General features: G+C 69.8%; 58 protein-coding genes (2 of these 58 only partly in view). 35 read left to right on the top strand and 23 right to left on the bottom strand.

The annotated features are described in order from the left end of the window. A protein-coding gene (locus tag ABZW60_RS27170; RefSeq protein WP_355481399.1) for a DUF6596 domain-containing protein crosses the window boundary here: on the top strand, positions 1-170 show its final stretch. The gene continues 1,024 nt to the left of window position 1, outside the view; 170 of the gene's 1,194 nt are visible here — the last part of the coding sequence; its start codon lies beyond the left edge, outside the window; the stop codon is at positions 168-170. 17 nt (positions 171-187) lie between these two features. After that, a complete protein-coding gene (locus tag ABZW60_RS27165; RefSeq protein WP_355481397.1) occupies positions 188-1,318 on the top strand; it encodes an acyltransferase in 1,131 nt (376 codons plus the stop codon). A gap of 162 nt (positions 1,319-1,480) precedes the next feature. On the opposite strand, the gene lexA is transcribed toward ABZW60_RS27165, so the two are convergent. From lexA to ABZW60_RS27150, 3 genes are all read right to left on the bottom strand, one after another. After that, positions 1,481-2,134 carry a transcriptional repressor LexA gene (gene lexA, locus ABZW60_RS27160; RefSeq protein ID WP_355481396.1) on the bottom strand — a complete coding sequence of 218 codons (654 nt, stop codon included), beginning with the start codon at positions 2,132-2,134 and terminating at the stop codon, positions 1,481-1,483. A 9-nt stretch (positions 2,135-2,143) separates the two neighbouring features. Then, the gene (locus ABZW60_RS27155) at positions 2,144-3,322 is read right to left on the bottom strand and encodes a Cmx/CmrA family chloramphenicol efflux MFS transporter (protein ID WP_355481394.1); all 1,179 of its coding nucleotides are present in this window, start codon (positions 3,320-3,322) and stop codon (positions 2,144-2,146) included. A 69-nt stretch (positions 3,323-3,391) separates the two neighbouring features. Beyond that, positions 3,392-3,967, bottom strand: coding sequence for a TetR/AcrR family transcriptional regulator (locus tag ABZW60_RS27150; protein WP_355481392.1), 576 nt, complete (start codon positions 3,965-3,967; stop codon positions 3,392-3,394). 179 nt (positions 3,968-4,146) lie between these two features. Between ABZW60_RS27150 and ABZW60_RS27145 the strand changes: the two genes are divergently transcribed. Then, positions 4,147-6,153: a DUF1906 domain-containing protein gene (locus ABZW60_RS27145; RefSeq protein WP_355481390.1), complete on the top strand. Its 2,007-nt coding sequence runs from the start codon at positions 4,147-4,149 to the stop codon at positions 6,151-6,153. On the opposite strand, the gene ABZW60_RS27140 is transcribed toward ABZW60_RS27145, so the two are convergent. Next, positions 6,150-7,022: a LysR family transcriptional regulator gene (locus ABZW60_RS27140; protein WP_355481388.1), complete on the bottom strand. Its 873-nt coding sequence runs from the start codon at positions 7,020-7,022 to the stop codon at positions 6,150-6,152. The two genes, ABZW60_RS27145 and ABZW60_RS27140, sit on opposite strands and share 4 nt — an antisense overlap. Before the next feature lie 85 nt (positions 7,023-7,107). Here ABZW60_RS27140 and ABZW60_RS27135 point away from each other — a divergent pair, with 85 nt between their 5' ends. From ABZW60_RS27135 to ctaD, 4 genes are all read left to right on the top strand, one after another. Beyond that, positions 7,108-7,914 (top strand): alpha/beta hydrolase, encoded by an 807-nt coding sequence (locus tag ABZW60_RS27135; RefSeq protein WP_355481386.1) that lies wholly within the window; start codon positions 7,108-7,110, stop codon positions 7,912-7,914. Then, positions 7,911-8,711: an LLM class flavin-dependent oxidoreductase gene (locus ABZW60_RS27130; RefSeq protein WP_355481384.1), complete on the top strand. Its 801-nt coding sequence runs from the start codon at positions 7,911-7,913 to the stop codon at positions 8,709-8,711. Before ABZW60_RS27135 ends, ABZW60_RS27130 begins: the two co-directional genes overlap by 4 nt. Before the next feature lie 59 nt (positions 8,712-8,770). Further along, a complete protein-coding gene (locus ABZW60_RS27125) occupies positions 8,771-9,292 on the top strand; it encodes a type 1 glutamine amidotransferase domain-containing protein (RefSeq protein WP_355481382.1) in 522 nt (173 codons plus the stop codon). Between the two features lie 63 nt (positions 9,293-9,355). Continuing rightward, positions 9,356-11,125: a cytochrome c oxidase subunit I gene (gene ctaD / locus ABZW60_RS27120; RefSeq protein WP_355481380.1), complete on the top strand. Its 1,770-nt coding sequence runs from the start codon at positions 9,356-9,358 to the stop codon at positions 11,123-11,125. On the opposite strand, the gene ABZW60_RS27115 is transcribed toward ctaD, so the two are convergent. Continuing rightward, positions 11,126-11,998 (bottom strand): helix-turn-helix transcriptional regulator, encoded by an 873-nt coding sequence (locus tag ABZW60_RS27115; RefSeq protein ID WP_355481378.1) that lies wholly within the window; start codon positions 11,996-11,998, stop codon positions 11,126-11,128. 99 nt (positions 11,999-12,097) lie between these two features. Continuing rightward, positions 12,098-12,577, bottom strand: coding sequence for a helix-turn-helix domain-containing protein (locus tag ABZW60_RS27110; protein WP_355481376.1), 480 nt, complete (start codon positions 12,575-12,577; stop codon positions 12,098-12,100). A gap of 150 nt (positions 12,578-12,727) precedes the next feature. Here ABZW60_RS27110 and ABZW60_RS27105 point away from each other — a divergent pair, with 150 nt between their 5' ends. Genes ABZW60_RS27105 through ABZW60_RS27095 form a run of 3 tightly spaced genes read left to right on the top strand, consistent with a single transcriptional unit; the run spans position 12,728 to position 14,832 of the window. Then, entirely contained in the window at positions 12,728-13,732 is a 1,005-nt protein-coding gene (locus ABZW60_RS27105) for a helix-turn-helix domain-containing protein (RefSeq protein WP_355481375.1), read from the top strand. A gap of 47 nt (positions 13,733-13,779) precedes the next feature. Then, the gene (locus ABZW60_RS27100) at positions 13,780-13,968 is read left to right on the top strand and encodes a hypothetical protein (protein WP_355481373.1); all 189 of its coding nucleotides are present in this window, start codon (positions 13,780-13,782) and stop codon (positions 13,966-13,968) included. A 21-nt stretch (positions 13,969-13,989) separates the two neighbouring features. After that, positions 13,990-14,832, top strand: coding sequence for an alpha/beta hydrolase (locus ABZW60_RS27095; RefSeq protein WP_355481371.1), 843 nt, complete (start codon positions 13,990-13,992; stop codon positions 14,830-14,832). Positions 14,833-15,052: 220 nt separating this feature from the next. On the opposite strand, the gene ABZW60_RS27090 is transcribed toward ABZW60_RS27095, so the two are convergent. Next, entirely contained in the window at positions 15,053-15,727 is a 675-nt protein-coding gene (locus tag ABZW60_RS27090) for a class I SAM-dependent methyltransferase (RefSeq protein WP_355481369.1), read from the bottom strand. Further along, positions 15,720-17,267, bottom strand: coding sequence for an ATP-dependent DNA ligase (locus ABZW60_RS27085; protein ID WP_355481367.1), 1,548 nt, complete (start codon positions 17,265-17,267; stop codon positions 15,720-15,722). Before ABZW60_RS27085 ends, ABZW60_RS27090 begins: the two co-directional genes overlap by 8 nt. Positions 17,268-17,370: 103 nt before the next feature. On the opposite strand from ABZW60_RS27085, the gene ABZW60_RS27080 reads away from it, so the two are divergent. Continuing rightward, positions 17,371-18,285 (top strand): hypothetical protein, encoded by a 915-nt coding sequence (locus ABZW60_RS27080; RefSeq protein WP_355481366.1) that lies wholly within the window; start codon positions 17,371-17,373, stop codon positions 18,283-18,285. Between the two features lie 3 nt (positions 18,286-18,288). Here the strand turns inward: ABZW60_RS27080 and ABZW60_RS27075 are convergent, their stop codons facing one another. Beyond that, on the bottom strand, positions 18,289-19,257 hold the full coding sequence (locus tag ABZW60_RS27075; protein ID WP_355481364.1) for a Dyp-type peroxidase: 969 nt from the start codon (positions 19,255-19,257) through the stop codon (positions 18,289-18,291). Positions 19,258-19,303: 46 nt separating this feature from the next. On the opposite strand from ABZW60_RS27075, the gene ABZW60_RS27070 reads away from it, so the two are divergent. The 4 genes from ABZW60_RS27070 to ABZW60_RS27055 all read left to right on the top strand — a co-directional run bounded on the left by ABZW60_RS27070 (position 19,304) and on the right by ABZW60_RS27055 (position 22,258). Beyond that, complete coding sequence (locus ABZW60_RS27070; RefSeq protein WP_355481362.1) at positions 19,304-20,485, top strand: CPBP family intramembrane glutamic endopeptidase; 1,182 nt, start codon at positions 19,304-19,306, stop codon at positions 20,483-20,485. Between the two features lie 44 nt (positions 20,486-20,529). Further along, complete coding sequence (locus ABZW60_RS27065; protein WP_355481360.1) at positions 20,530-21,255, top strand: HAD-IA family hydrolase; 726 nt, start codon at positions 20,530-20,532, stop codon at positions 21,253-21,255. 92 nt (positions 21,256-21,347) lie between these two features. After that, the gene (locus tag ABZW60_RS27060; protein WP_355481358.1) at positions 21,348-21,491 is read left to right on the top strand and encodes a hypothetical protein; all 144 of its coding nucleotides are present in this window, start codon (positions 21,348-21,350) and stop codon (positions 21,489-21,491) included. Then, entirely contained in the window at positions 21,491-22,258 is a 768-nt protein-coding gene (locus tag ABZW60_RS27055) for an endonuclease/exonuclease/phosphatase family protein (RefSeq protein WP_355481356.1), read from the top strand. The genes ABZW60_RS27060 and ABZW60_RS27055 overlap by 1 nt, the downstream gene beginning before the upstream one ends. A gap of 63 nt (positions 22,259-22,321) precedes the next feature. Here ABZW60_RS27055 and ABZW60_RS27050 read toward each other — a convergent pair whose 3' ends face one another. The 5 genes from ABZW60_RS27050 to ABZW60_RS27030 form a co-directional block, all read right to left on the bottom strand. Beyond that, entirely contained in the window at positions 22,322-23,281 is a 960-nt protein-coding gene (locus tag ABZW60_RS27050) for a sigma-70 family RNA polymerase sigma factor (RefSeq protein WP_355481354.1), read from the bottom strand. 260 nt (positions 23,282-23,541) lie between these two features. After that, a complete protein-coding gene (locus tag ABZW60_RS27045) occupies positions 23,542-25,638 on the bottom strand; it encodes a S9 family peptidase (protein WP_355481352.1) in 2,097 nt (698 codons plus the stop codon). A 114-nt stretch (positions 25,639-25,752) separates the two neighbouring features. Next, positions 25,753-26,568, bottom strand: coding sequence for an exodeoxyribonuclease III (locus tag ABZW60_RS27040; RefSeq protein WP_355481351.1), 816 nt, complete (start codon positions 26,566-26,568; stop codon positions 25,753-25,755). Between the two features lie 9 nt (positions 26,569-26,577). Beyond that, complete coding sequence (locus tag ABZW60_RS27035) at positions 26,578-27,042, bottom strand: hypothetical protein (RefSeq protein WP_355481349.1); 465 nt, start codon at positions 27,040-27,042, stop codon at positions 26,578-26,580. Positions 27,043-27,047: 5 nt separating this feature from the next. Next, positions 27,048-27,641: a TetR/AcrR family transcriptional regulator gene (locus ABZW60_RS27030; RefSeq protein ID WP_355481347.1), complete on the bottom strand. Its 594-nt coding sequence runs from the start codon at positions 27,639-27,641 to the stop codon at positions 27,048-27,050. Between the two features lie 74 nt (positions 27,642-27,715). On the opposite strand from ABZW60_RS27030, the gene ABZW60_RS27025 reads away from it, so the two are divergent. The 5 genes from ABZW60_RS27025 to ABZW60_RS27005 are packed head-to-tail and all read left to right on the top strand — an operon-like array spanning position 27,716 to position 31,679. Further along, entirely contained in the window at positions 27,716-28,609 is an 894-nt protein-coding gene (locus tag ABZW60_RS27025; protein ID WP_355481345.1) for an SDR family oxidoreductase, read from the top strand. Then, positions 28,606-29,742, top strand: coding sequence for a saccharopine dehydrogenase NADP-binding domain-containing protein (locus tag ABZW60_RS27020; RefSeq protein ID WP_355481343.1), 1,137 nt, complete (start codon positions 28,606-28,608; stop codon positions 29,740-29,742). The genes ABZW60_RS27025 and ABZW60_RS27020 overlap by 4 nt, the downstream gene beginning before the upstream one ends. After that, positions 29,714-30,568, top strand: a complete 855-nt coding sequence (locus ABZW60_RS27015; protein ID WP_355481341.1) for an alpha/beta fold hydrolase — start codon at positions 29,714-29,716, stop codon at positions 30,566-30,568. Before ABZW60_RS27020 ends, ABZW60_RS27015 begins: the two co-directional genes overlap by 29 nt. Beyond that, entirely contained in the window at positions 30,565-30,951 is a 387-nt protein-coding gene (locus tag ABZW60_RS27010) for a YccF domain-containing protein (protein ID WP_355481340.1), read from the top strand. The genes ABZW60_RS27015 and ABZW60_RS27010 overlap by 4 nt, the downstream gene beginning before the upstream one ends. Continuing rightward, positions 30,948-31,679 (top strand): MBL fold metallo-hydrolase, encoded by a 732-nt coding sequence (locus tag ABZW60_RS27005; protein WP_355481338.1) that lies wholly within the window; start codon positions 30,948-30,950, stop codon positions 31,677-31,679. Before ABZW60_RS27010 ends, ABZW60_RS27005 begins: the two co-directional genes overlap by 4 nt. Here ABZW60_RS27005 and ABZW60_RS27000 read toward each other — a convergent pair. Continuing rightward, positions 31,663-32,109 (bottom strand): SRPBCC domain-containing protein, encoded by a 447-nt coding sequence (locus ABZW60_RS27000; protein WP_355481336.1) that lies wholly within the window; start codon positions 32,107-32,109, stop codon positions 31,663-31,665. The two genes, ABZW60_RS27005 and ABZW60_RS27000, sit on opposite strands and share 17 nt — an antisense overlap. A 10-nt stretch (positions 32,110-32,119) precedes the next feature. Beyond that, positions 32,120-32,638 carry a hemerythrin domain-containing protein gene (locus ABZW60_RS26995; protein ID WP_355481334.1) on the bottom strand — a complete coding sequence of 173 codons (519 nt, stop codon included), beginning with the start codon at positions 32,636-32,638 and terminating at the stop codon, positions 32,120-32,122. A 51-nt stretch (positions 32,639-32,689) separates the two neighbouring features. Between ABZW60_RS26995 and ddaH the strand changes: the two genes are divergently transcribed. Continuing rightward, complete coding sequence (ddaH, locus tag ABZW60_RS26990) at positions 32,690-33,487, top strand: dimethylargininase (protein ID WP_355481332.1); 798 nt, start codon at positions 32,690-32,692, stop codon at positions 33,485-33,487. Here the strand turns inward: ddaH and ABZW60_RS26985 are convergent. Together ABZW60_RS26985 and ABZW60_RS26980 are read right to left on the bottom strand one after the other, a co-directional pair. After that, complete coding sequence (locus tag ABZW60_RS26985; RefSeq protein ID WP_355481330.1) at positions 33,456-34,397, bottom strand: tetratricopeptide repeat protein; 942 nt, start codon at positions 34,395-34,397, stop codon at positions 33,456-33,458. The genes ddaH and ABZW60_RS26985 overlap by 32 nt on opposite strands. Beyond that, entirely contained in the window at positions 34,390-35,745 is a 1,356-nt protein-coding gene (locus ABZW60_RS26980) for a DNA polymerase IV (protein WP_355481328.1), read from the bottom strand. Before ABZW60_RS26980 ends, ABZW60_RS26985 begins: the two co-directional genes overlap by 8 nt. 36 nt (positions 35,746-35,781) lie before the next feature. Between ABZW60_RS26980 and ABZW60_RS26975 the strand changes: the two genes are divergently transcribed. From ABZW60_RS26975 to ABZW60_RS26930, 10 genes are all read left to right on the top strand, one after another. Continuing rightward, positions 35,782-36,555 (top strand): MBL fold metallo-hydrolase, encoded by a 774-nt coding sequence (locus tag ABZW60_RS26975; RefSeq protein WP_355481326.1) that lies wholly within the window; start codon positions 35,782-35,784, stop codon positions 36,553-36,555. Positions 36,556-36,632: 77 nt separating this feature from the next. Next, positions 36,633-38,111, top strand: a complete 1,479-nt coding sequence (locus tag ABZW60_RS26970) for a glutamate--cysteine ligase (RefSeq protein WP_355481324.1) — start codon at positions 36,633-36,635, stop codon at positions 38,109-38,111. Between the two features lie 357 nt (positions 38,112-38,468). After that, positions 38,469-38,882, top strand: a complete 414-nt coding sequence (locus ABZW60_RS26965) for a universal stress protein (protein WP_131337975.1) — start codon at positions 38,469-38,471, stop codon at positions 38,880-38,882. A 1-nt stretch (position 38,883) separates the two neighbouring features. Further along, a complete protein-coding gene (locus ABZW60_RS26960; RefSeq protein WP_355481322.1) occupies positions 38,884-39,504 on the top strand; it encodes an HhH-GPD-type base excision DNA repair protein in 621 nt (206 codons plus the stop codon). Between the two features lie 191 nt (positions 39,505-39,695). Further along, positions 39,696-41,012: an RNA polymerase sigma factor gene (locus ABZW60_RS26955; protein ID WP_355481320.1), complete on the top strand. Its 1,317-nt coding sequence runs from the start codon at positions 39,696-39,698 to the stop codon at positions 41,010-41,012. A gap of 4 nt (positions 41,013-41,016) precedes the next feature. Further along, a complete protein-coding gene (locus tag ABZW60_RS26950; RefSeq protein WP_355481318.1) occupies positions 41,017-41,277 on the top strand; it encodes a DUF6412 domain-containing protein in 261 nt (86 codons plus the stop codon). A 122-nt stretch (positions 41,278-41,399) separates the two neighbouring features. Beyond that, positions 41,400-42,077, top strand: a complete 678-nt coding sequence (locus ABZW60_RS26945) for a YidC/Oxa1 family membrane protein insertase (protein ID WP_355481316.1) — start codon at positions 41,400-41,402, stop codon at positions 42,075-42,077. 191 nt (positions 42,078-42,268) lie between these two features. Continuing rightward, positions 42,269-43,537 (top strand): ROK family transcriptional regulator, encoded by a 1,269-nt coding sequence (locus ABZW60_RS26940; RefSeq protein WP_355481314.1) that lies wholly within the window; start codon positions 42,269-42,271, stop codon positions 43,535-43,537. Continuing rightward, a complete protein-coding gene (locus ABZW60_RS26935) occupies positions 43,534-44,379 on the top strand; it encodes a TIM barrel protein (protein ID WP_355481312.1) in 846 nt (281 codons plus the stop codon). The genes ABZW60_RS26940 and ABZW60_RS26935 overlap by 4 nt, the downstream gene beginning before the upstream one ends. A gap of 1 nt (position 44,380) precedes the next feature. After that, positions 44,381-45,436, top strand: coding sequence for a Gfo/Idh/MocA family oxidoreductase (locus ABZW60_RS26930; RefSeq protein WP_355481310.1), 1,056 nt, complete (start codon positions 44,381-44,383; stop codon positions 45,434-45,436). Between the two features lie 38 nt (positions 45,437-45,474). On the opposite strand, the gene ABZW60_RS26925 is transcribed toward ABZW60_RS26930, so the two are convergent. Then, a complete protein-coding gene (locus ABZW60_RS26925; RefSeq protein ID WP_355481308.1) occupies positions 45,475-46,206 on the bottom strand; it encodes a TetR/AcrR family transcriptional regulator C-terminal domain-containing protein in 732 nt (243 codons plus the stop codon). A 135-nt stretch (positions 46,207-46,341) separates the two neighbouring features. Here ABZW60_RS26925 and ABZW60_RS26920 point away from each other — a divergent pair, with 135 nt between their 5' ends. Further along, a complete protein-coding gene (locus ABZW60_RS26920) occupies positions 46,342-47,826 on the top strand; it encodes an MFS transporter (protein WP_355481306.1) in 1,485 nt (494 codons plus the stop codon). Positions 47,827-47,900: 74 nt separating this feature from the next. Here ABZW60_RS26920 and ABZW60_RS26915 read toward each other — a convergent pair whose 3' ends face one another. Next, positions 47,901-48,710 (bottom strand): phosphotransferase, encoded by an 810-nt coding sequence (locus ABZW60_RS26915; RefSeq protein ID WP_355481304.1) that lies wholly within the window; start codon positions 48,708-48,710, stop codon positions 47,901-47,903. Between the two features lie 92 nt (positions 48,711-48,802). Here ABZW60_RS26915 and ABZW60_RS26910 point away from each other — a divergent pair, with 92 nt between their 5' ends. The 3 genes from ABZW60_RS26910 to ppk2 are packed head-to-tail and all read left to right on the top strand — an operon-like array spanning position 48,803 to position 51,756. Next, the gene (locus ABZW60_RS26910; RefSeq protein ID WP_355481302.1) at positions 48,803-50,119 is read left to right on the top strand and encodes an MFS transporter; all 1,317 of its coding nucleotides are present in this window, start codon (positions 48,803-48,805) and stop codon (positions 50,117-50,119) included. A 58-nt stretch (positions 50,120-50,177) separates the two neighbouring features. Then, positions 50,178-50,804, top strand: a complete 627-nt coding sequence (locus tag ABZW60_RS26905) for a class I SAM-dependent methyltransferase (protein WP_355481301.1) — start codon at positions 50,178-50,180, stop codon at positions 50,802-50,804. 43 nt (positions 50,805-50,847) lie between these two features. After that, positions 50,848-51,756 (top strand): polyphosphate kinase 2, encoded by a 909-nt coding sequence (gene ppk2, locus ABZW60_RS26900; RefSeq protein WP_355481300.1) that lies wholly within the window; start codon positions 50,848-50,850, stop codon positions 51,754-51,756. Between the two features lie 917 nt (positions 51,757-52,673). Here the strand turns inward: ppk2 and ABZW60_RS26895 are convergent. From ABZW60_RS26895 to ABZW60_RS26885, 3 genes are all read right to left on the bottom strand, one after another. Beyond that, complete coding sequence (locus ABZW60_RS26895) at positions 52,674-54,173, bottom strand: HAMP domain-containing sensor histidine kinase (RefSeq protein ID WP_355481298.1); 1,500 nt, start codon at positions 54,171-54,173, stop codon at positions 52,674-52,676. Next, a complete protein-coding gene (locus ABZW60_RS26890) occupies positions 54,173-54,874 on the bottom strand; it encodes a response regulator transcription factor (protein ID WP_355481297.1) in 702 nt (233 codons plus the stop codon). Before ABZW60_RS26890 ends, ABZW60_RS26895 begins: the two co-directional genes overlap by 1 nt. 78 nt (positions 54,875-54,952) lie before the next feature. Beyond that, positions 54,953-55,391, bottom strand: the 3' portion of a protein-coding gene (locus ABZW60_RS26885; RefSeq protein WP_355481296.1) for a hypothetical protein. It continues 92 nt past the right edge of the window; 439 of the gene's 531 nt are visible here — the last part of the coding sequence; its start codon lies beyond the right edge, outside the window — the gene reads right to left on this strand; the stop codon is at positions 54,953-54,955.

Here is a 55,391-nt window from a genome sequence, read left to right as displayed (position 1 = left end):
ACGGATTGGTGAGCGATCTCGAGCATTACCCGTTGTTCCACGCGTCCCGCGCCCAGCTGCTGCGCGACCTCGGCCGCGACAGCGAGGCCCGAGCAGCCGACGGACGCGCGGCGGAGCTGACCACCAACCCGGCCCAGCTCGGGCTGCTCAACGAGCGACTGGCCCGCTGACCCAGCATCCTTGCTCCATGCGTGTGGAGGGGCGGGGTGAACGGCTGTGGTTCCTCGACTGGCTGCGGGTGCTGGCGGTGCTCGGGGTGTTCGTGTTCCACACGCTGCGGCCGTTCGACGACGGCGACTGGCATGTGAAGAACGCGGAGACCAGCGAAGGCATCTCGATCGGGATCGCGTTCCTGGGACTGTGGGGACTCGCGTTCTTCTTCATGATCTCCGGCTGCGCCGTCCGGCTGGCTCTGCGGTGGCGGACCGCGTCGCAGTTCCTCAGGGAGCGCTCGCTACGGCTACTCGTCCCGTTCGTCGTCGCCTACGTGCTGCTCTCGCCGTTGCAGTACTTCATCGAGGAGCACCACAAAGGACGCTCGACGGGCTCGTTCCTCGATGACGTCCGGACGTTCTTCAGCGATCTCGGCGGCGACGCGCCGCTGTGGCTGCGCGACACGTACCACCTGTGGTTCCTCGTCTACCTGATCCAGTTCGCCCTGCTCGGCCTGCCGGTGTTCCTCGCGCTGCGCGGCAGGACCGACTGGATCGCGCGGCGCTGCCGGCGGCGCGGTTCGATCCTGCTGCTCGCCGTACCGCTGGTGCCGATCCATCTGCTGCTGCTCGCCGCGCCTGGTCCGGAGCATGGCTGGGGCGAGTTCGTATTCTTCTTCGACTTCTTCGTCGTCGGCTATCTGGTGATGTCGGACGAGCGGCTGCTGGCAGCGGTACGCCGGGACGCCGTACCGGGGCTGCTGCTCGGTGCCGGCGCCTTCGTGCTCGGCGTCGTCACCGGCATCATCGACTTCCTCGACGGCTGGTGGCCGGACCCGGGCTACTCGTGGGCGTACCTGTGGTACTCGCCGCTCATCACACTCGCGGTCTGGGGCTGGCTGGTCGCGGTGCTCGGGCTCGGTCTCCGTGCATCCGCGGTCCAGCGCCCGCTACCGCCCACGCTCGCCCGGGCCGCGATGCCCTACTTCATCGTGCATCAGCCGGTGATTCTCGCGATCGCCTACGTCGTCGTCGCGTGGGACGCCGGCATCGGGCCGAAGTACGCCGTACTGCTGCCCACCGCCTTCGCGGTCTCCGCGATCCTCGCCTGGCTGCTCTCGTCCGTCCCGGGCGTCGCGCAGCTGTTCGGTGTGAAGAAGAGATAGGTCCTGTCTGGTAATCCATCGCCTACTGCGGGGCACTCGGCACGGCACCTCGCCGCACTGGAGCAAAGACCACGATGGATCCGCATCGAGGCCTTCGCCCCAGCACGCCGAGGCACCGCACCGAGCACCTCCTCGCGACGGCGCTGGATTACCAGACAGGACCTAGACGCTCCGGAGGACCGAGACCACGATGCCGAGGACGGTCGCGTTGTCGCCGTCGATGACCTCGTACGCCGGGTTGCGGGGCTCCAGGTACACGTGGCCGTTGCGGCGGCGGTAGACCTTGACGGTGGCCTCCTCGTCGATCATCGCGGCGACGATCTGGCCGGAGTGCGCCTCGGACTGCTGGCGGACCACGACGATGTCGCCGTCGCAGATGGCCGCGTCGATCATCGACTCGCCGCGGACGCGCAGCCCGAACACGGTGCCACGGCCGGTCAGCCCGCGGGGCAGCTGGAGGACGTCGTCGACGTGCTCGACCGCGGAGATCGGCGTGCCGGCCGCGATGTCGCCGACGACCGGCACCGGTACGTTCTCGTCACCCGTGGCCCGCGCGGCCGGCTCCTGCAGGAACATCCGGACGTCGATCGGCCGGGAGACCGACGGGCTGCGGCGCAGGAACCCCTTGTCCTCCAGGCTGGCCAGGTGCTTCGACACCGACGAGGAGGAGCGCAAACCGACCGCGTCGCCGATCTGCCGGCTGCTCGGCGGGTACCCGTGCCGCGTCACCCAGTCCCGGATCACCACCAGGATGCGTTGCTGCCGCTCCGGGAGCGCGCCGGTGTCGAGGTCGCCGAACAGGTCGAGATCAGTCACCGCGAAATCCTAGAGCGCCCCGGCCCGGACAACGCGCTGCGACCCGCCCCTGGACACCGCCCGGACGGCGAGCGGGACGGTGCCGAAGGCAAGGACGCCGAGCGCGGCGCCGATCCAGCCGACCGCGGAGTAGCCCGCACCCGCGTCCAGCGCCAGGCCGCCGAGCCAGGGGCCGACCGTGATACCGACGTTGAAGGCCGAGATGTTGAAGGCCGCGGCCAGCGTCGGCGCGGAACCGGCGACGCTGAAGACCCGCGAGTTCACCGCCGGGTTGGTGGCGAACCCGAACGTGCCGACGCCGATGATCGCCGGTACGGCGAGCCACGGCGTACCGGTCGCGAGCGCGACCACGACCGCGGCGCCGATCACTCCGGTCAGGCTGACCATCAGCGTGCCGAACGGCCGCCGGTCCGCGGTCCGTCCACTGATCGTGATCCCGATCAGCGCGCCGACGCCGTACAGCGCGAGGATCACCGGCACCCAGGTCGCGGACAGCCCGGTGGTCTCGGTCAGCAGGGGTGCGAGGTAGCTGAAGATCACCAGGATCGCGCCCGTCGACAACGCCGTCGTCCCGTACGCGAGCCACAGTTGCGGGTTCGCCATGCTGCGCAGCTCGAGGCGCAGTTGCGGTGTCTCCGTCGCACGGCCCCGCGGGATCGTGGTGAGGACACCGGCGATCGCGACCGCCGACAGGGCCGCAACCGCCCAGAACGCCGAGCGCCAGCCGAGGTGCTGACCGAGGAGCGTCCCGGCGGGCAGCCCGACGATCGTGGCCACGGTGAGTCCGCCGGCCAGGATGCTCATCGCCTTCGCCCGCGCCTGCGGCCCCGCGAGCTCGATCGCGGTCACCGAGGCGACCGCCCAGAACCCGGCGTACACGAAGGCCCCCGCGACCCGGGTCGCGAGCAGGACGCCGTACGACGAGGTGAGCGCGCCGGCGACGTGGGTGAGCGCGAAGACGGCCAGGAAGGCGAGCATCGCGGCGCGCCGGGACCAGCGCAGGGTGGTGACGGCCAGGATCGGGGCGCCGACGAGCATGCCGACCGCGAACGCGGAGATCAGCAGACCCGCGGCCGGGATCGAGACGTGCAGGTCGGTCGCGATCTCGGGGAGCAGACCGGCGAGCATCAGCTCGGACGTGCCCTGGGCGAAGATCGCGACGCCGAGCAGATAGACAGCGCGAGGCATGGGAGTCCTCTCGGAATTGGAATGAGCGGTGCAAAACGCGGGCGGACAGCTGCCCGGGGGAGGTGTGGTTCAGAAGCTGCGCAGTGTCGCCTCGACGACGACCCGCTGGATCTCGGGTGTCGCGCCACGGCGGGCGGCCACGCGCAGGCCGCCGAGAACGGTGAAGACGTACGTCGCCAGACCGGCCGCGTCCTGCTCCGGGTCGACCTCGCCGGTGGCCTGCGCCGCCCGGATGGCGGTGGTCAGCGCGACGAGCTTGACCTCGTGGTCGCGATCCAGGAGCTCGACGATCTCGGCGTCCTTCGGCCCGAGCTCGACGATCGTGTTGATCACGAAACAGCCCGCCGGCTCGTCGGGGTCCGGCTCGACCGCCGTCCACAGGATCCGCCGGACCCGCTCGCGGATCGGGACCGTCGCGTCCTGGATGACCTCGAGCTGGGCGGCGGTGAAGCGCTCGGCGTACCGCCGCAGGGCGCGGTCGAACAGGTCGCGCTTGCTGCTGAAGGTGTTGTAGATGCTGCTCCGGCCGAGCCCTGTCGCGGCGCAGAGGTCCTGGGTCGAGGTGGCCTCGTAGCCCGACTCCCAGAACACCCGCATCGCGGCGTCCACGGCGCGGTCCTCGTCGAACGTCCTCGGTCTCGGCATGGCGCCGAGCATAGCACGTTATGGATCGATCGGTCCAAAACGTGCCCCCGGACAGGTTGTCCCTGAGCGCCGATAGCATCTGCGCATCGAGGCGAGTGCCGGAAGCTCTTCGACAGCACAGCGGCGCTCGCCTTCACTGGGGGGCACCGTCTATCGATGAACTGGGGCATATTGTGAGGTTGTTCAGACCTGGGGTGCTGGCACTTGCCCTCGGCCTGGTCGCCGGAGTCGCCGCGGGCGCACCGGCCACCGCTGAAGACACGAAGACCGTCTCCTACCGCGGCTATCAGGTGACCGTGCCGGCCAGTTGGCCGGTCGTCGACCTGGCCGCGACTCCGTCCGCGTGCGTCCGGCTCGACCAGCCGGCCGTATACCTCGGTCACAGCACGGCGCAGGCCGACTGCCCGGCGCACGCCGTCGGCCGCAGCACCGGCCTGATCCTGGAGCCGCTGACCACGGACCAGCCGTCCACCGACGGCCTGCTGCGTCGCGCGGTCGCCGACGCCGGCGTACTGGCGACGGCGTACTACGCGCCGGGCGCCGAGCGGACCGCGAGCGACCTGCTCGCGACCGGCCGGGTGGTGACGAAGACGTCGTCGGCGCGGGTCGTCCAGCAGGCCGCGGTCACGCCGACGATCGTTGCGACGGGCAACTATGCGGGCGAGGGCTTCGACGCCTGCACGGCGCCGTCGCAGGCCACGATGGACGCCTGGCGCCCGAAGTACCAGGGCGTCGGCATCTACATCAGCGGCGGCCTGCGGGCGTGTTCGCAGCCGAACCTGACGTCCGGCTGGGTCGCGACGAACGCGAGCAAGGGCTGGCAGTTCCTGCTCATCGACGTCGGCCTGCAGGCGCCGTGCACGACCTACACCAGCCGGATGTCCTCGGTGGCGTCGACCGCGCTGATCCAGGGCAAGAACGCCGCGATCAACGCGGTCGCCGCCGCCCAGGCGCTCGGGTTCGCCCAGCGGAGCGCGATCTACAGCGACATCGAGGCGTACACGCCGACGGCCGCCTGTGACGCGGCGGTGGTTTCGTACCTGAGCGGCTGGACGCAGGAGCTGAACGCGCGCGGGTACCTCGGCGGCGCGTACGTCGGCGCCTCGTCCGGCGCGAAGGCGCTGGTCGCCGCGTACACCAGCACGGCGTACACGCGTCCCGACAACATCTGGGTCGCGCAGTGGAACCGGACGCCCGGCACGATGTCGATCCCGGCGACGTACTGGAGCAACCACCAGCGCGTTCACCAGTACGACAACGTCACCGAGACCAACGGCGGCGTGACGCTGAACATCGACAAGGACTACCTGAACCTGACGGCTCCGCCGCCGCCGGTGACCAGCTTCACCGTCACGGGTGGGGTCGCGGCCGCCACATTGCGCTGGACGCAGCCTGCCAACGTCACGCTCGGGCAGATCATGGTCCGGGCCGCGTCGGGCTCGACCCCGCCGCAGCTGCCGACCGCGGGTACGCCGATCTACAACGGCACGGCGAGCCTGTTCACGCACACCGGGCTCGCGAACTCGGCCAGCTACGCGTATCGCGTGTGGGTGAAGAACAGCACCGGCAAGATCAGCCCCGGTGTCGATGTCCGGCTGGTCGGGACGAAGGCGACATTCGGCGCGAGTTCGGCCTCGATCATGTACACCGGTGCGGTGACCCTGTCGATGGGCGCCTCGCGGCTGGACGGTGCGGCGAAGATGGCCGGCGTGCCGGTCGTGCTGTACGCGAAGGCCAAGAACGCGACCAAGTGGTCGACGGTCGGGTCGTTCACGACCGACGCCAACGGGGTCGTCTCGACGACGCAGAAGCCGGCTGTGTCGACGTACTACATGTGGGGCTACAACGGTGGCGCCGGCCTGCTCGGGACGCGGAGCGCCACGGCGCTGGTCCAGGTCTACCCGGCGATGTCGGCGTACCTGACGCCCGCGGCGATCACGCTCGGCGGATCGAGTCTGCTGTACGGCTACCTGAACCCGGCCCACGCCGGGACGACGGCGTACCTGCAGCGTCGCTCCGGCACATCGTGGGTGGCCGTGACGACCGGGAAGCTGACGACCAACGGCAAGTACGCGTTCAGCATCAAGCCGACCGCCCGCGGCACCTACACCTACCGCGTGGTGTGGCTCGCCGACGCCGACCACCAGGGCACGCAGACGGCGTCGAAGGTGCTGACGGTCAGCTAACCGGTGAGGTCGGCCGCCGCGCGTCTTGCGAGTTCGATCGCGTGCGCCGCGAGCGGCGAGTGTGTGCGGCCGGCCTGCCACAGCAAGAAGATCTCCCGCGGCGGGAGTTCTGGTGTGAGCTCGTGCAGCGCCAGGCTCTCGTCGTCGCGGAGGACGGCCAGACGCGGCGCGAGTGCGGCGCCGAGACCGGCCCGGACCATCGCGAGCAGCGCCTCGTTGCCCTCGGTGCGGAACACGAACTGCGGCTGGATGCCGCGGGCGTTCAGGAAGCCCTCGACGACGGCCTGGTGGCAGATCGCGGGGTGCGCGACCAGCGGCAGCCCGTCGAGCTTCTCGAGCGGGATCGGGCCGGCCGGGAAGTCGCCGGGGCGGGCCACCAGGACGTACGGGTCGTCCAGCAGCTTGAGATCCTCGATGGCGTCACCGGTCCGGCCGTCGAAGAACATCAGGTCGAGCCCGGTGAGATCGGGGTCGTCGGTCTCCTCCTCGAACAGCCGGATGTCGCAGCCCGGATGCGCGTCCCGCAGCTCGCGGATCATCCGCGGCAGCAGGGTGTTCGAGACGGTCTGGAAGGTGCCGATGTCGATCCGGCTGTCACCGGCCCGGAACCGCTCGATCCCGTCGCGCATGTCGTCCGCGCGACGCAGCAGCTCGCGGCCGTGCCGCAGCACGACCGCGCCGAGCGGCGTGATCCGGACCGGCTTCGGCCCGCCCGGCCGGTCGAACAGCGGACCGCCGGCCGTCTTCTCGAGGACCGCGATCTGCTGGCTCACGCTCGACTGCGTGTACCCGAGCCGGCTCGCGGCCCGCCCGAAGGATCCCTCGTCGGCGACGGCGGCCAGCGTCGCCAGATGACGTAACTCGTACATGCTCGAGACTCTATCGTCACTGGCGATCGCTTTGATAAGAATCAATCGCTTTTCACGATGGTGCAGCGGCTCCTACGGTCGTGTCATGACCACTTACCCCGTCAATGACATCGAGCTCACCGCGGAGACGTACGGCGACCCCGCCGATCCCGCGATCCTGCTGATCCACGGCGCCGGAGCATCCATGCTGTGGTGGGACGACGAGCTGTGCGCCGACCTCGCGAGCCGCGGCCGCTTCGTCATCCGCTACGACCAGCGCGACACCGGCCGCTCGACCTCCTTCCCGGTCGGCGAGCCCGGATACGCGATGAGCGACCTGGCCGCGGACGCCGTCGGTCTGCTCGACGCGCTCGGCGTCGCGCAGGCGCACGTGGTGGCGCAGTCCATGTCGGGCGGTACGGCGCTGATGCTCGGCCTCGACCACCCGTCGCGGGTCGCCTCGCTGACGTTCGTGTCGTCGAGCACCGGCGACGAAGGGCTCCCGCCGCCGTCGGAGGACATGCCGCGGCTGGGGACGCCGGACTTCGCCGATGCGCCCGCCGTGGAGGAGTACGTCGTCCGCGCCATCGAGGCCGAGGCCGCCGGCCACTTCGACGAGGGCAGCGCCCGGGCCCTGGTCCGCGAGGACATGGCCCGCGCCAGGAACTACGAGGCCTCGCTGACGAACCATTACGCGATGACCTTCGACGCCCCGCGCAACGGAGGCTTCGCTGACCTGAAGCTGCCGGTCCTTGTCCTGCACGGTGACGCGGATCCACTGCTGCCGCTCCCGCACGGTGAGGCGATCCGGGACGCGGTGCCGGGCGCCCGCCTGGTCGTCCTGCCCGGCATGGGGCACGGACTGTCGGCGCCGTACTGGAAGACGTTCGTGGACGAGGTGATCGGGCGATGAAGTACGCGATCTGGCTGCCGCTGTTCGACGAGTTGTCCGATCCGTCGCAGATCGCGCGGCTGGCGGCGGCGACCGAGGAGGCCGGCTGGGACGGGTTCTTCCTCTGGGACCAGCTGTGGTGGCGGCCACCGGTGCGGGAGGTGTCCGATCCGTGGATCACGATGAGCGCGATGGCGACCGCCACCGAGCGGCTGCGGATCGGCCCGATGGTCTCGCCGATCGCCCGCCGGCGGCCGACCAAGCTGTTGCGTGAGACAACGACCCTGGACCGGCTCTCGGGCGGCCGGCTGATCCTCGGTGTCGGGCTGGGCAGCGACCGGTTCGCGCAGGAGTACTCCAAGACCGGCGAGGAGGTCGACGACCGGGTCCGCGCCGAGCGGATGGACGAGACGCTCGAGATCCTCACCTCCGGATGGACCGGGGAGCCCGTGCGCCACCACGGCAAGCACTTCGTCGTCGACGACGTGCGGTTCCTCCCGCGCCCCGTCGCCGGCCGGGTGCCGGTGTGGCTCGCAGGCTTCCCCGGCAACGCGAAGCCGGTCCGGCGCGCGGCCCGGTACGACGGCTTCTTCCCGGTCAACCTCACGTCACCGGAGCAGGTGGAGGCGCCGGCCGCCATGCTGCGTGAACTGCGCGGCGATCTCGACAACTTCGACATCGCGGTGGCGCTCGAGCCGGACGTCGACCCGCGACCCTACGCCGACGCGGGCGCGACGTGGTGCCTGATCGACGTCGACCCGGCCACGCTGCGGCTCGCCGACGTACAAGCTCTGATCGCAGCGGGACCGCCGAAATAGCCGACGTGTGTTGCATCGCTCCTCGGGTACCGGGTCCTGATATTCGAGAGGAGTTCACGATGCCGAAGATCGCGTTCCTGGTCGCTGCCGAGGGGATCGAGCGGGTGGAGCTCACCGAGCCCTGGAAAGCCGTGAAGGACGCGGGCCATGAGCCCGTCCTGCTCAGCCCCAAGACCGGTGAGGTGCAGACGTTCAATCATTTGACCGCCGCGGAGACGGCGCCGGTCGATCAGGCTGTGGGCGATGCGTCGGTCGACGACTTCGCCGCGCTCGTGCTGCCCGGCGGAGTGGCGAATCCGGATGCGTTGCGGACCGACGAGACGGCTGTCGGGTTCGTGAAGGACTTCGTGGCCTCGGGCAAGCCCGTGGCGGCGATCTGTCACGCACCCTGGACGCTGGTCGAGGCGGACGTCGTGCGCGGGCGGCGGATGACGTCCTGGCCCAGTCTGCAGACGGATCTGCGCAACGCCGGGGCCGACTGGGTCGACGAAACCGTCGTCACGGACGGCAACCTGATCACCAGCCGCAAGCCCGACGACCTGCCCGCCTTCAGCAAGACGCTACTGAGCGCACTCGGCTGACGGGGTGTTGCTTGTCGAACCATAGGTGTCTAATCGAAGGGATGCTGTAGTTCGGGAGGGCGCATGGCCAGTGTCAGTGGGCATGCCGGGGTCACCGAGCGCACCGGGCCGGCCGCGGTCCAGGCAGGGCGGCGGCCGCTGGGGCAGGTGATCGGCCGGCTGCTGTCGACGACCGACCACAAGGTGATCGGTCAGCTGTACCTGGTCACGTCGTTCGCGTTCTTCCTGATCGGCGGCGTGATGGCGCTGATCATCCGGGCCGAGCTCGCCGAGCCCGGCCTGCAGATCGTGAACGAGGAGGTCTACAACCAGCTCTTCACGATGCACGGCACGATCATGCTGCTGCTGTTCGCGACCCCGCTGTTCGTCGGCTTCGCCAACGTGATCATGCCGGTGCAGATCGGGTCGCCGGATGTGGCGTTCCCGCGGCTGAACATGTTCAGCTACTGGCTGTTCCTGTTCGGCGGGCTGATCACGCTGAGTTCGTTCCTGACCCCGGGCGGGGCCGCCGACTTCGGCTGGACGGCGTACGCGCCGCTGTCGGGCGGCGAGCGGTCGCCGGGTGTCGGGGGAGACCTGTGGGTCATGGGCCTGTGGATGGCCGGCCTCGGCACGATCCTCGGCGGCGTCAACTTCGTCACGACGATCATCACCATGCGAGCGCCCGGGATGACGATGTTCCGGATGCCGATCTTCTGCTGGAACATCCTGGTCACGTCGATCCTGGTGCTGATCGCCTTCCCGATCCTGGCGGCGGCGCTGCTGGTGCTGGAGGCCGATCGCGCCCTCGGTGCGCACGTCTTCGACGCGGCCAATGGCGGGCCGATACTCTGGCAACACCTGTTCTGGTTCTTCGGGCATCCCGAGGTGTACATCATCGCGCTGCCGTTCTTCGGCATCATCACCGAGATCCTGCCGGTGTTCAGCCGCAAGCCGATCTTCGGGTACTACGGTCTGGTCGCGGCCACGCTTGCGATCGGGGCGCTGTCGATCGCGGTGTGGGCACACCACATGTTCGTCACCGGCGCGGTGAACCTGCCGTTCTTCTCGTTCATGACGTTCCTGATCGCCGTCCCGACCGGGGTGAAGTTCTTCAACTGGATCGGCACGATCTGGGGCGGGGCGGTGTCGCTGGACACGCCGATGCTGTGGTCGCTCGGTTTCCTTGTCACGTTCCTCTTCGGTGGGCTGACCGGGATCATCCTGGCCTCGCCGACGCTGGACTACCAGCTGAACGACTCGTACTTCGTGGTCGCGCACTTCCATTACGTGGTGTTCGGGACTGTGGTGTTCGCGATGTTCGCCGGCTTCTACTTCTGGTGGCCCAAGCTGACCGGGCGGATGCTCGACGAGCGATGGGGCAAGCTGCACTTCTGGATGCTGTTCGTGGGCTTCCACACCACCTTCCTGGTGCAGCACTGGCTCGGCGTCGAGGGCATGCCGCGCCGCTACGCGTCGTACGGCGCCAACGAGGGCTTCACCACGCTGAACGACGTGTCCACCGTCGGGGCCTTCATCCTCGGAGCGTCGACGCTGCCGTTCTTCTACAACATCTACAAGTCCCGCCGTTCGCCACGCGTCGAGGTCGACGACCCGTGGGGCTGGGGCCGGTCGCTGGAGTGGGCCACCAGTTGCCCGCCGCCGCGGCACAACTTCGTCAAGCTGCCCCGGATCCGCTCGGAGTCCCCGGCCTTCGACCTCCACCATCCGTCGCTCGCGCTCGCCGAGTACGCGCACAACCCGACGCCTGGGGGCAAGCTGCTGGACGCGGGAGAGGACCAGGGGCGGGTCGAACATCTGAAGGGCGAGACCGAGCGCGAGTCCGAGCAATAGTCAGGCCGGCAAGCGCTTGAGCAGTCGGGTCAATTCCTGCTCGGTCCGCTGCGGCGACGGGCTGGTGGACGCCAACAGGTCCAGGGCTTGGGTGTAGGTCTCGACGTCGTCGCGCTTGTCCAGGTACAGCGCGCTGGTGAGGTGCTCCAGGTAGACGATGTCGGGCAGGTCGCGCTGGGGGAAGCGGAGCAGGCTGAAGGCGCCTCCGGTGGCGGCGTGGCCGGAGCTTTCCAGCGGGATGATCTGGACGGTCACGTTCGGCCGGGTGATGGCCTGGCGCAGGGCGTCGAGCTGGTCGCGCAGGACCTCGGTGCCGCCGATCGGGCGGTGCAGGACTGCCTCCTCGATGACGGCCCAGAGCTTGAGCGGCGGCTCGCGGTCGAGCACCCGTTGCCGTCGTCTGCGCAGCGCGACGACCCGCTCGATCTCGCTGTCGGTGCGCGGTCCGGCGGGGGAGAGTTGCGCGACGGCGCGCGCGTATTCCGCGGTTTGCAGGAGGCCCGGCACGAACTGGATCTCGTAGGTGCGGATGAGCTCCGCGGTGGCTTCGAGCCCGAGATACGCGTCGAACCACTCCGGCGTGACGTCACCGTACCGATGCCACCAGCCCGGGTCGTTCGCCTCGCGGGCGAGCCCGAGCAGCCGCTCCCGCTCCCGCGCGTCCTGCACGCCGTACAGGCTGAGGAGGTCCGCGACGTCGCGCTCCTTGAATCCGACCCGCCCGAGCTCGAGCCGGCTGATCTTCGACTCCGAGGCACGAATCGCCCATCCGGCATCGGTGCGGCTGACCCCGGCCCGCTCACGCAACTCCCGCAGATGACTCCCCAACATCATCCGCAAAGCCGTCGGCCCCACCACACCTCGCCCCGCCATGGCCAGAGTCTACATGATTATCGAACAAATGTTCCCATGCAGTCTCACCTCATCCGGGACCCCACTGTCAGGTGGCAGGACATCGGTGACAGTTCTGCGTCAGGACACTGTGATCAGCCCCGGGCCTGGCTCGATCGCGACGTCACCCGGATCCACGTCGTGGCCGGCGTCGCAGCGGATGCGGACTCCGACGGCTGCGCCGCAGGCGCGGTGGGTCGCACGCAGGGGCGGGCCCGCCTCGTCGGTCTCCCACTTCGACCCCCATTGCAGCAGGGCATGGACAACGGGCTGGAAGTCCATTCCCTTGGTGGTCAATTGGTATTCGTGCCGGGTCCGCTGACCGGGCTCCTGGTAGGGCACCCGCTCCAGCAGTCCGGCGGCGGTCAGTTCCTTGAGCCGGGCCGCGGCCGCGGGCTCACCGATCCCGACTCGGTGGACGAAGTCCTCGAATCGGCGGGTGCCGAAGATCGCCTCCCGCAAGATCAGGATCGCCGAACGAGTGCCGACGACGTCGATCGAGGCCGCGACCGAGCAGTTGGCCATCGACCAGGTCTCCCGGTGGCTGAGCAGATCTGTCATGTCACGAGTGTAGGGCTGACTTGCGTGGGGAATAGTCTGGACCCTAATCTGACTTAGGCAAACAGAAGTCAGCCCGACTGCAGCGGCGTCGCCAGGACGACCGCCTGGGCGAAGGGCCGTGAGCTGGTGCGCGGATCGAAGGTGGGCGGGATGACAGACATTCTTGATACGCGGAGCGTGCCCGTCGCGGATCGGGCCGAGGTGGTGCGGGAGACGATCGGGAGTGCGAAGGTCCGGGTCGAGATCGATTTCCCGGCCGCGGCCGGGCCGGCGGCTGCCTACGGCGCCATCAGCCAGCTCGGACAGCTGACGGTGTGTTCGGTCCGCTCGAACGCGCTCAGTGTGGAGCGGACCCCGGCGCTGGCCCGGGACGAGCTTGCGCCGAGCATCTTCCTCGGTCTTCAACTGGCCGGGTCGAGCCTGGTCGTCCAGGGTGGCCGGGAAGCGGTCCTCGAACCACGCGATCTGGTCATCTACGACTCGACCGCGCCGTACACACTGGTCGATTCCGACGGCATCCGTCAGCACTTCTTCCGGATCCCCATCGCTGCCCTGGGTCTGCCGCACGACGCGATCAGGCAGATCTGCGCCACGACTCTCAGCCCCGGGCATCCGATCGCCGACCTGGTCGCCACCTATCTGTATCGGCTGGCGAGCCGCCCGGACATCTACGGCCATCCGGCGGCCGACGCGGTGAGCAAACCGACTGTCGACCTGGTCCGCGCGCTCATCACCACCCACCTGGATGCCACCGCGCAGGGGAAGGAACCGCTGCACGCGACCTTGCGGTTGCGGATCCTCGAGTACGTCCGCGCCCGTCTGGGCGACCCCGGGCTGCATCCCGGCCAGATCGCGGCCGAGCACCACATCTCGGTCCGGCACCTCTACAACGTCCTCGCCGCGGGCGGGATCTCGCTCGGTGACTGGATCCGCAGTCAGCGGCTGGAGGGATCCCGCGAGGACCTCGCCCGGCCGGGGATGCGATCGTTGACGATAGCAACGATCGCCCGGCGTTGGGGATTCACCGATCCGTCCAGCTTCGGCCGCGTCTTCCGTGCGGCGTACGGGCTCTCGCCGCGCGAGTGGCGAACCCTGGCGGACCGGGATGTGGTAGGCGCCACGGGCCACTCGACCCTGATCGCGCCGACGGAGTAGTCGTCTCGGTAGATCATCCGTGCACAGGTATCTGCACGGTGTGCAGGATGACCCGCACAGCGGCGCGGGCGGCTGCGGCGGACCCTAGCGTCGACTTCGACACCACCGACGGTGTCCTCGACGCGCGGACCGGACGCCACCTTCTGGACGTACGCCGAGCCGTTCACGCGGCGCTGCTCAAGCTTGTCTCCGAGCCCGGCGCCGACCCCCGCCCGGCGAGGCTGCTGAGCGGATGACGACCCTGCGAAGGAAATGCCATGCGTACCCCGAAGAAGTCACTGCCCGTCGCCATCGCGGCTCTCACCGCCGGCGTGCTCGCGCTGGGCGTGGGCAGTGCCGGCGCCAGCAGCGCGCAAACCACGCAGAGCGACGCGTCGCCCAAACCGACGATCGTGCTGGTGCACGGCGCGTGGGCCGACGGCTCGAGCTGGTCCGCCGTCACGGCAAAGCTGCAGAGCGCCGGATACACCGTCGATGTCGAGGCAAACCCGTTGCGCGGTCTCGCGACCGACGCGCTGTACCTGCGTGATCTGCTGGCCACGATCCCTGGCCCGGTCGTGCTCGTCGGGCACTCCTACGGCGGCATGGTGACCACCAGCGCTGCCACTGGCAACCCCAACGTCAAGGCCCTCGTCTACGTGGATGCCTTCATTCCGGACCAAGGCGACAGCCTGGGCGCGCTCGCCGCCGCACAGCCCGGCTCCGAACTGGACCCGAGCAGCTCTATCACCACGGTGCCGATCCACGACGCCGGCGGGAACGTCGTCAACGCCGACGTCTACATCAAGCCGGGTCAGTTCGCGGGCCTCTTCGCGCGTGGCATCCCTGCCAGGCAGGCCGCCGGCCTGGCCGCCACCCAGCGACCGCTGACCGCCAGCACGCTCACTGAGACCCTCGGCGGTGTTCCGGCGTGGAAGACCATCCCGTCCTGGGACGTCATCGGTACGGCGGACAAGGTACTGCCGCCGGCGGAGCAGCAGATCATGGCGAACCGCGCCGGCGCGCACATCACCAAGGTCGACGCGCCGCACCTGTCGATGATCTCCGACCCGGACGTGGTGACCGACGTGATCGCCGACGCCGCCCGCGCCACCAGCTGACCGACCAGCCGCCCCACGGATCGACGACCGCTGTCGCGTCCATCGCCAACGCGATCGACAACAGCCCCGACGGCCTGCTGGACCTCGCCGACGACCGACGAGGCCCCCAGCAGGTCCTCGTCATATCCGCCGGCGACAAGACCACCGTCGCCGACCTGCCGCGCGAGCCTCGTCCAGTTCCACCCTCACCAGCCCGCAGTCGGCGAGCACTGCCATGAGGTCAGTCGCGCAGGTACTCCGCTCGCCAGCGGAGGACGGTGGGGTCGGTGGGGCTGGGGGACTGGCTGAGCTGGATCAGGTGCAGGTCGGGGGTGGTGAAGGACTGGATGGTGGCGCGGGTGAGGGGCCAGGGTGGGCCTTCGATCGCGTCGTCCGGCTGGTCGTCGGGGCGGGCGGCGGCGATCACCAGGAGGGTGCCGCCGGGGGCGACGAAGTCCGTGACCTGCTTGATCGCCTCCGCCTGGAGAGTGATCGGCAGGGCCTGCACGGTGTAGATCTCCACGACGAGGTCGAAGGCATGATGCCAGCCCGCCGGCGGCGCAAGGAGATCGGCGACGCGGTAGTGCGCCTTGGAGTCCGGGTGGTTGCGGTGGGCGGTCTCGATCGCGCTGGGGGAGATGTCGAACGCGGTCGTGTCGAACCCGCGGTCCACGATCAGCTCGGCGTCCCAGCCCGTGCCCGCGCCGACGACGAGCGCCGTCTTGCCGGCACCGTCCGGCGCGGACTCCTCGATCCACTCGTGCAGCAGTTGATGCGCCGTCCCGCGGTCCCACGGGACGACCGCGGACCCCTCGGCGGCCGCGGCGTACAGGTTCTCGAACCAGCCCGTCGGATCGTCGCGGTCGAGCGACTCGCGCGCGATCCGCCGTGACACGACATCGGGATCCTCACTCATCGCCCGCACCCTCCCCAGTCCCCAGGTGAATGTCCCGCACCGTCTGGACGGTATCAACCTCGGCCGGCGACTTGTCCTCGCGATACCGCAGCACCCGGGCGAACCGCAGCGCCATCCCGGCCGGATACCGCGGCGAGGTCTGCACACCGTCGAACGCGATCTCCACGACGACCTCCGGCCGGAGGTAGACCGCCCAGTCGTCCTGCCGGACGGCGAGCTCCTGGAACCGCTCCGTCTGCCACCGCAGCAGCTCGTCCGTCAGCCCCTTGAACGTCTTCCCGAGCATCACGAACTCGCCGGTCTCCTCGTCCCGCGCGCCGAGATGCAGGTTCGACAACCAGCCCGTCCGCCGCCCATGACCCCACTCCGCCGCGAGCACGAGCAGGTCGAGCGTATGGGTCTGCTTCACCTTGACCCACCCGGACCCGCGCCGGCCCGCCTCGTACGGCGCGGTCAGCGACTTCACCACGACGCCCTCGTGTCCGCGGCGCACCGCGTCCGCGAAGAACGCCTGCCCGGCCTCGGCGTCCTCGGTCACCAGCCGGGGGATCCGACGCTCCTCGGGCACGAGCTTGGCCAGCCACTGTTGCCGCGCCGCCCCGTCGAGCCCGAGCAGATCCTGCCCGTCCTGATGCAGGATGTCGAAGAAGTACGGCGTCAGCGGCACCGACTCCGGCCCCGTCGCGGCGCGCGTCGCCGTCCGCGACCCGGTCACCTGGAACGGCTCGGGCCGTCCGTCGGGCCGCAACGCGATCAGCTCGCCGTCGAGGACGACCTGCTGCGCGTCGAGCGCGAGCACGGCGCTCACGACCTCGGGCACCCGGGTGGTGATGTCGTCGAGCGTGCGCGTGTAGACGACGACCTGGTCGCCGTCGCGGTGTGCCTGGATCCGGATCCCGTCCAGCTTCCACTCGAGTGCGGCCGGCGTCCCGGTCTTCTCGAGCGCCTCGGCGACACTCGTCGCGGACTGCGCGAGCATCGGCTGCACGCCGCGCCCGACCTCGAGCCCGAACTGCGCGAGCCCCGCCTCGCCCTCGGTCAGCACGGCGACGGCGACCGGAGCGGCCGCCCCGCGTAACATCGTGGCGGCCCGGATCTCGGCCAGCGGGATGCCGGTCGCGCGGGCGACCGCGTCCGCCATCACACCGTCGAGCGCCCCCTGCCGCAGCTCACCGCCGACGAGCAGCCGCAGGAACCGCTGCTCGTCCTCCGTCGCCCGCCCGAACAGCGCGTCGACCGCCGCCCGGCGCCGGGCCTGCACGCCGGTGCCCGACATCTCGGCGAGCTCGGCGAAGGCCGCGTCGACCTCCTCGACTGTCAAGGACGGCGCGGCGACCGGCTCCGGCGCGTCCATCAGCGTCCGCCAGCCCACCCCGGTCCGCCGCTGCCGCAGCTCGCCGGACAGGTACGTCACCACGATCTCGATCTCGGCCGGCTCGGTCGCCTTCGACAGCACGTCGGCGATGAACTCGGCCTTCTTCAGCCGGGACCGGGTCCCGGCCAGCGCGGCCGACGTCCGGACCACCTCGGTGAGCAACATGGTCCCAGTCTGTCTCACCCCACCGACAATCCCGGGCTGCGCAACTTTCGCGGAGCGGTGCGCATCGTTGTCTGGGAGAACGGTTGTCGAAGGGGGAGCAGAGATGCGACGGACGATCGCGCTGGCGGCGGGCCTGGCCCTCGCTGTTCCGGTGCTGACAAGCGCGCCCCAGGCGTCGGCGGCGCCCGCGGCCGGTCCTTGTTACGTGCAGGCCGGTGCTCTGACGGCGAGCAGCGACACCATGGACCGCTACGTGGTGGCCACGTCACCGGCCACTGTTGAGCCGGTCACTGTCATGGCCAAGCAGGCCTTCGGCGGCCGGAGCGTCTCGCTCAGCAGCCAATGGGTGTGGGACGACGACTTCGGCGACGAGATGTCGCTCAGCGGCCACATCGTCAGCGGCGGCGTGATGTATCAGGCCGACCAATGGGTCCAGAAGGGCACCGGCGGCAAGGTCACGAGCAGCAGCCTGACCCGGATCGGCGGTGGCTGGGACGTCTTCCGGACTCTGACGCAGTCCTGGTCGCTCGACGACCCGAGCTGGCGCGTGTACGCCCTGCGCAACGACGGCACACTCTTCCGCTGGCACGTGAACCCGACGAACGACGGCGCCGAGCACTGGGAGGCCGCCGGTTCGTACGCCGGGTTCTCCGCCGTCAAGGCCGTCACACTGCTCAGCCGGACGTCGACGTACGACACCCTGCTGGCGACGACGCGGGGCGGCGCGCTCTACACCATCCACATTCCGCTCAGCATGCCGCTGAAGCCCGTCGTGAAGGCGGTGCGGTCCAGCACCTGGCAAGGGTTCGAGACGCTGATGGCGAGCCGCTGTGGTCAGTACGGCACCCTGCTGCTCGGCATCGACAAGGACTCCGGCTCCGGATACCTGTACGCCGTTGGGCACGCCAACGGCACCGCGACGGTGATCAACAGCCTCGGCAAGGCGCCGGCGACCTTCGGTGACCCGGTCGACTTCAGCTGGGGCAGCGTCGTCGACCCGCCGCTGTTCGGCGAATAGCGGTCAGGGCGCCGGCGGCAGGTCGTCGAGGAAGTCTGCGGGCGGTGTGAAGAACAGGCTGCCGGTGACCGCGGTCGAGAAGTCGAGCAGCCGGTCGTGGTTGCCCTCGGGCACCCCGATGAACATCCGCCGCAGCATCAGCTCGGTCACCGCCGGCGTCTTCGCGTAGCCGATGAAGTAGGTGCCGAACTCCCGCGTGCCGACGGTGCCGAACGGCATGTTGTCGCGCAGGATCTGCAGCTCGTTGCCGTCCTCGTCCTCGACCACGTTCAGCACGATGTGCGCGTTGCCGGGCTTCTTGGCGTCGTCGAGCTCGATGTCGTCGAGCTTCGTCCGGCCGACGGCGAGCTCCTGCTGCTCGACGGTCAGCCCGTTCCACGCCTTCAGGTCGTGCAGGTACTTCTGCACGATCACGTAGCTGCCGCCGCGGAAGTCCGGGTCCTCGTCGCCGACCAGCACGGCGTCGCGGGCCTCGTCACCGGTCGGGTTCTCGGTGCCGTCGACGAACCCGAGCAGGTCGCGCATCTCGAAGTACTTGAAGCCGTGCACCTCGTCGACGACCGTCGCGGCGCCGTCCAGGACGTTCATGATCTGGCCGGCGAGCTCGAAGCACTGGTCCTGGTGGGCGGCCCGGATGTGGAACAGCAGGTCGCCGGGGGTGGACGGCGCGTGGTGGGTGGCGCCCTTGAGCTCGACGAACGGGTGCAGTTCAGCCGGGCGCGGTCCGCTGAACAGCCGGTCCCAGACGTCGGAGCCGATGCTGGTGACACAGGACAGATTGCCGGCCGGCACCCGGAACCCGACCGAGCGGACCAGGCCGCTCAGCCGCTCCAGCAGGTCGCGCGTGCGCTCCTCGCCGCCCGGCTCGACCTGCACGACCAGGAAGATCGCGGAGCCGCTCAACGGCATCAGCACGGACTGCGGCAGCGCGCTCGTCGCCCGGTCCGTGTCCGGCATCGGTTCAGTAACCACCGTGTTCTCCCTCCGTCCAGTTGGCCCGACCTTCTAGAGTCCAGTCATGGACCCGCAGCAGCCCGGGCCGTCTCCGCAACCGGGCCCATACTCCCAGCCGGGGCAGCCTCCACCGCCGCCGCCCCACCCCGGCCCGTACCCGCCGCCGGGTCCGTACGGTCAGCCGGCCCAGTACCCGCCGGGCCAATACCCGCAGCAGCACGCTCAGCAGTACCCGCCGCCGTACCCGCAGCCGTACGGCGCCTACCCGCCGTACGCCTACCGCGAGCCGCGCATCGTCCCGGCCCCCGCGGGTACGCCGTACCACCGGCTGGCCCGGACGCCGAAGCACGCCTGGTGGCGGCCGATCGTCGGGACAGTGCTGCTGGTCGCGCTCGGCTTCTTCGTGACGTCGCTGCTCGTGGTCGTCTGGGCGATCGCGCACCGGCTCCTGGCCGGCCCGTTCCCGACGCCGAGCGGCACGGACATCTTCCCGAGCGACACCGAGAACCTCGCCGTCACGCTGGTGATGCTCGCCGTCCTGACGCCGCTGGTCGGCCTGGCCGCGTGGCTGGTGCAACGCCGGCCGTTCTGGAGCGTCGCCTCGGTGCTGAACCGGATCCGCTGGCGCTGGCTGCTGTGGTGCTGCCTGCTGGCCGTCGGGTACATCGCGCTGTCTTTCGCGATGGGCTATCTGGTCGACGCGGTCTTCCCGCCCGAGGACGCGATCGGGACCAGCGGCGACGACTGGATCGGCTGGGGCGCGTTCGTCGTACCGGCGCTGGTGATCGTGCTGCTGGTGCCGTTCCAGTCGGCCGCGGAGGAGTTCGTGTTCCGCGGCTGGCTGATCCAGGCGGTCGGCGCGTACGGCCCGGACGACCCGAACGGCCGCGCGCGGTGGCTGCGGACGGTCTTCCGCTCGCCGTGGCCCGGGATCGTGCTCGGCGGCGCCGCCTTCGTGTCGGCCCACGGGTACAGCGGATGGGCGATGGCGAACATCTTCCTGTTCGCGGTGACGGTCGGCTGGCTGACCGTCCGGACCGGGGGACTGGAGGCCGCGATCGCGCTGCACGCGCTGAACAACCTGATCGCCTTCCTGTTGCCCGCGGCAACTGGTCGTGGCGACCAGTGGGACGTGCAGGGCGGCGCTCCGTGGACGTTGTTCGTCGCGGACATCCCGTGCCTGGTCTTCTACGCGATCGCCGTCGCGTGGCTGGCGCGCCGGCAGGAGATCGCGCGGCTGAGCTGAAAAGCAGGCGAGAACTGTCGGCGGGCTCTGGCAGGCTTTGCCGGGTGACGAACGCGAAGATCGAAGCCGTCCTGTTCGACTGGGGCGGCACGCTGGCGACCTGGCACGACATTTCTCTGTACGAGACGTGGCGCGCGGTGACCACCCTGCTCCACCCCGGCACCGCCGCGGGCGCCGACGAGCTGGCGGCCCGGCTGGTGGCGGCCGAGGGCTCCGTCTGGCGGCGCTCCCGTGACGAGCACCGCAGCAGCACGCTCGAGGAGGTGTGCGCGCTCGCCGAGGTCGTGATGACACCGGCGGCCCTCGCGGAGTATGAGCGTCAGTGGGACCCGCACACCGAGCTGGAGCCGGACGCCGTCGACACCCTGCACGCCTTGCGCAGCCGCGGCCTGAAGGTCGGCGTCCTGTCGAACACGCTCTGGCCGCGCCGGCGGCACGAGGAGGTCTTCGCGCGCGACGGCGTGCTCGACCTGCTCGACGGCGCCGTCTACACCAGCGAGATCGAGCACACCAAGCCGCACCCGGAGGCGTTCCTGGCCGCGATGCGGGCGGTCGGGGTGTCGGACCCGTCCCGGTGCCTGTTCGTCGGTGACCGCCTGTTCGACGACGTCTGGGGCGCGCAGAACGTCGGCATGCGCGCGGCGCACCTGCCGCACAGCGCGATCCCGACCGAGCAGATCGGGCACACGGAGGGGACGCCGGACGCGACCGTCCAGCGCCTGTCCGAGCTGCCGCCGCTGATCGACTCCTGGAACGAAGCGGCAGCCTGACGTCACGTGCGCGACGCGCTACGGCTAGCGACGATTCACCGGATCTGGTTAACGTCCAACCTCCTTGCAATCCGCCCTTGGAGGTTTTTGACATGTTCACGCTGTTCAAGCCCGGGCGCCGTCGGCTCGCCGCGCTCGTCGCGGCGGCCGTTGCCGGCCTGACGCTCGCCAGCGGGGTGTCGCAGGCCGCCCGGCCACGGACCGGTCCGCCGTCGCGAGCGGCCCGTTGCACGTGATGTCGTACAACCTGCGGTATGCCAGTGACACCCCGCCGAACACCTGGGCGGACCGGCGTCCGGTGATGCGCGAGCAACTGCGGCAAGCACGTCCGCAGCTGCTCGGCACGCAGGAGGGTCTGTACTCCCAGCTGCAGGACATCGCCGCGGACCTGGGTCCGTCGTACGGCTCGATCGGCCTGGGGCGGGAGGGCGGCAGCAAGGGGGAGTTCATGATGATCTTCTTCGACCAGCGCCGCCTGCAGCCGCTCGAGTACGACCACTTCTGGCTGTCGGACACCCCGGACGTGATCGGCTCGAAGACCTGGGCCGGCTGCTGCCCGCGGATGGTCACCTGGGTCCGCTTCAAGGACAAGGCGACGTCGACGGAGTTCTACGCGGTCAACACGCATCTCGAGGCGTACGACGCGACCACGCGCGCCAAGTCCGCGGACCTGATCCTGCAGCGGATCGCCGCGTTCAACCCCGCCCTGCCCGTGATCATGACCGCGGACTACAACGAGGCTGCCAAGCCGGGGCTGACCGTGTACGACAAGCTCGTCACCAGCGGGAAGTTCGCGGACAGCTGGGTGGCGGCCGAGCGCCGCAGCGCCCTGTACGCGACGTTCCACGGGTACAAGCCGCTGACGCCGAACGGGGACCGGATCGACTGGATCCTCACGACGCCCGGCCTACGCGTCGCGAAGGCGAGCATCAACACGTTCAGCAAGGACGGGCAGTTCCCGAGTGACCACCTCCCGGTGGAGTCCTGGATCCACCTGGGCTGAGAACCGGAAGGACCCCCGGGCCAGATCGTGGCCCGGGGGTCCCGAGGGGTTTCGGTCGGTGTGTTACGCGGCGAGCGTCGGGTCGGCCAGCAGGCGCAGGCGGCCCAGCGCCTCACGCTCGATCTGGCGCACCCGCTCCGCCGAGATGCCGTGCACGGCGCCGATGTCGGCCAGCTTGGCCTGGCGGCCGTCGTGCAGGCCGTAACGGCGCCGGATCACGTCCGCGGACCGCGGGTCGAGCTGGTCGACCAGGCTGAACAGCCCCGAGCGGTCGGACGCGTCGGCGACCAACTGGTCCGGACCCGGCGCGGTCTCGGCCGCGATCAGGTCGCCCAGCGAGGTCTCACCCTCGTCGTCGACCGGGCTGTTCAGGCTGATGTGGTCCCGGCCGATGCGGATCAGTTCGGTGACCCGCTCCACGTCCAGGTTCAGCTCGGCGGCGATCTCGTCGATCTCCGGCTCCCGCCCGAGCTTGCGCTCCAGCGTGCGCCGTGCGGACCCGATCTGGTTCAGCTGCTCCACCACGTGCACCGGCAGCCGGACCACCCGGGCCTGCTGCGCGATACCGCGGGTGATGGCCTGCCGCACCCACCAGGTCGCGTACGTCGAGAACTTGAAACCCTTCCGGTAGTCGAACTTCTCCACCGCCCGGATCAGCCCCGTGTTGCCCTCCTGGACCAGGTCCAGCAGCGGCATCTGGGACCGTCCGTACCGGCGGGCGATCGACACCACGAGCCGGAGGTTCGCCGTCACGAACCGCTGCTGCGCGCGCCGGCCCTCCTCGGCCAGCCACTCCAGCTCTTCTTCCGTCGCATATTTGGGCGCTCCGCCCTTCTTCCGTCCAACCCGCCCCTCGGCCAGCAGTTGCTCCGCGAGGAGTCCTGCCTCGACCGTCTCAGCGAGCTCGACCTCTTCCTCAGCCGTCAGCAGGGGTGTGCGGGCGATCTCTTCGAGGTAGAGACCGACACTGTCCTTGCCGTCGATACCGTCGTCCGTGCTCCGGACACGAGTCGTGCGAGCCACCGAAACTCCCTTCGTCGTTACATGGAGAGCAACGCTCGAGTAGGGTTCAAGATTCCGGTACCAGTGTGTAAACACCCTGAAGGTTCCCTGAGAGTTCCCGGCAGCCCTTTCCACCGTGGAAACCGGTGTCCCGGGGCGTTGACGGCCTATTCAGCGCAACACTCCGGGACACAACCTGAGAATCGGTACAGAAATCCGTCGTTCCGGTGCCCCGGATGTGTTGCACAACACACGTCCGGGGCAGGAAATTCCTCGCTGTTTCAGCTGCGGCCGAGGGTGTCCAGCTCCCAGGCGAGCGAGAACGCGACCTCGCGCCAGGCGTCGTACCGCCCGCTGCGGCCGCCGTGGCCCGCCTCCATCTCGGTCTTCAGCAGCACGTCGGGGTCGCCGGCCGCGGTCGCCCGGAGTTTCGCCACCCACTTCGCCGGCTCGACGAAGAACACCCGGGTGTCGTTCAGGCTGGTGATCGCGAGGATGCGCGGATAGTGCTGCGCGGTGACGTTCTCGTACGGCGAGTAGGACTTCATGTACTCGTAGACAGCGGCGTCCTCGAGCGGATTACCCCATTCCTCCCATTCGATCACGGTGAGCGGCAGCGACGGGTCCAGAATCGTGGTCAGCGCGTCCACGAACGGCACTTCGGCGACGATTCCGCCGAAGGCCCGCGGGGCCAGGTTCGCGACCGCGCCCATCAGCAGCCCGCCGGCGCTGCCGCCCTGGGCGACGATCCGCTCCGGCTTGGTCCAGCCGGCCTCGACCAGGTGCTCGGCGGCCGCGACGAAGTCGGTGAACGTGTTCCGCTTGGTGAGCATCTTGCCGTCGTCGTACCAGTGCCGGCCGAGCTCGCCGCCGCCGCGGATGTGCGCGATCGCGAAGACCACGCCGCGGTCGAGCAGTGACAGCCGCGGGATCGAGAACCACGGGTCCATCGAGCTCTCGTACGAGCCGTAGCCGTAGAGCACCACCGGGGCGTTGCCGTCCTTGGCGACGTCCTTGCGCGCGACCATCGAGATCGGAACCTTGGTCCCGTCCGGAGCGGTCGCCCACTCGCGGTACTGCGTGTAATCGCTCAGGTCGACGCCACCGAGCACCGGCTGCTGCTTCAGCAGTCGCCGCTCGCCGGTCGCGATGTCCACGTCGTACGTCGACCCCGGGGTGACCAGGGACGTGTAGCCGAAGCGGTACCGGGCCTCGTGCCACTCGTCGTTGCGGCCCGGCGAGACCGTGTGGATCGGCTCGTCGAACTCCAGGACCTCGGGAGCGCCGAAACCGTCACCGGCCCGCCGCATGATCGCGAGCTCGGTCAGCGCGTTCCGGCGCCGGTACAGGATGACGTGGTCGGCGAAAGCGTCGGTGCCGAGCAACCGGCTGGTCTCGTCGCCCTCGATCAGCGTCGTCCAGTCGCCCGGGGCGTCCAGCGGCGCGGAGGCGAGCGAGAAGTTGGCGGCGTCGGCGTTGTGCGTGATCAGCAGCCGGTCGCCGGCGTGCTCCACGTCGTACTCGACGCCCTCACGGCGCGGCGCGACGACGACGGGCTCGCCGGCCGGGTCCTGCGCGTCCAGCAGCCAGACCTCGCTGGTGAGCTTGCTGCCGAGCGCGATCATGATCGCCTGCTCGTTGCGGGTCAGGTCGACGCCGACCCAGAACCGCTCGTCGGTCTCTTCCATCACCAGGACGTCCGCAGCGTCGGTGGCAGCCGAGCCGAGGGCGTGCCGCCAGACCTGGTACGGGCGCCAGGCGTCGTCGACCTTGGTGTAGAAGATCGTCGAGCCGTCCGCGGACCACGCCGAGCCGTAGTGCACCTCGGGCAGCTCGTCGGGCAGCAGCTCGCCGGTGTCCAGGTCCTTGATCCGCAGCGTGAACCGCTCGTCGCCCTTGAGGTCGACCGAGTACGCCAGCAGGCGGCCGTCGGGGGAGACGTCGACGGTGCCGAGCGAGAAGAACTCCGAGTCGCCGGCCACCTCGTTGCCGTCGAGCATGATCTGCTCGCCGGCGATCTCGCCGTCGGTGGCGGGCGGCTGGTCGCCGTCGACCTTGACCCGGCAGTGCAGCGAGTACTGCTTCCCCTCGATCGTGCGGGAGTAGTACCAGTACCCGCCGCGCCGGGCCGGCACGCTCAGGTCGGTCTGCAGCGTCCGCTCCGAGATCTCCTTGAAGATTGCCTCGCGCAACGATTCCAGGTGCGCCGTGCGGGCCTCGGTGTAGGCGTTCTCGGCCCGCAGGTAGGCCAGCACCTCGTCGTCGGTCTTGTCCCGCAACCACTCGTAGTCGTCGACGAACGTGTCGCCGTGATGCGTCCGCTCGACCGGCTTCTTCGCCGCGATCGGAGGAGTGGGGGAAGAGTTCACATCGGACATGCGGCGAGACTACCTGCAGCTCGACAGGATGTGTCGGCCAATTCGGCGCTCGCGCTCGCCGCGCTGAGCGTGACGAGTGCAGACGACAGCGGACACCTCCTGTCGAGCTGCCGATCAGAGGCCGTACGTCGCGACCACCGGGGCGTGGTCGCTCCAGCGCTCGGCGTACGTGGGCGCCCGGTGCACCGCACAGCCGGTGGCGGCCGCGGCGAGTTCGGGGGAGGCGATCTGGTAGTCGATGCGCCAGCCGGCGTCGTTGTCGAACGCCTTGCCGCGCCAGGACCACCACGAGTACGGCCCTGGACCTTCGCCACCGAAACGGCGACCGAGGTCTACCCAGCCGGACGCGAACAGGCGGTCCATCCAGGCACGCTCCTCGGGCAGGAAGCCGCTCTTCTTGCGGTTCGCCTTCCACGCCTTCAGGTCGACCTCGCGGTGCGCGATATTGAGGTCGCCGCACATCAGCACGTGCCGCCCGTCCGCGCGCAGCTCGGCCAGCCGCGCCGTGATCGCGTCCAGGAACGCGTACTTCTCCTCCTGCCGCGGCGGCGTCTCGAACTCGCCCGTGAACACGTACGTGCTGACCGCCGTCAGCGTCGACCCGTCGTCCAGGACGACGTCCGCCTCGACCCAGCGCCCGGCTCCGGCGAAGCGCTCCGGACCGATCTCGCCGCGCTCGTCCTTGATCGGCCGACGGCTCGCGACCGCGACACCGGCGCGACCCTTGTGCCCGTCGATGGCGGGCTCGGCGTGCGCGATGTTCCAGTCGCCATTCTTGTCGCCGCCAAGCAGCTCCCGCAGTACGTCGTCGGAGGCCCGGACCTCCTGCAGCAGCAACAGGTCAGGATCCGTGCTCTCCAGCCACGGCGTCATCCCGCGCCGGAAAGCGGCCCTGATCCCGTTCACATTCACCGTGGCAACCGTCAGCACGGCCGAACCTTACCCTCTGGTGTGCCCGGGCTTGACGACCATCAGCACGAGGACGACCAGCCAGAGCAGCCCGAAGATCCCGCTCGTCATCGACAGCAGCTTGGCCTTCGACAGCACACCGCTGCGCACCTCGGCCGACTGGCCGGCGGCCGCCAGTACGGCGGACTGCGCGGGCACCACCAGGAACGCGAGCACCAACGCCGCGGCCAGCGTCAGCACGATCGAGACGATCAGCCACGCCTCGTCCATCACCTGCATGCCACCGGCGACCGCGAACCCGAACACCGGTACGGCGAGGCTCGCCCACGCGTACACCCGGGTGATGCGGTGCAGCACGGCCAGCCCGCCCGCGTCCGGCGCCTCGGACTGCAGCATCCGGCGCCCGATCGGCGGGAACATACTGGCCGCCACCGTGACCGGGCCGACGCAGAGGATGGCCGCGAGGATGTGGACCGTCAGGAAGAACTTGTTCATCACGCTCACTCGGAGGTCGTCGAGAGGATCGCGTCCAGGGACTGCTCGCAGAGGCGCTCGAGGGCTTCCGGCGAGACGTCGGGGTTGTCGATCCACATCAGCAGGGTCTGTTCGACGTAACCCTGCCAGCCGTGGCAGGCGAGCTCGACGACGGGGGTGATCTCGAGGCCGCGCTCCGCGACCGCGCCGATGACCCATTCACTGAAGACCCGGCGCAGCTCGGAGTGCAACGCGCGGAGCTCGGGGTCGCCGGCGGCCGACATCAGCAGCGTCGCCCGGTACAGCTGGGGAGCCTCGAGGACGGCACGGACGAACGCGCGGATCCCCGAGCGGAGCTGCTCGTCCGGCGGCAGCGACGGGTCGGGCGCGGTGCGCAGCATGACCTCGGCGGCCGCCTCCTCGATGACGGCGTACTGGAACTTCTTCTTCGAGCCGAAGTAGTGGAACAGCAGCGCGGGGGAGACGCCGGCCTCGGCGGCGACGAGCTCGACCGTGAGTTCGCGGTGCGGGTCCGCGAGCAGCACCCGGCGCGCGGCCTCGAGGATCTGGGTACGCCGCTGCTCGGGCCGCAGGCGGGCCCCGGACGATGTCTGGCTCACACGGCCAGTCTATTGAGTAATCGGTCAACAAGCACTTACTGTTGAGTATCCACTCAACAAGCTGGAGGTCCCAGATGCGTCCGTTGGCCGGTCAAGTCGTGCTCATCACCGGCGCCTCCCGGGGGATCGGCGCCGCGGTCGCCCGCAAGCTGGCCGAGGACGGCGCGAAGCTCGCGCTGGTCGGCCTCGAGCCGGACGAGCTGAAGAAGGTCGCGGAGGACTGCGGCCCGGACGCCGGCTGGTGGGAGGCCGACGTCACCGACACCGACTCGCTGCGGACGGCGGTCGAGGGGATCGCCGAGCGCTACGGCCGGATCGACGTCGTGATGGCCAACGCCGGCATCGCCGCGCCGGGCTTCACCCGGAGCATGGACCCGGAGGTCTGGGAGCGCGTCCTGGACGTCGACCTGCTCGGCGTCTGGCGCACCGTCCACCTGACCCTGCCGTACCTGCTGGAGAGCAAGGGCTACCTGCTGCTCGTCTCGTCCCTGGCCGCGATCGTGCACATCCCGGGCCTCGCGTCGTACAACGTCTCCAAGGCCGGCGTGGAGGCGATGGGCGACACGCTGCGGCCGGAGCTCAAGCACCTGGGTGTCCGCGTCGGCGTCGCGCATATGACCTTCGTCGATACCGACATGGTCCGCGGCGTCGACACGCACCCGGTGTTCGGCAAGGTCCGGACCGGGATCCCGATGGTCAGCAAGACGTACCCGCTGGAGTTCGCCGTCGGCAAGTTCGTCGAGGGCATCAAGAAGCGTTCGCGGACCGTTCATGTGCCGGGGTGGATCGGCGCGCTGAAGGTGTTCCGCTGGGTGATCCCGCACGTCATCGAGGCCGGCTCGCGGTTCAGCGTGCCGAAGGCCGACGCGGCCGCGCTCGCCGACGTCCGGGCCCGCGGCGCCGCCGAGTCGTCTCGTCCGACGGGCGCCGGGGGACTGGCCGACGCCGAGAAGGCTGCCCGCCGGTGAGCCGCGCGTACGACGTCGTCCTGCTCGGTGCGAGCGGGTTCACCGGAGCCCTCACCGCGGAGTACCTGCGGAAGAACGCGCCGGACGGCCTGCGCTGGGCGGTTGCCGGACGCAACAAGTCCAAGCTGGAGCAGTTCGGTCAGGACATCGTGTACGCCGACGTCACGGACCCGGGGTCGCTGCGCGAGCTGGCCGGGACCGCGAAGGTCGTCGCCACCACGGTCGGCCCGTACGTCGAGTACGGCGAGCCGCTCGTCGCGGCCTGCGCCGAGGCCGGGACCGGGTACCTCGACCTGACCGGCGAGCCGGAGTTCCTCGACCGGATGTACGTGCGCTACCACGAGCGCGCGAGGCAGACCGGCGCCCGGATCATCCACGCGTGCGGCTTCGACTCGATCCCGTACGACCTCGGCGTGCAGTACACCGTCGAGCAGCTGCCGCAGAACGTGCCGATCCAGGTCGACGGCCTGCTGCGGGCCGGCGGCCGTCCGTCCGGCGGCACGTTCCACACCGCGATCACTGCGTTCTCCCGGCCGAAGCAGAATCTCGACGCGCATCGTGCCCGGCGCTCGGCCGAGCCCCGGCCGGAGGGCCGGAAGGCGCGCGCCGTCGCCGGGAAGATCCACCGGCAGCAGGGTTTCTGGGCGGTACCGCTGCCGACGATCGATCCGCAGATCGTCGGGTATTCGGCGCGGCTGCTCGACCGCTACGGACCGGACTTCCGGTACTCGCACTACGCCGCGGTCAAGCATCTCCCGACTGTTGCCGCCGGCATCGGTGGCGTCGGCCTCCTGGTCGCGGGCGCGCAGATCCCGCCGATCCGCAACGCCCTGCTCGGCCGGCTGCAGCCTGGCGACGGTCCGAGCGCCGAACGCCGGGCGCGGTCCTGGTTCAACGTCCGGTTCGTCGGCCGGGGAGGCGGTAAGCAGGTGATCACCGAGGTCGCGGGACGCGACCCTGGGTACGACGAGACCGCGAAGATGCTCGGCGAGAGTGCCCTGTGCCTGGCGCTCGACGATCTGCCGGAGACGGCCGGTCAGACCACGACGGCCGCCGCGATGGGACCCGCTCTGCGCGAGCGGCTGGTGAAAGCGGGGATGACCTTTGCCACCCTCGAAGTCGACAGCTACTAGCCACGACGGCACCCGCCTGGCCATCTACGACTACGGCAACCCCGGAGCGCCGGTCCTGATCTGCGTCCACGGCTACCCGGACAACGCCGCGCTGTGGGGGCCGGTCGCCGAGTTGCTCGCCGACGACTTCCAGGTGATCACGTACGACGTGCGTGGCGCCGGCGAATCCGACCAGCCGAGCCGCACGTCCGCGTACGCCCTGGACCGGCTGCAGGAGGACTTCCAGGTAGTCGTCGACCAGGTGTCGCCCGACCGCGCGGTGCACGTCCTGGCCCACGACTGGGGCTCGATCCAGTCCTGGCACTTCGTCACAGCCCCGGACCTGCAGGACCGCATCACGTCCTTCACCTCGATCTCAGGGCCATCACTCGACCACGCCGGGTACTTCATGCGCCGGCGAAACCGCGCCGCACTCAAACAGCTGATCCACTCCTGGTACATCTTCTACTTCCACCTCCCGTGGCTCCCGGAGCGCGGCTGGCGCAGAGGCTGGGCGCACCGCGCGTTCAACCGCCTCGAGAAACAGCACCCCGACGACAACCGCTCCATCGGCGATTATGTGAACGGCATGAAGCTGTACCGCGCGAACGTCCTCCCGCGGCTGCTCCGCCCGGCGCGGCGGCATACCGACGTACCGGTGCTGGCCGTGTCACCGGACGCCGACCCGTTCGTCACCGCCCCGCTGCAGACCGAGGTGGCACGCTGGGCCCCGAACCTCAGGGTCAAAGTGATCAGGGGTGGCCACTGGATGCCCCGGAACGATCCCGGACTTGTCGCCGAGCTCGTGCGGGAACACACCGGCGAGGTGGCACGCTGGGAGACATGAAGACGCTCCTCAACGTGATCTGGCTGGTGCTGGCCGGGTTCTGGCTGGCGGTCGGGTACGCGATCGCCGGGATCATCTGTTGCGTGCTGATCATCACGATCCCGTTCGGTATCGCGTCGTTCCGGATCGCGGCGTACACGCTGTGGCCGTTCGGGCGGACCATCGTCGACAAGCGCAGCGCCGGCGCGGGCGCGCTGATCGGCAACCTGATCTGGATCCTGGTCGCCGGCTGGTGGCTGGCGCTCGGTCACCTGACCACCGGTATCGCGTTGTGCCTGACCGTCGTCGGCATCCCGCTCGGCGTCGCGAACTTCAAGCTGATCCCGGTCTCGCTGGTCCCGCTCGGCAAGACGATCGTGCCGACCGACCGGCCGTTCGCGTGAGGTCGCTGACGGTCCTCGGCTCCTGCGGCGCCTGGCCCGAGGCGGGCCGGGCGTGCGCGGGGTTCCTGCTGGAGTACGACGGTTTCCGGGTCGTTCTCGATCTCGGGTACGCCGCCTTGCCGCGACTGCTCGAGCACTGTCCGAAGGGCGCGGTCGACGCGGTGGTGGTGACGCACCAGCACCCGGACCACTGTGTCGATGTGAGCGGCCTGGCCAGGGTCAGGTACTACGAGGCGCCTGGCGAACCACCTGTTGCGCTGCACTGCGCCCCGGGCGTTCTCGACGTACTGCGGGCTCTCGAGCCGCATCCGGATCCGGCGGACGTGTTCGCGGTCCACGACCTGGCGTCGACGACGCGGATCGGGCCGTTCGCCGTGCGGACGGTGGAGTTGCCGCACTACAAGACGAACCTCGGGGTGCGGTTGAGCGCTCCAGGTGTATCGGTCGCGTACACGGGGGACAGTGGGCCGTCGCCCGAGTTGCGGAAGCTGGCCGAGGGCACGGATCTGTTCGTCTCGGACGCCACGTTGCAGGGGCCTTCGCCGCAGACCCGGCCCCGTTACGTGATGACCGCGACCGAGGCAGCCGAGGGGGCACGGGGAGCGGCGCGGTTGGTGCTGACACACTTCTGGCCCGGATCCGATCGGTCGGTGTCCGTGGCGGAGGCGAAGCGGGTCTTCGACGGGGAAGTGATCGCTGCCGAGGAAGGGCTCACGCTGACGTCCTGAGCCGTGCGTAGTCGGCGAACCGGCCGAGCGCGTAGGGCCAGACCTCCGCGAAGTTCTTCCGGTACTCCTCGCCGGCGTCTCCGTGCCGCTCCCAGCCGCGATGCACGACGTGAACGGCCGACCCGTCGAAGGTGACCTCCACCTCGCTCGCGTCCTCGGCACGGGGGACCGGGACCCGGTCCGGCCCGATCTGCCAGCTGAACACCAACCGGCGGCCGGGCTCCCAGGCGAGAACCCGGCCCCAGTCCCACTGCATGCCGTGCGGACCGAGCTCGTACAGCACACCGTCGAGAATGCCTATGTCGGTCAGCAACTCGGCGCCCGACCAGGAGAACTCCGGCGGCCACCACCGGCCGAACTCGTCGGTGAAGATCTCGAAGGCCACGGCGGACGGCATCGTCAGTTCGGCCCTGGCGGTGAGTTCGCGCACGGCCACCACCCTAGTTGCGCTGTTCGGCCGCCACGACCTTCCGGACGTTCGCGAGGTCGCCGCAGCCGGCGTCGATCAGCCGGGACCGCTCCTCGGCGAACGCGTCGCCGAGCTTGCGCCGTACGTCCTCCTCGACATCGGTCCGCGCCGGGTTGAGGACGTCGCGTTCCTCCTCGTCGAGGTGGTGTGTGAGGGCCTCGGACAGTTCGTGCAGCTTCTCGCTGAACTCCTCGCTCGCGGTGTCGGCGACCTCCATCAGCGCGAGCAGCGCCTCGTTGCCCTCGGCGTGTTCGTGCTCGGAGTGCTCGACCTCCTCGGTGTCGATCGCGTCCCGGTGCCGCAGCCCGGGATAGACCTTCGACTCCTCCGCCTCGGCGTGGGCGATCAGCACCGTGGCCAGGTCGGCGAGGACGGCCGCCCGATCACTGCGGACGTCCCGCAGCTCGCGCAGCGCCTCCTCGAACCACCGATGGTCCGCGAGGATGATCTCGACCACGTCGCCACCCGTCGCCGGAAGGATCTTCGGCATCCGTCGTCTCCTTTCTCGGAATGCCTGCAGGTACCCGGTTACCCTGCGGACATGCCGCCGGCCCAGCCGACAACTCAGTGGACAGCCCTGCCGACAGCCCTGATCCGCCGTCCGAGCCCGCGACTGGCCGAGGGGCTGGTGACGCACATCGAGCGGACGCCCGTCGACGTCGGGCTGGCGGTCCGGCAGTGGCAGCGGTACGTCGACGCGCTGCACGGCGCCGGCTGGCGAACGGTCGAGGTGCCGGCGATCGACAGTTGCCCGGACGGCGTGTTCGTCGAGGACACGATGGTCGTGTACGGCGACGTCGCGGTGATCGCCCGGGCCGGCGCGGACGAACGACGCGCGGAAGCGGCCGCGGCCGCGGAGACCGTCGCGGGCCAGGGGTACCGCATCGTGCGGATCACCGAGCCCGGCACCCTCGACGGCGGCGACGTGCTGAAGATCGGCGCGACGATCTACGTCGGGCAGGGCGGCCGGACCAACGCGGCAGGTATCGAGCAACTGCGGGCCGCGTTCGCGCCGCTCGGCGCCGACGTCCGCGCGGTCCCGGTGCGGAAGGTGCTGCACCTGAAGTCCGCCGTGACCGCGCTGCCCGACGGCACGGTCATCGGCTACGAGCCACTCGTCGATGATCCGGAGGCGTTCGACGCGTTCTTAGCGGTGCCCGAGGAGGCAGGCGCGCACGTCGTACTGCTGGGCGGCGACCAGGTGCTGATGGCCGCGTCGGCGCCGAAGTCGGCGGAGCTGTTCGATGGGCTGGGTTATCGGCCGGTGGTCGTCGACATCAGCGAGTTCGAGAAACTCGAGGGCTGCGTCACGTGCTTGTCGGTACGTCTGCGCCGATGAGCAACCGGCGTGCGGTCGCGGCGAGCTGGACATCGCGCCGCTTGCCGCGCGCCTCGGCGACCTCGCACGCCGACTTCAGCGCGGCCCGATAGACCGCCGTGTCGGGATGCCCGGCGACGGCGTCGCGGACCACCGCGGTCAGTTCCTCGACCGCCTCCGCGATGTCGCCGCACGCGAGCAACGCCTTCCCCAGCGCGGCCCGGTCCCGGAGCAGCTGCGCGTCGTCGGGGCCGAGGCTGTCGGCCGCGACGATGTCCGCGAGCAACTGGGCCTCCGACCGCGGCCCGCCGACCATCAACCGCGCGCCCGTCACCGCCTCGGTCGCCGCCCGGGTCAGCTCGTGGTGCGGCCCGAACACCTCGATCAGCTGCGGTGTCACGAGCTCGAACCACGCGATCGCGCGCCCGTAGTTCGCGGTCGCGAGCAGCCCTTGGGCGACGCGCAGCCGGACCCGCAGCGTCGCCGGGTCGTCCGCGGCGAGTACGTTCTCCCGCTCGGTCAGCGCCGACTGGTAGTACGGCAGCGCCCGCCCAGGCTCATGCTCGTCCCACAGCGCCTCGGCCTGCCGGTAGTCCGGCGCGCGCTCGAGCTCCGGATGATCCGCGATCGCCGACACCGCCACCCGCCGTACGACGCTGTGCACTGGCCGGTCGACCACCTTGCGCCCGACGTACGTGCGACCGCCGGTCGGGATGATCCGGAACCGGCCGACCCTGGCGACCGGGAACCACAGCACGGTGCTGTACAGCGTCCGCACCGACGACCCGCAGCTCTCGCACACGCTGCGGTGCCCGTAGAACCTGCTCCCCATCGGCCCGGCCGTCTCGGCAGCTCGCCACGCTTCCGATGCCTCGGACGTCGCCGTACACGGCGCACAGAACGGGTAGACCCCCCGCCGCTCCTCATTCACCCGAGACATTGTGGTCAGTCGGGGGTTCGTCGTCCGCATCGGTGCCGGTGTGCCGCACTTTTGTCAGTGCCGGATCGTCGACGGAGAACGTGCGGACCGGGCCCGGAGGTGTGTCCGCGGTCTCGAAGCGGACCGTGACGCGGCCGCGGCCCGAGCCCCAGACCCAGCCGTGGCCGTAGTCCGGGTGCGCGACGTCCTGGCCGGGATGGAAGCCGAGCTGGTCGCGCGGCCGGGCCGGCAGGTCGATCACGTCGACGGGGTTCTCGGCGTGCTCGTCCTCGGTGAAGAGGTCGTCCTGGATCCAGTCGGCCAGGGACGAGACGCCGACGCCGAGCAGCCGGATGCCGCCGCCGATGTCGCTCTCCTCGAGCAGTCGGCGGGCGACCCGCGCGATCACCCGCGCGTCGTCGGTCGGCCCGGCCAGCGTGGAGGAGCGGGTATGCGTGGTGAAGTCGTGCATCCGCGTCTTGACGGTCACGGTCCGGCCGGACAGCTGCGCCTTCTGCAGCCGCTCGGCGACCCGGTGCGCCATCCGGTCGCTGATCGCGGTCAGCAGCGCGCGGTCGATGATGTCGGTCTCGAACGTGTCCTCGACGCTGACCGACTTGGTCTCCCGGTCGCTGACGACAGGACGGTCGTCGGCCGCGACCGCGAGCCGGTGCAAGCTGGTGCCGTGCGCCGATCCGACCTGGCGGATCAGCTCGTCCTCGTCGAGCTGCTGCAGGTCCGCGACGGTGCGGACGCCGACCATGCTGAGCCGTTGCGCGGTCGCCGGGCCGACGCCGGGGATCACCGTGACCTGCATCGGCGCGAGGAACTCGGCCTCGGTGCCGGCCGGGACGACGACCACGCCGTCGGGCTTGTCGAGGTCGCTGGCGATCTTCGCGATCAGCTTCGAGGTGCCGGCGCCGACCGAGGCGGTGAGGCCCCCGGACACCTTGCGGATCGCCGCCTTGAGGTCGTTGGCGATCGCCTCCACGTCGTCGACCGTGAGCCCGGTCAGACCGCTGGCCGCGAGGTCGATGAACGCCTCGTCGAGCGACAGCGGCTCGACCAGCGGCGACAATGACCGCATCTCGGCCATCACCGCCTGGCTGGATCTCCGGTAGACCTCGAAGCGGGGGCTCAGGTACGCCGCGTGCGGGCACCGGGAGCGCGCCTCGGCGGTCGACATCGCCGAGCGGACGCCGTACTTGCGCGCCTCGTACGACGCGGTCGACACGACGCCGCGCACGCCGATGCCGCCGACCACCACGGGCTTGCCCCGCAGTGACGGCTTGTCCCGCTGCTCGACCGCCGCGAAGAACGCGTCCAGGTCCACGTGCAGCACCGACGGATCGTCTCGCACCTGTCCAGTGTCCCTGCCGCCACCGACAATTGCCGGATGAGCTTCCCCGACCACTGGGCCGACGGCACCGACCCGGCCGCGCCCGACCACCAGGTCCATTGGTACGACGACCGCACGGCGATCATCCGCCAGTCGCTCCGGACCAACTTCGAGGGCCCGTTCCTGTACCTACTGCTCGGCACCGAGCGAGCCCTCCTCCTCGACACCGGCACCGGCCACGCGCCACTGCGCCCGCTGCTCGACGACCTGCTGGCGGACCGCCTGGGCCCCGGACACGACCTCGTCGTAGCCCACACGCACGGCCACGGGGATCACGTCGGCGGCGACGGCGAGTTCGACACCGTCGTCGGGCGATCCGCCGAGGAGGTCGCGCACTACTTCGGGCTCGACTGGCCGGAGGGCCGCGCGACCATCGACCTCGGCGACCGGATCGTCGACGTCGTCCCGATCCCCGGACACCAGGGCGCGGACATCGCGCTGTACGACCGGACCACCCGGCTGCTCCTCACCGGGGACTCGCTCTATCCCGGGCGGCTGTACGTGAAGGACTGGGCAGCCTACCGGGCGAGTATCCGGCGGCTGGCCGCGTTCGTTGCTGACGGCAATCCGGTGGAATGGGTACTGGGGGCACATATCGAGATGACCGGGCAGCCCGGCCGGGACTACGCGATGGGCGCGGACCGCCACCCGGGCGAGCACGAGCTGCAGCTGCGGCCCGACGTACTCACAGAGCTGCTGCAGGTGCTGGACGCGGCAGGCGACGTCCCGGCGCGGATCGTGCGCGACGACTTCGTCGTGTATCCGGTCTGAACCGCGACGCGATTGAACCGTACGCGGAGGGGCACCTTCGGGCACACTGAGCAAAGGAGCCACCAGGGGAGGCGCTGATGGGCGAGGAAGTCGACCGGGTCGAGTTCACCCGGGCGGACCGGACCGCGTTCCGCGAGCAGGTCCATCGCAATCTGGATGCCTTCGCGCGGATGCTGCGCGAGAACCGGTTCGCGCCCGAGCGGCCGATGACCGGGATCGAGATCGAGCTGAACCTGGTCGACGAGCGGTACGACCCGGCGATGAAGAACGCCGAGGTGCTGAGCGCGATCGAGGACGACGCGTTCCAGACCGAGCTCGGCCAGTTCAACGTCGAGATCAACGTGCCGCCCGGCCAGATCGACGGACTCGGGCTGGACACCATGGAGTCGAACATCCGCGACAGCCTGAACGCGGCCGAGGACAAGGCGGCCCGGACCGGGTCGTCGATGGTGATCGTCGGGATCCTGCCGACGCTGCTGACCGAGCACATCCACCGCGAGGCGCTCAGCACCAACCCGCGGTACGCCTTGCTGAACGACCAGATCTTCGCCGCCCGCGGCGAGGACGTGCAGATCTCGATCGACGGCGTCGAACGGCTGCAGGTCACCGCCGACACCATCGTCCCGGAGGCCGCCTGTACGTCGACGCAGTTCCATCTGCAGGTGACGCCGGAAGCGTTCCCGCGGTACTGGAACGCGGCGCAGGCGATCTCCGGCGTCCAGCTCGCGGTCGGCGCGAACTCGCCGTTCCTGTTCGGCAAGGAGCTGCTCCGCGAGACCCGGATCGCGCTGTTCGAGCAGGCCGCCGACACCCGCACCCACGAGCTGAAGACGCAGGGCGTCCGGCCGCGCGTGTGGTTCGGTGAACGATGGATCACCTCGATCTTCGACCTCTTCGAGGAGAACTCGCGCTACTACCCGGCGCTGCTGCCGGTCACCTCGGACGAGGATCCGATCGCGGTACTGGACCGCGGTGACACGCCGGCCCTTTCGGAATTGCGGCTGCACAACGGGACGATCTATCGCTGGAACCGCCCGGTGTACGACGTTGTCCGGGAGAAGCCGCATCTGCGCGTGGAGAATCGTGTCCTGCCGGCCGGCCCGACCGTGGTCGACACGATTGCCAACGGCGCCTTCTACTTCGGCCTGGTCCGCGCGCTCGCCGACGACGAGCGGCCGATCTGGTCGCAGATGTCGTTCAGCGCGGCCGAGGAGAACTTCCACGCCGCGGCCCGCAACGGGATCGAGGCCGAGGTCTTCTGGCCGGGCGTCGGGACGGCGCGCGCGACCGAGCTGGTGCTCAGACGCCTGCTGCCGTTGGCGGTTCGCGGTCTGGACGCCTGGGGCGTGGACGTCGCGGTGCGCGACCGGCTGCTCGGGATCATCGAGCAGCGGTGCCTGACCGGACGCAACGGCGCGTCGTGGCAGGCCGAGGAGTTCCACCGCTTGTATACAAAGGGGTCGCACGGCCGGCGGGACGCCCTGCGCGGGATGCTCGGCCGGTACCGCGACCACATGCACGACAACACGCCGGTGCACGAGTGGCCGGTGGACTGAACCGGTTCGTGTGTTTCCCCGCCCGCACGACAACGTAGGACAGTCGCCGCTGGAACCCCGGTCCTCCGGACGGAACCGCCGGACGGCCGGTCCGATCTTGCCCTGGGCAACGGGATCGACGGTTTCCCGGACGAGTTCGATAACGACCCGGACTACAGGGGTGGCGCATTCGGTGACAGCCCTGCAAAGGTGTGGCCACCGGAAGGTTAGGTCGGCCAGTCGCGGGTAGTACACGGGCACCGGCAGCCCTCCGTCACCGGTGCGACACAACAGGTGCAAATGCAGCGGATGCCGACCGAGGTCGGGAGCAGTATCGTTCGAGACGGGTCGACACACACCCGGAGGTGAGGCAGGGCGATGACGACCATCGTCGTGGGTTATGTGCCGAAGGCGGAAGGCCGTGCGGCCCTTCGGCGCGCAGCGGAGGAGGCGACGCTGCGGGACGCCAAGCTGGTGGTGGTGAACTCGCACCGAGGTGGGCGCAGCTTCGACAGCGACGAGGCTGCGGCGAGTGACGCCGCGTTGACGGAAGTACGGGAGCAGCTCGACTCGACCGGTGTGCCGTACGAGGTGCGGCAGCTGGTGCGTGGCCTGGACCCGGCGGAGGACCTGGTGGCCGTCGCCGAGCAGGTGCACGCGGAGTTCATCGTGATCGGCCTGCGGCGCCGGTCCCCGGTCGGCAAGCTCATCCTCGGCAGCAACGCGCAGCGGGTGCTGCTCGATGCTCCGTGTCCGGTGCTGGCCGTCAAGGCCGAGGAAGGGGAGGACTGAGGTGACTTCGACACGCAGCAGGAAGTTGTGCCTGGCCCAGCAGCCCGACGCCGACGAGATGCTGAGCAGAGACCCGTTCGCCTTGCTGGTGGGCATGCTGCTCGACCAGCAGATCCCGATGGAGCGGGCGTTCGCCGGCCCGGTCGCGATCGCGAAGCGCATGATCGGTCCCTTCGACCCGGCCACGGTCGCGCACTACGACCCGGACGCGTTCGTCGAGGTGGTGGCCGGCCCGCCGGCCGTGCACCGCTTCCCGACCGCGATGGCCGCCCGGATCCAGACCCTGGCCAAGCACCTGGACGATCACTACGGCGGCAACGCCTCCGGCCTGTGGTGCGACGTGAAGTCCGGCGACGACCTGCTCGCCCGGCTGTCGGCGCTGCCCGGGTTCGGCGCGCAGAAGGCGAAGATCTTCGTCGCACTGCTCGGCAAGCAGCTGAAGGTCCGGCCGCGCGGCTGGCGGGAGGCCTCCGAGCCGTACGGTGAGGACGGCGCCTACAAGTCCGTCGCGGATGTCATCGACGTCGCGTCCCTGGTGAAGGTGCGGCAGTTCAAGCAGGAGCAGCAGCTGGTCCGGCGCCCGGTGGTGGCCAGGCCGCTGCGGCAGACACGGAACGGGTGAGTCACGCGCCGGGACGACGGGCTGAAATGGGGCTCTCTGGGGGGTCGTGCGACGGCTGGGCTTGGTTCGCGGATTACAATGGACTGTTGCCGCCGCCTGACCAGCGAGCAGCCGCGAAGAGCAGTACCCAAAGACTCAGCAACACAACGTCGTACCGTCGTACAAACCCTGCGTCAGACGAGAGGTAATTCGTGTCGTCCAGCTCGTCCGAGAATCTTCCCGCCGAGCCGGCCCGGGCCGTGGCCGCCACGGCCCGTAGCACGGCTCCGAGGACCAGCGCCCGAGTGACCGAGCCCGCTGCCAAGAAGGCGGCCGCGAAGAAGGCGGCGGTGAAGGCCGCAAGCACCAAGGAGGACGGTATCCCCGCGAAGAAGGCCGCTGCCAAGAAGGCTCCGGCGAAGAAGGCAGTGTCCGAGGCGGGTCTGTCGATCGACCCGAAGACCGGGAAGCCGCGCGCGCTCGACGAGGTGGACGAGGCCGACTTCAAGCCGGGCGAGGTCCAGGGGCTGGAGAAGGAGCTCACCGAGGACCAGGGCTTCATCGTCTCCGAGGCCGACGAGACCGACGAGCCCGAGCAGCAGGTGATGGTCGCCGGTGCCACCGCGGACCCGGTCAAGGACTACCTGAAGCAGATCGGCAAGGTCCCGCTGCTGAACGCCGAGCAGGAGGTCGAGCTCGCCAAGCGGATCGAGGCCGGCCTGTTCGCGGAGGAGCAGATCGCCGACGAGGCCGCCAAGCTCAAGGAGAAGGTCCGCGACGAGTACGAGTGGATCTCCGAGGACGGCCGGCGCGCCAAGAACCACCTGCTCGAGGCCAACCTGCGCCTGGTGGTGTCGTTGGCCAAGCGCTACACCGGCCGCGGCATGCTGTTCCTGGACCTGATCCAGGAGGGCAACCTCGGTCTGATCCGCGCGGTCGAGAAGTTCGACTACACCAAGGGTTACAAGTTCTCGACGTACGCCACCTGGTGGATCCGGCAGGCGATCACCCGCGCGATGGCCGACCAGGCCCGCACCATCCGGATCCCGGTGCACATGGTCGAGGTCATCAACAAGCTGGCCCGCGTCCAGCGGCAGATGCTGCAGGACCTCGGTCGCGAACCCACTCCGGAAGAGCTCGCCAAGGAGCTCGACATGACCCCGGAGAAGGTCATCGAGGTGCAGAAGTACGGTCGCGAGCCGATCTCGCTGCACACGCCGCTCGGTGAGGACGGCGACTCCGAGTTCGGTGACCTGATCGAGGATTCCGAGGCGATCGTGCCGGCCGAGGCGGTCTCCTTCACGTTGCTGCAGGAGCAGCTGCACGCGGTCCTGGACACGCTGTCCGAGCGGGAGGCCGGCGTGGTCTCGATGCGCTTCGGCCTGACCGACGGCCAGCCGAAGACGCTCGACGAGATCGGCAAGGTGTACGGCGTGACCCGCGAGCGGATCCGCCAGATCGAGTCCAAGACCATGTCGAAGCTGCGGCACCCGTCGCGCTCGCAGGTCCTCCGGGACTACCTGGACTGATGTCATGACGCAGTGGATCGCCGGCGCTGTCGCGTCGGTGATCCCTGTCTTCGACACGGCTTCACTGGCCGCCGCCGTGCTCACGGCGGCGGCTCTGCTGTTGGCGCTGGTCGTCGTCGCACGCTCCGCGGCGCGGCGTCCGCTCGCCTCGCCGCTGCCGGCGCGCGTCAGCGCGACCCGCGCCAACGCCCGTCGCACCGCTTATCTCTCCCTCCGGGATCCCGACGCAGCCGGCAGACCCCGACCACGAGCCCCCGGGCAGTAGTTCCGCGCACCGCCGCGCCCCACGGGCGTCGGCACGCCGACGCCCGGCCGTGAGCGCCTCACGGCCCCGGCGCGCAGCGCGCTTCCTGCTGCCCGATCCCTTCTCACTCGTGGAGTTCTGCTGTGCCTTCTTTCCTGGAGGCACCGGTCGCCGGTGCCTATCACTTGCTCACGTCCCTCGTCACCGCTCTGCAACCGGTCGCCGGTGCGTACGCCGCGGTCATCGCGATCGTGCTGTGCACGCTCGTCGTCCGGCTGTCACTGCTTCCGCTGAGCGTTCGGGCTCATCGCGGGTTGCGCGCCCGCGCGGAGTTGATGCCGCAGCTGAAGGAGTTGACCGAGCGGCATCGTGGCAATCCGGAGCGCCTGCAGCGTGAGGTCGCGAAGCTGCAGACGGAGTCCGGCACGTCGTTGTTCGCCGGGTTCCTGCCGACGCTCGCGCAGCTGCCGTTCTTCTGGCTGATGTACACGCTGTTCTCGCGGACGATGGTGGCGGGGGAGTCGAACCAGTTGATCAGCGGAAGCCTGCTCGGCGCGCCGCTCGGTGTGCACTGGCCGATCGTCACCGCCACCCCGGCGTACCTCGTGATCGCGGTGCTACTGGCTGTCGTCGCCTGGTTCTCGGTCAGGCTGCAGCTGCGGCAGCTCGATCCGGCGGCGCCTACGGTGTCGCGGCGGCTCGCGCAACTGCTGCCCTTCGGCACGCTGCTGACGGCGGCCTTCGTTCCGCTGGCGGCCGGGCTGTACGTCCTGACGACCACCGCGTGGACGGTCGCCGAGCGCACGATCCTCCAGCGGTAGTCGCCGACCCGACGTCACAACACCAGTGGATATCCGTCGGGCTGTGGGGTTCTTCGCTCTTGTACCAGCGGAGAACCCCCACCACGGCTGGATATCCACTCGTGGTGGGCGGGCCGAGATGGGCGTTGCCGTAGCGTGCGAGGTTCTGTTACCGTCTTTATTAAAGCCGGTTCCATAATAGGTTGGGGTCGATGGACACTGCACGCGGAGCCGCCCAGGCGGAGCGAGCGGCCAATCAGGTCGCGTGTCTGCGGTTCCTGGCCGACGCCGACGAGGCGCGCACGGTCGGGGTGATCAGCGAGGGCACCGGCCTGTCGCGGCCCACCGTGCACGCCGTCCTCGACGACCTGACCGACGCCGGGCTGGTCGAGTCCACCAGCCCGGCGACGGCGGGCCCGGGGCGGCCTGCCCGTGCCTTCCGGTTCGCACGCGAGGCCGGTCTGGTCGCCGGCGTGGACCTCGGCCCCCGCGGCGCCCGCGCGATCATCTGCGACCTCTCGGGCCGCCGGGTCGGCTACGCCGAACTTCCGGCGGATGTCACCCACCGCCCGCTGCGCCCCCACAGGGCGCCCGGCGCGGGCGGCACCTCTCGTGGTGAGGCCGACCCGACCGGCAAGCTCGACGCCCTCTCGCTGATCCCCCGCGCGCTGGAAGCGGCCGCCGCTTCCCCCACACCCGACCACCTGGCGGCGGGCGCATCAGCGCTTGACCTCGGGCGGCTGCGGGCGGTTGGCGTTGGGCTGCCGGGGGTGGTTGAGGCGGACGGGCAGTTGCGGGCCAGCCTGGCGATGCCCGAGCTGGTCGGTCTTCCGGTCTCAGAGCTGTTGGCGAAGGAGTTCGGGCAGCCGGTCGTGGTCGACAACGACATCAAGCTGGCCGCGCTCGCGGAGCAGCGCGGCGGCGCGGGTCGCGGGTACTCCGATGTCGTCTACCTCCAGATCGGCCACCGGTTGTCGGTGTCGATCGTGCTGAACGGCGTCATCCGCCAGGGCCGGCACCGCCTGGCAGGTGAGCTCGGCGCGCAGCGCGGCATGCGCTGGACACGGAACGCGCAGCGCGGGCAGCTGGTCTGGTCCGCGCGACCGACGAGCGCGGAGGTGCTGAGCGCGGCGGCCGCGGGCGACGCCGACGCGCAGGCGGAGCTCGAGGACTTCTGCGCACAGATCGCGGCGCGGATCGCGACCGTCCTGCTGGTCGTCGATCCAGAAGTCGTGGTTGTCCGCGGCGGTGCGGCGCAGGACAGCGGCGCGCTGCTGCGTCCGCTCGCGGCCGCGGTCGAGAAGGAACTGGTCTTCCCCGAGCGTCCACCGTTCGTCGCCTCGGCACTGGGGCGCGAGGCGGTGGTGCTCGGGGCGGTCGGCAACGCGTTCGACCGGTGCAGCTCAGGGATCTACGGGGTCCAGGACTGTCCCAGTCCGTGGGCCCACATCACTCACGAAGTGGAGAGGACCACCAAGTGAAGCTCGGAGTCAGTTCGTACTGCTTCCGCCAGCTCATGACGAGCGGCGAGATGGACCTGATCGGCGTCCTCGACTGGGTCGCGGCCTCGCCGGCCGGGCACATCGAGGTCGCCGCGATGGACGGTGAGTACTACCTGGAGAACGAGGCCGTCGTCCGCGACACGGCCAAGCACGCCGAGGAGATCGGCGTACCGATCGTGAACTACCTGGTCAGCGGCGACCTGCGGACCGCGGACGGCCAGGAGATCGACCGGCTGCGCCGGCAGCTGGACGTCGCGCACGGCTTCGGCGCCCGGATCTTCCGGCACGACGTCGCGCCGTGGGCGTGGCGTGAGCAGGACCCGGGCGAGTTCGAGTCGACCTTCGCGAAGGTCGTCGAGGGCTGCCGGGCGGTCGCCGACCACGCCGCGGACCTGGGCATCGTGTCGACGATCGAGAACCACGGCTTCTTCATGAACGGCAGCGAGCGGCTGGCCCGGCTCGTGTACGCCGTCGACCGCCCGAACTTCCGCGTCACGCTCGACCTCGGCAACGGCCTGTGCGTCGGCGAGGTGCCGGGCAAGACCGCGGCCGGTCTGATCGACGTCGCGGCGTCGATCGGTGTCAAGGACTTCCACATCCGCCGCTCGGCGGGGGAGGGCTGGCTGAAGACGCTGGCCGGCGACTACCTGCTCGGCACGGTCACGGGCCACGGCGACGTCGACGTGGCCGGTCTGCTGGCGCTGGCCGCGACCAAGCCCGACGTACCGGTGAGCCTGGAGTTCGAGGGCATGGAGGCGCCGCTGCCTGCCATCGAGCGCTCGCTGGCGAACATCATCCGACTGAGCGAAAGCGTGGCGTGACATGACGACGCGGATTGCCGTGATCGGGCTCGGCTCGATCGCCGTCGAGCACCTGAAGGCGTACCAGCACAACGACCGGGCCGAGCTGGTCGCCGTGTGCGACGTCGACCTGGAGCGCGCGAAGGCGCGCGGCGAGCAGTTCGGTGTGCCGCGGGTGACCGGCGACTTCACCGAGATCCTGTCGGACCCGGATGTCGACGCGGTCAGCGTCTGCGTGCCGAACACGCTGCACGCCCCGATCGCCGAGGCGGCGCTGCGCGCGGGCAAGCAGGTCCTGGTCGAGAAGCCGATGACGGTGAACGTGCCGGAGGCCGAGGCGCTGGTGAAGGCGGTCGAGGAGACCGGCCAGGCGCTGCAGGTCGGCTACGTCCGGCGGTACGCGCCGAACGCCCTGGTCACCAAGCGGTTCCTGGACGCGGGCGAGTTCGGTGACATCTACGCGGCCCGGGCCACGCTGCTGCGGACGGCCGGCAACCCCGGCGGCTGGTTCGGTGACGTGGAGCTGTCCGGTGGCGGTCCGCTGATCGACCTCGGCGTGCACATCATCGACCTGTGCTGGTACCTGATGGGGATGCCGAAGGCGGTGTCGGCCTCCGGTGCGACGTTCGCCCCGCTGGGTGCGCGCGACAACATCCAGAACCTGACCCGCTACAAGGCCGCGTCGGCGGCGCGGCCGAACACCGTCGAGGACTACGCGACCGCGCAGATCCGCTTCGAGGGCGGGGCGGTCCTCGACGTGGACACGTCGTTCTCGCTGCACGCGCGCAACGAGATCAGCGTCCGGATCCACGGTGACAAGGGCGGTGCGGAGATCGAGCCGCAGCTGCTGATGGTCACCGAGCGGCACGACACGCTGCTGCACGTGCAGCCGCAGATCGACTCGCTCGGGTTCGACTTCAAGGTCGGGTTCGCGAACCAGATCGACCACTTCCTGAGCATCTGCCGGGGCGAGATCCCGGCCGACGCGACCGCGGAGCAGGGCCTCGAGATGGCCCGGATGCTGAGCGCGATCTACGAGTCCGCGAAGAGCGGCGCCGAGGTGCGGATCACCCGCTGACCTGACTGGTTGCCCGAGGTGATGGCCTCGGGCAACCATCATTTCCCGGCCAGCCGGGCCTCGAGACCGTCCAGCGTCCGGGCCAGTCCGTAGCTGAAGTTGTCCTCGCCGCCGGCCTCGAGGTCGGCGTTGCCGTAGGCGGCGTACAGGGCCCGGGTGTGCGGGTACGGCTCGGCGGCCTTGACCGCGGCCGGCCAGACCTCGGCCTGCCAGGCGGCCATGTCCTTGCCGCTGCGTTTGAGTTTCGTGAGCGTCGCGGCCTCGACCGAGGCGACGCCGATCACGTAGCCGAGCACGGTGTTCGCCGCCTGGTCCGCCTCGGTGAGCTCGAACCCGGCGGTCAGGTACACACTGAGCATCTCGTCCGAGATCCGCATCAGGTTCGGGCCCAGATAGTTCATGCCGACGTCCGCGAGCGTCGGCGCAACCCACGGGTGGCGGACGATCATCGCGCGCATGCTGCGTGCCGCCGCCTCCGCGGCCGCGCGCCAGTCCGACGGATCGGCGACCTCCGGGACGTCGATCTCGCCGTACACCTCGTCGACGACCAGTTCGAGGAGCTCGTCCTTGTTCGCGACGTGCCAGTAGACCGCCGTCGCGACCGCGCCGAGCGCCGCGCCGAGCTTGCGCATCGTCAGCGCCTCGAGCCCGTCGGCGTCCAGCAGCTTGATCGCCTCCGTGACGATCTGGTCCTGGGTGAGCGCGGGCTGCTCGCGCCGCCGGCCGCGCTTCGGCCGGGTCCAGACCGACGCGTACTCCTCGGTCGCCATCGTCGTACCTCCTCGTCGCCCCGACTCTAGCCGAATCCTGAACGGCGTACAGGACTTGACCAGTGTGCAATTCTAATTGCACACTGTTCAGGCAAGCTGAACGCTGTTCAATAAGACGACTCGAGGAGGTGCGCGATGACCGCTCGGAACCCGCGCAGATGGCTGATTCTGGTCGTGCTCTGCCTGAGCACGATGGTGCTGGTGCTGGACAACGGGGTCCTGAACGTCGCGATCCCGGTCCTGACCGAGGACCTCGGCGCGACCGCGCAGGAGATCCAGTGGATCGTCGCGAGCTACATCCTGGTGTTCGCCGGCCTGCTGCTCACCGCCGGCAGCCTGTCCGACCGGTACGGGCGGAAGAAGGTGATGATCGTCGGCCTGGCGATCTTCGGCGCCGCGTCCCTGGTGGCGACCTACGCCGGTTCGCCGGAGATGCTGATCGCGGGCCGGGTGCTGATGGGGATCGGCGGGGCGATCGTGATGCCGAGCACGCTGTCGGTGGTGATCACGGTCTTCGACGACGCGGAACGCCGGACGGCGATGTCGATCTGGAGCTCGGTGCTGATGGTCGGGCTGATCGGCGGGCCGGTGCTCGGCGGTGCACTGATCGCGAAGTTCTGGTGGGGCTCGGTGTTCCTGATCAACGTCCCGGTCGTCGTGATCGCGATCGTCACTGCGGTGGTGCTGATGCCGGAGTCGAAGGGGCCGTGGCGCAAGCCGGATCCGGTGGGTGCCGTGCTGTCGATGATCGGGCTGGTGGCGCTGGTGTGGGTGATCATCGAAGTCCCCGAGCACGGCGTGTCGTGGCCGGTGCTGGCGGTCGCCGTCGCTGGGCTCGTTCTGTTCGTGGGGTGGGAGCTGCGGACGCCGGTGCCCATGGTGCCGCTGACGCTCTTCCGGGACCGGAACTTCAGCGGCGGGAGTCTGTCGCTGGTCCTGCTGCAGATCGCGAACGGCGGGCTGGTGCTGGCACTGACGCAGTACCTGCAGTTCGTGCTCGGGTTCTCGCCGACGAAGGCCGGCCTGGCGATGGCGCCGATGGCGGTCGCGGTCATCCTGGTGAACGGTGTCGGCGCGACGCTCGGCCAGAAGATCGGGAACCGGCCGATGACCGTCGCGGGTCTGGTCGTGCTGGCGGGCGGGTTCTGGGTGATGTCGACGCTGTCCGCGAGCGACGGGTTCGGGATGGTCGCGCTGGCGCTGGGTGTGTTCGGTGCGGGTGCGGGTCTGGCGCAGCCGGCGGCGACCGCGGCGCTGATGGGCGCGGTGCCGCACGAGCACGCGGGGGTCGGGTCGGCCCTGAACGACACTGTGCAACAGGCGGGCGCCGCACTGGGGATCGCGATCCTCGGATCGGCACTGGCGAGCAACTTCACCGCTCAGATGCCGGAGTCGGCCCCCGCCGCCGCCCGCCGCTCCATCGGCGAGGCGCTGGCAGTCGCCGGAGGAGACGCCGCGCTGGCGCAGACCGCACGCAACGCGTTCGCCCAGGCAATGTCGGGCACGTTCGTGGTGGGCGCGGTGGCGGTCCTCGGGTCAGCAGTCATCGCCGTGCTCCTCCTCCGGGACAAAGGGACCACGACTCCCGCCGAGCAGCCCGAGAGCGTCGAAGTGAGCTGACAGGTAGCAGGTTGTTTCACCACTGGCGAGTTGCAACCCGCCAGTGGTGAAACAACCCGCCAGCGGCGGGCGGATCAGGGGAGGAGGGCGGCCGTTAGGTTGGCTGCGTTGGTTTGGAGCCAGTGGTGGCGGTTGCGGATTTTGTCTCCGACACCCTCTGACCACATTCGTTGCCAGCCGCCGCCGAGGGTTTCCGCCCGGTACTTCATCGTGTGCCAGGCGCGTTCGTTCAGCGCGATGGTGAGGTCGAGCGCTCGCATGCGATCGGCGGTGGAAAGGCCGTAGGCGTCGGCCAGCAGCCGGCAGCGGTGTGGGCGGTCGAGGCCGCGGAACTCAGGGTCGAGATCCGCCTCGGCGCCGAGCGGGGCCCACCACAGCATCAGGTTCACGAACTCACGCGCCCGGCTCACCGGGCGGGCCAGGTCGAAGTCGATCAAGGCGTACGCGCGGCCGTCGCGGAAGACCACGTTCTCCGGCGTGACGTCCTGGTGCCCGACCAGCTCCGGCGGATCGTCGAGCTCGGGCAGCCCCGGCGGCTCGATCGGCGCCGGCAGGTTCTCCGGGATGCCGAACCCCTCGACCGCGTCGTCGTACGCCCGCAGCAGTCGCGCGACCGAGACCATCCGCTCCTCGTCCGCGATCCACGACGGCCGCGGGCGCCCCGCGACCTGGCCCTCGACGTACGTGAGCGCCTGCCGGCCGGCCGAGTCGACGCCGAGGAACCGCGGCGCGCCGTCGAAGCCGACCTTCTCCAGGTGCAGCAGGACGTCGCGGACCAGCTCGGCCCGCTCGCCGGGAGGCCGCCGGACGGTGTCGCCGACGCGCACCAGGCCCTCGGTCACGTCGCCGCCGAGCAGCGGGATCTCCTCGCCGTCCTCGATCACTGCACCCTCATTCCACTGGATGAAACGTTTGTCTGCACAAGGAAGGTGTGCAAGGTAGCGTGCGACGATCCGCACCCGATCGGAGGCACAGAGTGACCGCCACCACCACTGTGAAAGCTCCGCCAGGAGCCAGCCGCACGAGATACCTGATCCTAGGGCTCGCATTCGTCGGACTTTCACTGAATTACCTGGACCGCGCGAACCTCAGCGTCGCGCTCCCGTTCATCGAGGACGACCTGCACCTCGACCTCAGCAACGCCGAGAAGGGCCTGATCCTCGGTGCGTTCTTCTGGGCGTACGACGGGGCGATGCTGGCGGCGGGCTGGTTCGCCGACAAGGTGGGCTCGCGGAAGGCGTTCACGTTCGCCGCGCTGTGGTGGAGCGTGGTGACCGCGTTGACGCCGTTGGCGCGCGGGTTCTGGTCGCTGTTCGCGTTCCGGTTCGCGCTCGGCGCGGGGGAGGCGCCGGCGTACCCGAGTGCCACCAAGGCGGCGTCGCGCTGGTTCCCGCAGCACGAGCGGGCGTTCGCGACCGCGGTGATCGACTCGGGCTCGCGGGTCGGGACGGTGCTGTCGCTGCCGGTCGTGACCGGGCTGATCGCGCTGGTGAGCTGGCATTTCTCGTTCGTGGTTCTCGGCGTCCTCGGGGTCATGCTCGCGGCGGTCTGGTACTGGTACTACCGCGATCCGATGGAGCACCGGCACGCGAACGAAGAGGAACGCAACTACATCGCGTCGAACGGCGCGCGGCTCGAGGACAACGACGACGAGGCCGCGGCGCAGGTGCGCTGGCGGGACCTGTTCCGGTACCGGACGATCCGCGGGATGATGCTCGGCTTCTTCTGCCTGAACTTCGTCATCTACTTCTTCCTGACCTGGTTCCCGTCGTACCTGAAGGACGCGCGCGGCCTCGACCTGGCCGAGCTGGGGACGCTCGGCACGCTGCCCGGGATCACCGCGATCGCCGGCGGCTGGATCGCCGGCATCGTCGCCGACCGGCGGATCCGGGCCGGCGCCGACGTGACCCGGGTCCGGAAGACCGTGATGGTCGGCGGGCTGCTCGGCGGTGCGGCGATCGTGTTCGCGGCCCCGGCGAAGTCGGTGTACGTCGCGTTGCTGTTCCTGGCGATCTCGTACGCGAGCCTGGCGATCGCGGCCACCGGGATCTGGTCGCTGCCGGGAGACGTGGCGCCGTCGTCGCGGCATGTCGCGTCGATCGGCGGCATCCAGAACTTCGCGTCGAACATCGCGGGGATCATCAGCCCGTACGTCTTCGGGCTGCTGCTCGACATCTACCACGGGTCGTACCTGCCGTCGTTCGCCGTCGCCGGCGTGGTCGCGGTGATCGGCGCGCTGACGTACGCGTTCGTGGTCGGCAACGCGGAACCGCTGCCCGTACGCGACCGCTGATTGCCGATCTGGCAAACATCTTTGCTCTTCTCTGTGGAGTTGCCGCACGATCGTCAGCATGACGACGGAACAACTCCCCGAGGACTACTGGAACGCGTTCTACGCGGAGCACGACCAGATCTGGAGCGGCAGACCGAACGTGGTCCTGGTGGACGAGGTGTCCGGCCTGACACCGGGCCGGGCCCTCGACCTCGGCTGCGGCGAAGGCGCCGACGCGATCTGGCTCGCCCAGCAAGGCTGGACGGTGACGGCGGTCGACATCTCGTCGGTCGCACTGCGCCGCGCCGCACAGCACGCCGAGGACGCCGGTGTGGCGGACCGGATCGACTGGCAGCAGCACGAACTCGGTACGTCGTTCCCGTCCGGCGAGTTCGACCTGGTGTCGGCCCAGTTCCTGCACTCGAAGACCGAGCTCCCACGCGACGGCATCCTCCGCAGCGCGGCCGCGGCGGTCGCACCCGGGGGAGTACTGCTGATCGAAGGCCACATGGGCTTCCCGTCCGGCGAACACAACCCGCACCCCGACATCCACTTCCCGACCTCGACCGAGGTCATCGAAAGCCTCGCTCTCCCGCCCGGCGAATGGGACACCCTCGTCAGCCGCGAACACGAACGCGCCCAGGTGATGCGCGACGGCGTACCCATCACCCGCCGCGACTCCACGGTGAAGCTCCGCCGACGCTGACCTGTTCACCTGGACGTCATCCGCGGAGCCGAGCCTTGGGCCCATGACCACACCTGATCTGGTGCAAGAGCTCGGCTTCCGCGTGCTGGACGAGGAAGACGACGACCCGGTGCTGCTGCGCGCCGACGGCACACCGGTCGACACCTGGCGCGAGGGCTATCCGTACGGCGAGCGGCTGCCGCGGGAGATCTACGACCGGGACAAGCGGCTGCTGCAGATCGAGCTGCTGAAGCTGCAGTACTGGGTGAAGCGGTCGAAGCAGCGGCTCGTGATCGTGTTCGAGGGCCGCGACGCCGCCGGTAAGGGCGGGACGATCAAGCGGTTCATGGAACACCTGAACCCGCGCGGGGCGAGCATCGTGGCGCTGGAGAAGCCGACGGAACGCGAGCAGACCCAGTGGTACTTCCAGCGGTACGTCGCGCATCTCCCGGCCGCCGGCGAGATGACGATGTTCGACCGCTCCTGGTACAACCGCGCCTGCGTCGAGCAGGTGATGGGCTACTGCGACCAGGAGCAGTACGAGGAGTTCCTGCGGCAGGCACCCGAGTTCGAGCGGATGCTGGTGCGGTCCGGGATCCTGCTGGTGAAGCTCTGGTTCTCGGTCTCGCGCGCCGAACAGCAGACCCGGTTCACGATCCGCCAGATCGACCCCGTCCGGCAGTGGAAGCTGTCACCGACGGACCTGGCGTCACTGGACAAATGGGAGGCGTACACCGAGGCCAAGGAGGCGATGTTCCATTACACGGACACGCCACACGCGCCCTGGACCGTAGTCAAGAGCAACGACAAGAAACGCGCCCGCCTCGAAGCCATGCGCCACGTCCTGTCCCTCTACAACTACACCGACAAGGACGAGACCCTGGTAGGCCACCCCGACCCCAAAATCCTGGGGCCGGCTGCCGAGGTACTTGAACATGGCGAGTCGGCCACGCGCGCTTTTCCTCAGCTCTAGATACGTCGCAGGCGTGAGCTGTAGATCCGTCCCACGCGTGCTACGCACCCGCTCGTTCGTCGCGCCGCTCCTCCTCACGGCCACTACGCGCGCTCCCACCCACCCCCGGCTTGGCGTGGAGCATCTGTTTCCGGCTTGCGCCGGGGTGTGCGGCTACCGTCGGGGTGTTGCCGGCTGGCGCCGGGGTGTGCGGCTACCGCCGGGGTGTTGCCGGCTGGCGCCGGCTAACTGCGGGCTGCCGCCCGCGTGCTGCGATCGTCCGGCCATGCCGAGCGGTTGGGGCTGACTCTGTTGCGTTCCGCTGGCTTGGTTCGTTCGGATGGCGTTGAGCAGGGCGACGCGCACGATGCCCGCTGTGCCGACCCGCGATGCCGGCGGTTGCCACCCGCCTGACGAGTTCCCGCTATTCGCAGCCATTGACCCCACCTCCACGCAGGTAGAGCTTGCGCGGAATGCCGCCGACGCCCAACGCGCGGAGCCCGATCTTGCCAGGCGGTCGATTCCTGCGTGCAACCTTGACCGCAGGGCGATGCAGCACGCCTTGATCAGCCGCAGCCCCAGCAGCAGCCCCAGCCGCAGCCCCAGCCGCAGTCGCATGCGGGCGGCAGCCCGCAGTTCGCCGGCGGCAGCCGGCAACCCCCGGCGCCAGCCGGAACTCCCCGGCGGCAGCCGGAAGCAGATGCTCCGGCGCTGAGCCGGGGGTGGGTGGGAGCGCGTGGAGCAGTCGCGGTGAGGAGCGGAGCGACGAGGTTAGCGGCTGCGTAGCGCGCGCGGGGTCAACTTACCTGCTCGGCGGGAGATGCTCGGCGGCAGCCGGTACTCCCGGCGGTAGCCGGGGGTGGGTGGGAGCGCGCGGAGTGCCCGCGTTGAGGAGCGGAGCGACGAAGCTAGCGGGCGCGTAGCACGCGTGGGCTGGCTTATCTGCTGAGCGGGAGATGGACAGTGAAGGTCGCGCCGTGAGGGGAAGTGTTGGTGACGGTGACGCGGCCGTGGTGGGCGGCTACCAGGGCGGCGACTATGGAGAGCCCCAGGCCGGAGCCGCCGGTGGAGCGGGTTCGGGCGGTGTCTACGCGGTAGAAGCGTTCGAAGATGCGGGCCTTTTGTTCGTCGCTGAGGCCCGGGCCGGTGTCACTGACCTCAAGGATGGCTTCGGGGCCGCGGGTGCCGACGGAGACGGTGATAGGGGCGTCGACGGGGGTGTGGTGGAGGGCGTTGCTGACCAGGTTGCCCAGCACCTGCCGCAGCCTCGCCTCGTCGCCGGCGACGACCGGGGCCTCCGAGTCAGGCAGGATCGTCAGCGAGATATGGCGCGAAGGCTGCACGGCCTGCGCGTTGTGCAAGGCGTCGGCCGCGATCGGCAGGAGGTCAACCGACTCCGAGCGCAGCGGCCGCTGCTGATCCAACCGCGCCAGCAGCAGCAGATCGTCGACGAGCAGACCCATCCGCTTCGCCTCGTCCTCGATCCGGCGCATGGTGTCCGGGTCCGCCACGTCGCCGCGCTGCCGGGACAGCTCCGCGAACCCCCGGATCGACGTCAGCGGCGTCCGCAGCTCGTGCGACGCATCCGCGACGAACCGCCGCATCCGGTCCTCGGACTGCCGCGCGGCTTCCTCGGACTGCCGGGCCGCGTCCTCGCTCCGCCGCGCGGCGAACTCGGACGCTGTCCGCTGCGCGAACGCGGTCTCGATCTGCCCGAGCATCTGGTTCAGCGCGAGCGACAGCCGCCCGACCTCGGTCCGCGGATCCCGCTGCGGTACCCGTCGGCTCAGGTCCCCGCCGGCGATCGCGACCGCGGTGTGTTCGACGTCCTCGAGCCCGCGCAGGCTTCGCCGTACGACGTAGGTCCCGACGCCGGCCAGCAACACGAGCAGGATCACCCCGGCTGCCGCCTGGATGCCGATGAGCCGCTGGATGGTGTGGTCCATCTCCTTCAGGCTCTGCGCGACCATGACGGAGCCTTTGTCGTCCTCGGTCGGTACGGCGAGGACTCGCCAGGTCGCCCCGCCGGTCTCTGCGTCGACGTCGAACGACTTCCCGTCGAGCGCTCGGACCTGGTTGAGGTTGAGGACCGGCAGCTTGGGCAGCGGCTCGGTTTCGGCGAGCCGCGATCCGACCGGCCCTTTGTCGCTGGCGCCCTCGGAGTCGTTGAACTGCACGATGAACTCGCTCGGCAACTGCCGCGGACCTGGCCCGCCGCCGGGGCGCGGTACCGGGCGGCGGTCTGTCGAGACGTGCGACAGCGGCATGGCGGCTTGCCGGAGTTGGTCGTCGACGCGGTCCAGCAGATAGCCGCGCATGATCGTGGTCGCCAGGACCCCGGACGCGGCCAGCGCGAGGACGACGAGCGTCAGCAGGACGACGACGATCGTGACGCGCAGCGGATACCGGTCGGCGAACCGCCGGTGGTTGAGTTGCATCAGTTGGGGCCTCGCGGGGTACGCAGGACGTAGCCGACCCCGCGGACGGTGTGGAGCAGCTTCTGGTCGCCGGTGTCGACCTTACGGCGCAGGTACGACATGTACGACTCGACCACGCCTGCGTCCCCGGCGAAGTCGTAGTTCCAGACCGCGGACAGGATCTGTCCCTTCGACATCACGCGCTCGGCGTTCTCCAGCAGGCACCGCAGCAGCTTGAACTCGGTCAGCGACAGCTGCACGGCCTGGCCGGACTTGAACACCTCGTAGCTGTCCTCGTTGAGCTCCAGGTCCGCATACCGCAGTACGGCGGCCTCGGTCGCGGTCTGTTCGCGGTGACCGGAGCGGCGCAGCAGGGCGCGGACGCGGGCGACCAGCTCGTCGAGGCTGAACGGTTTGGTGACGTAGTCGTCCCCACCCGTCTGCAGCCCGAGGACCTTGTCCTCGACCGCGTCCCGGGCGGTGAGGAACAGCACCGGCACATGCCGGTCCTCACCGCGCAGCCGGCGAACGACCTCGAACCCGTCCAGCCCGGGCATCATCACGTCGAGCACCACCAGGTCCGGCTCCACGTCCCGGGCCTTGCGCAGCGCCTCCGCGCCATGGGTCGCCGTGGTCACGTCGTACCCGGCGAAGCGCAGACTCGCGGACAGCAGCTCGACGATGTTCGGTTCGTCGTCGACGACCAGCAGATGCGGACTCATGCTCTCAGTGTGCCGCCGGGAACCGTGGGAAGCCTGGAAGGTTCCTGGCAATCAGCTGTGAGTCGTCCGCGACGTGCCTCAGCGCGGGCCGTGCTTGAAGCCCCACTTCTGGCCGGCCGCCTCGCGGACGGTGCCGTCGTTCACCGAGCTGGCGGTCGCCTTGCCGTCGGTGACCACGGCGGTCACCCGCACGGTGTTCCCGGTCTTCACGTCGTCGATGCCGTCGCGGGCGGCGTTGACCAGGGTGTCCTCGGTCAGCGTGTAGGTCCGGCTGTAGCCGTCCTCGCTCTTGACGGTGATCGAGTCCTTGCTGACCGCGGTCACCTCGCCGCGCTGGGTCGCGACCGTCTGGTACCCGCCGCCGTCCTTCGGTACGACGAACTCGCCGTGCAGCGCGCCGCCGAGCCCGAACTCGCCGCGCCCGAAACCGCCCTTGCCCGGTCCGTCCGGCTTCTGCTGGCCCGGTGTCGACGGGCTGGACGGGGAGGCCGACGGCGAGGGCGTCGGGTCCGCGTTG

Origin of the sequence: Kribbella sp. NPDC003557 (assembly GCF_040610805.1) — a bacterium.
GTDB lineage: Bacteria > Actinomycetota > Actinomycetes > Propionibacteriales > Kribbellaceae > Kribbella.
The sequence above is the reverse complement of the archived record's forward strand: the minus strand, read 5'-3'. Positions and strand labels throughout refer to the sequence as shown.

Excerpts from the sequence above, each read along its gene's own strand:
- ABZW60_RS27165 (WP_355481397.1), top strand. The coding sequence starts at position 188 with ATGCGTGTGGAGGGGCGGGGTGAACGGCTGTGGTTCCTCGACTGGCTG.
- ABZW60_RS27155 (WP_355481394.1), bottom strand. The coding sequence starts at position 3,322 with ATGCCTCGCGCTGTCTATCTGCTCGGCGTCGCGATCTTCGCCCAGGGC.
- ABZW60_RS27150 (WP_355481392.1), bottom strand. The coding sequence starts at position 3,967 with ATGCCGAGACCGAGGACGTTCGACGAGGACCGCGCCGTGGACGCCGCG.
- ABZW60_RS27140 (WP_355481388.1), bottom strand. The coding sequence starts at position 7,022 with ATGTACGAGTTACGTCATCTGGCGACGCTGGCCGCCGTCGCCGACGAG.
- ABZW60_RS27135 (WP_355481386.1), top strand. The coding sequence starts at position 7,108 with ATGACCACTTACCCCGTCAATGACATCGAGCTCACCGCGGAGACGTAC.
- ABZW60_RS27130 (WP_355481384.1), top strand. The coding sequence starts at position 7,911 with ATGAAGTACGCGATCTGGCTGCCGCTGTTCGACGAGTTGTCCGATCCG.
- ABZW60_RS27125 (WP_355481382.1), top strand. The coding sequence starts at position 8,771 with ATGCCGAAGATCGCGTTCCTGGTCGCTGCCGAGGGGATCGAGCGGGTG.
- ctaD (WP_355481380.1), top strand. The coding sequence starts at position 9,356 with ATGGCCAGTGTCAGTGGGCATGCCGGGGTCACCGAGCGCACCGGGCCG.
- ABZW60_RS27115 (WP_355481378.1), bottom strand. The coding sequence starts at position 11,998 with ATGGCGGGGCGAGGTGTGGTGGGGCCGACGGCTTTGCGGATGATGTTG.
- ABZW60_RS27110 (WP_355481376.1), bottom strand. The coding sequence starts at position 12,577 with ATGACAGATCTGCTCAGCCACCGGGAGACCTGGTCGATGGCCAACTGC.
- ABZW60_RS27105 (WP_355481375.1), top strand. The coding sequence starts at position 12,728 with ATGACAGACATTCTTGATACGCGGAGCGTGCCCGTCGCGGATCGGGCC.
- ABZW60_RS27100 (WP_355481373.1), top strand. The coding sequence starts at position 13,780 with ATGACCCGCACAGCGGCGCGGGCGGCTGCGGCGGACCCTAGCGTCGAC.
- ABZW60_RS27095 (WP_355481371.1), top strand. The coding sequence starts at position 13,990 with ATGCGTACCCCGAAGAAGTCACTGCCCGTCGCCATCGCGGCTCTCACC.
- ABZW60_RS27090 (WP_355481369.1), bottom strand. The coding sequence starts at position 15,727 with ATGAGTGAGGATCCCGATGTCGTGTCACGGCGGATCGCGCGCGAGTCG.
- ABZW60_RS27085 (WP_355481367.1), bottom strand. The coding sequence starts at position 17,267 with ATGTTGCTCACCGAGGTGGTCCGGACGTCGGCCGCGCTGGCCGGGACC.
- ABZW60_RS27080 (WP_355481366.1), top strand. The coding sequence starts at position 17,371 with ATGCGACGGACGATCGCGCTGGCGGCGGGCCTGGCCCTCGCTGTTCCG.
- ABZW60_RS27070 (WP_355481362.1), top strand. The coding sequence starts at position 19,304 with ATGGACCCGCAGCAGCCCGGGCCGTCTCCGCAACCGGGCCCATACTCC.
- ABZW60_RS27060 (WP_355481358.1), top strand. The coding sequence starts at position 21,348 with ATGTTCACGCTGTTCAAGCCCGGGCGCCGTCGGCTCGCCGCGCTCGTC.
- ABZW60_RS27055 (WP_355481356.1), top strand. The coding sequence starts at position 21,491 with ATGTCGTACAACCTGCGGTATGCCAGTGACACCCCGCCGAACACCTGG.
- ABZW60_RS27045 (WP_355481352.1), bottom strand. The coding sequence starts at position 25,638 with ATGTCCGATGTGAACTCTTCCCCCACTCCTCCGATCGCGGCGAAGAAG.
- ABZW60_RS27035 (WP_355481349.1), bottom strand. The coding sequence starts at position 27,042 with ATGAACAAGTTCTTCCTGACGGTCCACATCCTCGCGGCCATCCTCTGC.
- ABZW60_RS27025 (WP_355481345.1), top strand. The coding sequence starts at position 27,716 with ATGCGTCCGTTGGCCGGTCAAGTCGTGCTCATCACCGGCGCCTCCCGG.
- ABZW60_RS27010 (WP_355481340.1), top strand. The coding sequence starts at position 30,565 with ATGAAGACGCTCCTCAACGTGATCTGGCTGGTGCTGGCCGGGTTCTGG.
- ABZW60_RS26995 (WP_355481334.1), bottom strand. The coding sequence starts at position 32,638 with ATGCCGAAGATCCTTCCGGCGACGGGTGGCGACGTGGTCGAGATCATC.
- ddaH (WP_355481332.1), top strand. The coding sequence starts at position 32,690 with ATGCCGCCGGCCCAGCCGACAACTCAGTGGACAGCCCTGCCGACAGCC.
- ABZW60_RS26975 (WP_355481326.1), top strand. The coding sequence starts at position 35,782 with ATGAGCTTCCCCGACCACTGGGCCGACGGCACCGACCCGGCCGCGCCC.
- ABZW60_RS26970 (WP_355481324.1), top strand. The coding sequence starts at position 36,633 with ATGGGCGAGGAAGTCGACCGGGTCGAGTTCACCCGGGCGGACCGGACC.
- ABZW60_RS26965 (WP_131337975.1), top strand. The coding sequence starts at position 38,469 with ATGACGACCATCGTCGTGGGTTATGTGCCGAAGGCGGAAGGCCGTGCG.
- ABZW60_RS26950 (WP_355481318.1), top strand. The coding sequence starts at position 41,017 with ATGACGCAGTGGATCGCCGGCGCTGTCGCGTCGGTGATCCCTGTCTTC.
- ABZW60_RS26940 (WP_355481314.1), top strand. The coding sequence starts at position 42,269 with ATGGACACTGCACGCGGAGCCGCCCAGGCGGAGCGAGCGGCCAATCAG.
- ABZW60_RS26930 (WP_355481310.1), top strand. The coding sequence starts at position 44,381 with ATGACGACGCGGATTGCCGTGATCGGGCTCGGCTCGATCGCCGTCGAG.
- ABZW60_RS26925 (WP_355481308.1), bottom strand. The coding sequence starts at position 46,206 with ATGGCGACCGAGGAGTACGCGTCGGTCTGGACCCGGCCGAAGCGCGGC.
- ABZW60_RS26920 (WP_355481306.1), top strand. The coding sequence starts at position 46,342 with ATGACCGCTCGGAACCCGCGCAGATGGCTGATTCTGGTCGTGCTCTGC.
- ABZW60_RS26905 (WP_355481301.1), top strand. The coding sequence starts at position 50,178 with ATGACGACGGAACAACTCCCCGAGGACTACTGGAACGCGTTCTACGCG.
- ppk2 (WP_355481300.1), top strand. The coding sequence starts at position 50,848 with ATGACCACACCTGATCTGGTGCAAGAGCTCGGCTTCCGCGTGCTGGAC.
- ABZW60_RS26895 (WP_355481298.1), bottom strand. The coding sequence starts at position 54,173 with ATGCAACTCAACCACCGGCGGTTCGCCGACCGGTATCCGCTGCGCGTC.
- ABZW60_RS26890 (WP_355481297.1), bottom strand. The coding sequence starts at position 54,874 with ATGAGTCCGCATCTGCTGGTCGTCGACGACGAACCGAACATCGTCGAG.